The following is a 56012-nucleotide window of genomic DNA, read 5'->3' as shown; positions in this document are numbered from 1 at the left end:
CTTGCCCTTGGGCGTGTCCAGCAATTGATAAACCAGTTCGGCGCCTGCGGCGACCGCCTGGTTGGCCGGCAAGGTCCACGGCGTGGTGGTCCAGATCACCGCCATCGCGCCGGAGGCGTCGGCGCCGAAGGCTTCGCCCGCCTTGTCCGCGTCCACCACCTTGAAGCCGACGTCGATCGCCGGCGACAGCTTGTCCTCATACTCGACTTCGGCCTCGGCCAGCGAGGAGCCGCACTCGATGCACCAGTGCACCGGCTTCTCGCCCTTGGTCAGATAGCCGTTCTCGAAGATTTTGCCGAGGGTGCGCACAATGTCGGCCTCGGTCTTGAAATCCATGGTCAGATAGGGGTTATCCCAATCGCCCAGCACGCCCAGACGGATGAAGCCCTTCTTCTGACGAGCCACCTGCTCTTTCGCGTATTCGCGGCACAGTTCGCGGAATTTGGCGGCGGGGATGTCCTTGCCGTGCAGCTTCTCCACCATCAGTTCGATGGGCAGGCCGTGACAGTCCCAGCCTGGCACATAGGGCGCGTCGAAACCGGCCAGCGTCTTGGAGCGGACGATGATGTCCTTCAGCACCTTGTTGACCGCGTGGCCAAGGTGGATGTCGTTGTTGGCGTACGGAGGGCCGTCGTGCAGGATGAATTTGGGCCGGCCAGCGGAGAGCTTGCGCAGTTTTTCATAGCGCTTCTCTTCCTGCCAGCGCTTGACCCAGGCCGGTTCGCGTTTGGCCAGATCCCCGCGCATGGCGAAGGGGGTATCCAGCAGGTTTACGGTTTTACGATAATCGATGCTCATGCCTGCTCTCGCTGCAAACTTGTCAAATAGGTCTTGGCGCTGGCCGCGTCTTTTTCGATCTGAGCGATCAGCGCCGATAAATCATCATACCGCGCCTCGTCGCGCAGTTTCTTCAGGAATCGCACCGTCAGCCGCTGGCCGTAGAGATCGCCGGCGAAATCGAACAGATGCACTTCCAGTTTGTAGTCCGGGGTGTCGCTGACCGTCGGGTTCAAGCCCAGACTGGCCACGCCGCCCAGCACGCCGGCGTCGGTCTCCGCCTGCACCACGAACACGCCCTGCAAGGCCGGACGCAAATGCGGCAGATGGATGTTGGCCGTGGGGAAACCTATGGTGCGGCCCAGTTTCTTGCCGTGCACCACACGGCCGGAAATCTGGTACTCGCGCCCCAGCAGGCTTTCCGCGCCGCTCAAGTCGCCGGCGGCCAGCCGCTCGCGCACCAGGCTGCTGGACGCTCGCTCGCCCATGGCCAGCACCGTCGGCATCGCCTCGGTGACGAAATGGGGACAGGAGCTCAACATCTCGAAGTGGCCCTGCCGCTTGGCGCCGAACTGGAAGTCGTCGCCGATCAGCAAATACTTGGTCTGCAGGCCCTGCACCAGGACTTTGTCGATGAAGTCCTGCGCCGACATGCCGGCGAAACCGTGGTTGAAGCGATAGACGAACACATAGTCGACCAGGCCCAGCCGCTGCAAGAAAGCCAGTTTGTCGCGCAGCGTGGACAGGCGGCCGGGCGGCTTGTCGCGCGCGAAGAACTCCCGCGGATGGGGTTCAAAGGTCAACAGAGCCGTCGGCAAGCCGCGCGCGTCGGCTTCCAGCCGCAGGCGCTGCAGCATTTTCTGATGGCCAAGGTGCACGCCGTCGAAATTGCCGATGGTCAAGGCGCAGGCTGGCAGCTGATAACGCCGCGGATCTCCAAAAAATACCTGCATGTGCTGGTCTTATTGCGTCCTGAAAACCTTCGATTGTATCTGCCAGCCACGGATAGCGTCCAGACATGAAACGCAATTGGGGCGGCGACGGCGAAAGGAGCCCGCCCTCCGCCGTCCAATGCAAAAAGCCCCGCAAGATTGCGGGGCTTTTTGAACAGAGCGACTAATCGAGATTACTTCTTCTCAACCAGGGACTCTTTAACCGCGTCGATGGTCAGCTCAACGCGACGATCAGACTCGATGCATTCCTTGATAGCCAGGTTCTGCTTGGAACCTTTCTTCTGGTATTTCGGGAATTTGGCCTTGCACTCGGCGGTCATCTTGGCTTCAGCGGAGCCGCGACCTACGGAGGTCACTTTTTCAGCCGGAACGCCAGCAGCGATGAAGTAGCCTTTAACAGCGTCGGCGCGCTCTTGCGACAGACGGTTGTTGTAAGCGGCGGAACCCATGAAGTCGGTGTAGCCAGCAACTTCAACGGACTTCAGGTAGCCTTTGCCGGCGTTGGCTTTCAGCTTTTCAACCAGCGGGTCCAGTTCGTTCTTGGCGTCGGCGCGCAGCTTGGCCTTGTCGAAGTCGAACAGCACTTTAGCGGACAGGGTGACTTTTTCTTTTTCGGAAACCAGCACCGGCTTCGGAGCTTCGGCTACCGGCTTGGCAGCTTCGCGGTCGCCACATTCAACCAGGCCGTCCTTGGCCTTGTCGAAGAAGTTGGTTCTCCAGCACTCGCCGTAGTTGTTGCGAGTCACGGATTCGGTGGACTGGTCAACGGCATAGCCAGGTTTAGCAGCAAAAGCGCTAGCGGAAACCAACAGAGCAGCAACCAGGGCGCTCAGTTTCAGCTGTTTAGTCATGTTATTCCCTCTTTAATCTATAAAATGGGTAGCAATGCGGGCTGACGCAAAGACCACACGAACAATTTTACTGCAAACAACAGGGTGATCTGCAAACTGTGTTTATGCAGTTAACCCGCACTATAGAAACGCTGCAATCCCATGTCAACTTGAGGCGCCACAGATTGCGAGCAATCCGTTGCAAAAAAACGTCAAAAAAAGCGTTTTTTTTCAGCCTCTGTCTCGCATAAGCCACACATTACACCGATGTGACGCGCCTACGAAACAGTGGCAGCGGGTTCAGCACGGTAGCCTGATAGTTTTCGCTAAAAGTATTGAAACCATCCAGCGAAGATTCCAGTGTCTTGCCGTCCTTGATGGCAAATGCATCAAAACCAACTTGCGCCATGGAATGCAGCAAGTCTTGCCAGACATCCCCGATCGCCCGCAGTTCCCCGCGATAGCCGTAGCGCTCGCGCAGCAAGCGCGCATGACTGTAGCCGCGCCCGTCGGTGAAGGCCGGAAAATCGACGGCGATCAGCTCCAGCTCTGGCAAATCGGCCAGTAGCCGCGCCGGATCGTCCTCCGGTCCCAGCCAGACGCCCACCCGCGCCGCATGGCTGCGCCAGAACGCGCGTCGTTCCAGCCAATCGGACAGCGGCACGATCACATTGCCGCCCGCGGCGGTTTCCGGCAACTGGCCGTTTTCATCCTGGCGCAGCAGATTCCAATCGTCGGGCCGGACTTGTCCCTGTTTAATGATGTTTGGCATACACCCGCTCCTTGAAGGGTTCGATGCCGATGCGGCGCACGGTTTCGATGAAGCGCTCGCCCGGACCGCGTTGCTCCAGATAGACGCTCATGATGGTGGTGAAGGCCTTGGGCACGTCGGCCTGGGCGAACGAGGGCCCGATCACCTTGCCTATGCTGGTGGCGCTGCCCTGGCTGCCGCCCAGCGTGATCTGGTACCACTCTTCCCCGTTTTTATCCACGCCCAGAATGCCGATATTGCCAATGTGATGGTGGCCGCAGGCATTCATGCAACCGGAGAAATTGCAGTCGATGTCGCCGAGGTCGTAGAGATAGTCCATGTCCTCGAAGGTTTGCTGGATGGCCTCGGCCACCGGAATCGAGCGCGCGTTGGCCAGCGAGCAGAAGTCGCCGCCCGGACAGCAGATGATGTCGGTGAGCAGGCCGATATTGGGAGTGGCGAAGCCGTGCTGGCGCGCCAGCTGCCACAAGGCGTGCAAATCCTTTTCCGGCACGTCCGGCAGCACCAGGTTCTGTTCATGGGCGACGCGCAGTTCGCCGAATCCGAAGCGCTCGGACAATTCCGCCGCCGCGTCCATCTGTTCCGCGCTGATGTCGCCGGGCGGCACGCCGGCGCGTTTCAGCGACAGCACGACCGAGCGATAACCCGGCCGCTTGTGAGCGCGGGTATTGCGCTCCGCCCACCGGGCGAAGCCTTTGTCTTCTTCCAGCCAGGTCCGCAGCTCGGGCGGATTGGCCGGCAGCGTCTGATACGGCGGATCGGTGAAAAAGCTGGCGTAGTGCGCAACGTCCTCGTCGCGCAGCGTGGCCGGGCCGCCCTTGATATGCAGCCATTCGTCCTCCACCTTGGCGGCGAAGCCCTCCACCGTCATCGCCTTGACCAGGATCTTGATGCGCGCCTTGTATTTGTTGTCGCGGCGGCCGAAGCGGTTATAGACCCGCAGCACTGCGTCCAGATAGGTCAGCAGATGCGGGGTGGGCAGAAAACCCTTGACCACGTCGCCGACGATGGGCGTGCGCCCCAGTCCGCCGCCCACCATCACGCGGAAACCGACTTCGCCGGCCTCGTTGCGCACCACGTGCAGGCCGATGTCGTGCACGCGGGTGGCCGCGCGGTCTTCCACGCTGCCGGACACCGCGATCTTGAACTTGCGCGGCAGGAAGGTGAACTCGGGGTGCAGCGTGCTCCACTGACGGATGATCTCGCACCAGGGGCGCGGATCCAGCAGCTCGTCGCCGGCCACGCCGGCGAAGGCGTCCGTGGTGGTGTTGCGCACGCAGTTGCCGGAAGTCTGGATCGCGTGCATTTCCACCGTGGACAGCTCTTCCAGGATATCCGGCACCCGCGCCAGCTCCGGCCAGTTGAACTGGATGTTCTGGCGGGTGGTGAAATGGCCGTAGCCCTTATCGTAGCGGCGGGCGATGTCGGCCAGCTTGCGCAGCTGGCCGCTGCGCAGATGGCCGTAGGGAATGGCGACGCGCAACATGGGCGCGTGGCGCTGCACGTACAGGCCGTTCATCAGCCGCAGCGGGCGAAACTCGTCCTCGCTCAGTTCGCCGGCCAAATAGCGCCGGGTCTGATCTCGGAATTGAACCACGCGCTCGCGCACGATGCGGTGATCGACTTCATCATATTGATACATGGTGCTCTTTCAGGCGGCGCTATGCCGGGCGTTTCAACGGGCTGGCCTTGACGTGCAGGCCGCATTCCTTGGAATCGGGGTTTTCCCACCACCAGCGGCCGGCGCGGACGTCCTCGCCCACCGAAATGGCCCGGGTACAGGGCGCGCAGCCGATGGAGGGGTAATGGCGGTCGTGCAGGGCGTTGTAGGGCACTTCGTGCGCGCGCAGATAGTCCCAGACCTCGCCCTCGCTCCAGTCCAGCAGCGGGCTGAACTTTTGCAGGCCGTTGTCGGCGTCGTATTCGCTGACCTGCAGATCCTGGCGCGTCGGCGACTGTTCGCGCCGCAGCCCGGTGATCCAGGCCGAACGCCCGGCCAGCGCGCGCCTTAGCGGCTCCAGCTTGCGCAGCTGGCAACAGGACTTGCGCGCGTCCACGCTGCGGTAAAAGCCGTTGATGCCGTGGAGGGCCACATACTGCTCCACCGCGGCGGACTGCGGAAAATACACGGCGACGGGGTGGCTGGGATAACGCTCTTCCACCCGCTGCATCAGGTCGTAGGTTTCCGCCGGCAGGCGGCCGGTGTCCAGGCTGAAGGCCGCGATGCCCAGGCCCAGGCGGGCGATCAGATCGGTCAGCACCATGTCCTCGGCGCCATAGCTGTTGGCCAGCACGGCGTCCGGATGCTCGGCCGCGATCGTCCTGAGGCAGGCGACGGTGGCGTCCAGTTTTGCTTCCAGGCTCATCAAAGGCTCCAGGCAGGAAATTTCATGACAATCCTACCCAAGCCGCTTATAAACCGAAAAGAATATTGTGTTAGTATTTAATTACTACAGGTTTTATAGAGGATGGCGTCGCATGAAGCTGCAACAACTGCGTTACTTGGTCGAGGTGGCCAAGCAAGGGCTGAACGTCTCGGAGGCCGCGGAAAAGCTGCACACCTCGCAACCGGGCATTTCCAAGCAAATCCGGCTGCTGGAGGACGAGCTGGGCATCCAGGTTTTCATCCGCAACGGCAAGCGGGTGGTCTCGGTGTCCGAGCCGGGCAAGGAGGTGCTGCGCATTTCCGAGCGCATTCTGCGCGAAGCGCAGAATCTGAAACGGGTGGGCGACGAATTCTCCAAGGAGGCGGAAGGCGCGCTGACCATCGCCACCACGCACACCCAGGCGCGCTACGCGCTGCCGCCGGCCATCGCCGAGTTCGTTCGACGTTACCCCAAGGTGAGGCTGTCGATCAAGCAGGGCAGCCCCACCCAGATCTGCGAAATGGTAGTGTCCGGCGAAGCCGACCTCGCCATCGCCACCGAAGGCATCGCCTTGTATAAGGAATTGGCGATGCTGCCCTGCTATGAATGGAACCGCTCCATCGTGGTGCCGGAAGGGCACGAGCTGACCAAGCTGGATCGCCCGTTGACGCTGGCGGACATCGCACGCTACCCCATCGTCACCTACGACTTCGCCTTCGCCGGCCGCTCCAAGATCAACAAGGCCTTCGCCGATCAGGGCCTGGCGCCCAATGTGGTGCTGACCGCGATAGACACCGACGTGATCAAGACCTATGTCAGCCTGGGGCTGGGCATCGGCATCATCGCCAGCATGGCCTACGAGCCGGAGCGCGATATCAATCTGCAGCTGCTGGACGCCGGCCATCTGTTCGAGCCGTCCACCACCAAGATCGGCATCCGCAAGGACGCCTATCTTCGCGGCTTCGCCTACACCTTCATCGAACTGTTCGCGCCCCATCTGCACCGGCGCGAAGTCGAAGCCGCGCTGCTGGCGCGCGACCCGGACAGCGAGGATTGAGCCGCTTCCGGCCAGGCAAAACAAAACGCCCCGATATCGGGGCGTTTTCGCGTACAGGGGCGCCGGATCAGAGCGTCAGGCCGCCTGTCACCTCGATGGCCGCGCCGTTGATGTAGCTGGCCTCGTCGGACGCCAGGAAGGCGTAGACGTTGGCGATCTCGGTCGGGTCGGCCATGCGCCGCATCGGCACCTTGTCTTCCATCGCCTGGATCACTTTTTCCGGCATCGATTGCAGGATGGGAGTGGCGACAAAGCCCGGACACACCGCATTGGCGCGGATGCCCTTCTTGCCGAGCTCCTTGGCCCAGGTCTTGACGAAGCCGATGACGCCGAACTTGGACGCCGCGTAGTTGGTCTGGCCGAAGTTGCCGTAGACGCCCACCACCGAGGACGCGTTCAGGATCACGCCGCCGCCCTGCTCCACCATGGTGTCGATCACCGCGCGGGCACAGTTGTAAACGCCTTTCAGATTGATGTCGATCACCTTGTCGAACTGGTCTTCGGTCATTTTCATCAACTGGGCGTCCATGACGATGCCGGCGTTGTTGACCAGCACGTCGATGCGGCCGCGGCGGTTTTTCAGGTCGGCGACCATGTCGGCGATCTGGCCCTTATTGGTCACGTCCACCTTATAGCCTATGGCTTCGCCGCCGGCCTGCTGCAACTCCTCGACCACCGCGTTGACCGCGTCCAGATTGAGGTCGCAAACGGCGACGACTGCGCCTTCTTTGACGAATTTCTCGGCGGTCGCCTTGCCGATGCCGCTGGCGGCCCCGGTGATGATGGAGACTTTACCTTTCAAGCGCATGGATTTTCCTTACTGACTTTGTAGATGACAGGCAATCCGCCCGGAGGCCGGACTTACAACTCCACCATCGACCACCTATGGCCAAACACCTGTTTTTATTGGTTATTTTCTAAAGCAAAAAAGAAAAGCGGGAGTTTGTGCGCTGCAGCCATTGCAGCGCACAAGACGCACTGCAATATAGCGCACTGACTCCCGCCGGTAAAGCAACTGCTCTACAGGTCAGTTACCGCGTGTAACCGACCAAGAGCCGAGGCTTACTCCAGGCCCTTGCTGGCCAGATAGTCTTCGTAGTTGCCGGTGTAGTAGTCGTAACCGCCCTTGCCGTCCAGTTCCAGCACGTGCGTCGCCAGCGAACTGACGAACTGACGATCGTGGGAAACGAAGACCAGGGTGCCCTTGTACTTCTCCAGCGCCATGTTCAGGGACTCGATCGATTCCATATCCATATGGTTGGTCGGTTCGTCCATGATCATCACATTGGGCTTTTGCAGAATCAGCTTGCCGTACAGCATGCGTCCCTTCTCGCCGCCGGACAGCACGCGCACCGGCTTGCCCACTTCGTCGCCGCCGAACAACAGACGGCCCAGCGTGCCGCGGATCACCTGCTCGTCGTCGCCTTCCTGGCCCCATTCGCGCATCCATTCGGTCAGCGTCATATCGCTGTCGAAATCGGCTTCATGGTCCTGGGCGAAATAGCCGACCTGGGCTTTTTCCGCCCATTTGATCGAACCGCGGTCGGCGCTCAGGCCTTCGGCGAACGGCGCGTTGAAGGCGCCGGCCAGCAGCTTGACCAGCGAGGTCTTGCCCGCGCCGTTGGGGCCGATGACGGCCAGACGGGCGCCGGCTTCCAGGATCAGGCTCAGATCCTTGAACAGCACCTTGGCGTCGTAAGCCTTGTTCAGGTGATCCACCTCCACCGCCTGACGGTGAAGCTTGAACTTGTCGTCCATTTCAAAACGGATGAACGGGTTCTGACGGCTGGACGGCTTCACTTCCACCATTTCGGACTTCAGCTTGTCCACCTGCTTCAGTCGGCTGGTCGCCTGACGCGCCTTGGATTTGTTGGCGGAGAAGCGGGCCACGAACTCCTGCAGTTCCTGGATGCGTTCCTTGGCCTTGCTGTTGGACGACAGCTGACGCTCTCTTGCCTGAGCCGACGCGATCATATAGTCGTCGTAGTTGCCCGGGTAGATGCGGATAGTGTTGTAGTCCAAGTCCGCCATATGGGTGCACACCGAGTTCAGGAAGTGACGGTCGTGCGAAATGATGATCATGGTGGCGTTGCGCTCGTTGAGCACATGTTCCAGCCAGCGGATGGTGTTGATGTCCAGGTTGTTGGTCGGTTCGTCCAGCAACAGGATGTCCGGATTGGAGAACAGGGCTTGCGCCAGCAAGACGCGCAGCTTCCAGCCCGGCGCCACTTCGCTCATCGGGCCGGCGTGCTGTTCCACCGGAATGCCCACGCCCATCAGCAGCTCGCCCGCGCGCGCCTCGGCGGTGTAGCCGTCGTATTCGGCGAACTTGGCTTCCAGTTCGGCCGCGTGCATATAGTCGTCTTCGCTGGCCTCCGGGTTGGCGTAGATGGCGTCGCGTTCGCTCATCGCCGCCCACATCTCGGTGTGGCCCATCATCACCACGTCGATGACGCGCTGATCTTCATAGGCGAACTGATCCTGACGCAGCTTACCCAGGCGCAGACCGTTCTCGATGGCCACCTCGCCGCTGGTCTGCTCCAGGTCGCCACCCAGAATCTTCATAAAAGTGGATTTGCCGGAACCGTTGGCGCCGATCAGGCCGTAACGGTTGCCTTCGCCAAATTTGACGGAAACCTTTTCGAACAAAGGTTTGACGCCAAACTGCATGGTAATGTTGCTTGTGGTAATCACGCTTAGGGATCCTTCAGCCAAATAGCCGTAAGTATCGGAAAAACGTGGGATTCTAGCACAGTGCCGGCGTTTTCCCGAGCCGTCCGTCACGGAAACGCCGCCTACCTTTTGCCAGCATCTGGAATTCCGCTACAATCGTAAGCCTTGTTTTCTATTCCCTGAGATAGGCTGAACTATGCTTACCGGCAGCTTGGTCGCCCTGGTCACCCCGATGTCCGCAGACGGCTCGGTGGACTACGAGGCACTGCGACGACTCGTCGATTTCCATATTGAGAATGGCACCGACGGCATTGTCGCGGTTGGCACCACGGGCGAATCCGCCACATTGAACGTGACCGAGCATATCGCCGTGGTCAAAGCGGTTGTCGAATACGCTGAAGGCCGCGTCAAAGTCGTCGCCGGCGCCGGCGGCAACTCCACGGCCGAAGCGATCGAGCTGAGCCACCTGTCCCAGGAGGTTGGCGCCGATTACGTGCTGTCCGTCGTGCCTTATTACAACAAGCCCACTCAGGAAGGTCTGTACCAGCATTTCAAATCGATCGCCGACGCCAGCAAGCTGCCGGTCATTCTTTATAATGTGCCCGGCCGCACCGTTGCCGACATGAGCAACGACACCGCGCTGCGCCTGGCCGCCCACCCCAACATCGTCGGCCTGAAAGACGCCACCGGCGACATCGGCCGCGCCTGCGATCTGGTCATGCGCGTTCCGGACGGCTTCACCCTTTATTCCGGTGATGACGCCACCGGCATGGCCTTCATGCTGTGCGGCGGCCACGGCGTGATCTCGGTCACCGCCAACATCGCCCCCAAATCCATGAGCGAGCTGTGCAAAGCCGCCACCAGCGGCAACGCCAAGCTGGCTCGCGAGATCAACGACAAGCTGCAAGGCCTGCACAAGCAGCTGTTTATCGAACCCAACCCGATTCCGGCCAAGTGGGCGCTGACGCGGATGAACCGGATTCCCTCCGGCATCCGCCTGCCGCTGACTCCGCTCTCCCCCGACGCGCAAGCGGCCGTGGAAGCGGCGATGAAACAAGCCGACGTCCTTTAACCCTTCCCCTGCCGAAACGATGGGAGACCGCATGAAACGAACCGCGCCCGCCGCGATTCTGCTGGCAACTGGCATTATCGCCGGTTGCAGCTCGCAACAGCCGCTGACCAAAAAGCTGGACTACCAGTCCGACAAGCCCAAAACCGTCAACACTCTGGAAGTGCCGCCGGATCTGACCGCGCCGCAAGTCCAGAACAAATACACCATCCCAGGCGCCGCCAGCGCCGCCGCCCAGGGCGCCAAGACCGACGCGCCGGCGCAACAGCCGGCGGCCGGCAGCTCGGTCGCGCTGAACCAGCTGGACAACGTCAAGATGGAACGCGCCGGCACCCAGCGCTGGCTGGTTGTATCCGGCAAGAGCCCGGAACAGCTGTGGCCCGCGCTGAAAGCCTTCTGGCAGGACAACGGCTTCGTGATCAAGAGCGAAGACCCGGCCGTGGGCGTGATGGAAACGGATTGGGCGGAAAACCGCGCCAAACTGCCCAACGACGGCCTGCGCAAGCTGCTGGAAACCGTCGGCCTCGGCAGCGTCTACTCCACCGGCGAGCGCGACAAGTTCCGCATTCGTCTGGAAAAGACCGCCAACGGCACGGAAGTTTACTTCTCCCACCGCGGCATGGAAGAAGTCTATGCCGACACCACCAAGACCAATACCATCTGGCAGCCGCGCGCCACCGACCCGGGCCTGGAAGCCGAGTTGCTGGGCCGCTTCATGATGAATCTGGGCATGGCGGAAGATAAAGCCCGCGAACAGGTCAAGCAGACGCTGAGCGCGCCGGCCAAGCCGCAAACCCCCATCGTAGACGGCCAGTTGCTGCTCAGCGACGAGTTCGACCGCGCTTGGCGCCGCGTCGGCCTGGCGCTGGACCGCGTCGGCCTGGTGGTCAGCGACCGCGACCGTTCCCAGGGCGTTTACTTCGTCAAACCGGCCAAGAGCGAAACCGACAAGAACGAGTCCGGCGGCTTCTGGTCCGGCCTCGCCTTCTGGAAGAGCGACGACGGCAAATCCGCCAAACCCACGGAGCAGGAATACCGCGTGCAGATCAAGGAAACCGCGCCCGGCTCCAGCACGGTGTCCATCCAGGACAAACAAGGCAAGCCGCTGTCGGACGCCTTCAGCAAGGCCGCGCTGTCCAAGCTGCAAACCGAGCTGCAATAAGACGCGAAATCAACGCGTCCCAAAAGATAAAGCCCGCTGTCGCGGGCTTTTCTTTGCGCCTTGTTTTCCCAATGGCCGGTCAATGAATCCGGCCATCCGTTATCAGGCGAAATGTAACGCTTTGTAGCGAACAGACAATTGTGTTGTTTTCATGTTGCAACACCCCTTGTTCCATTTGCTACAGATACAAAAAAACCGGCCATAGCCGGTTTTTTTGTCGCAGGCCAAGAATTACTTGGCAGCGGAAGCCTCAGCAGCCGGAGCGGAAGCAGCAGCCGGAGCGGAAGCTTCAGCAGCCGGAGCGGATGCCGGAGCGGCAGCCGGAGCGGATGCTTCAACAGCAGGAGCGGAAGCTTCAGCCGGAGCTTCAGCTTTCTTACCGCAAGCGGACAGGGCTACAGCCAGCAGGGCAGCAACGAGGAGCGACTGTTTCATTTTTTCATTACCTTTGAGGATAAGTTGAACAAGACGTCAGTTATCGCACGGTCTTCGAAATAAGCCGGGCGACTGAAAATCCATCAGTGCGCAAATTGTATCACGAAAAAAAAGGCTGTATAGGGGGCAAAATTCCAAAAAAACACCTTTGCCCATAATCCTCTTCCGCAAAGCAGCATAGCCACAAAAACGGGCGTTTACCCCTGTCGTTGAGGCCAGAATTTGTCGATATCACTTGCGCATCCGAACAATTTCTGTGGTTATTTTGCTACATTCGTCGCCAAATGCCAATAGCCTGCCAGGTATCCCTCGTACAAACATTCCTGCATGCCAGGCCCAAGCGCCGCGCCGGCAATGCTCCTGGCATTGGCGAAGGCGCGCCAAGCGGCGAAATCCTCTTCCGCGGCCTCCAGTTTCTCGCCGTTGCAATAGAAACTGTCGCCGCAGAACAGGATCTGGCTCTTGCGGTCCAGTTCCAGTCCGCGCAATGTCGCTTCGCTCTCGAATTCGGCCTCATCCAACTCCTCTTCCGGCGCGTCGTAAAATACATGCGCCTTGGGTTCGGTCAGATAGTGGCCCAGGAAGTCCCCCACCGCGGCCTTGTCCCAACGGATCTGCTCCAGCAGACGGCTGACCTGCTCCACCATCTCGTCGCCGATCCGCGCCGGGTCCTGCTGCAGCTTGAGCTCGGGATCGGCGTACACGCCTTCCGCGCAGATGCGGTCCTGCAGATGCACCAGGAATTGCGTCGCCAGTTCCTGCGCCGGCGGCGCGCGGAAGCCGATCGAATAAGTCATGCCCGGGTCCAGCGCCACGCCGTGATGCGCGCACTTGGGCGGCAGATAGAGCATGTCGCCGTGCTCCAGCACGAACTCCTGCTCGCAACGGAAGTCCTTCAGCACCCGGATCGGCGCGTCTTCGATGAAGTCGTCGTCGTGCTGGGTGGAGATCTGCCAGCGCTTGCGCCCGCCCACTTGCAAGAGGAACACGTCGTAGGCGTCGAAATGCGGCCCCACGGTGCCGCCCGGCGGCGCGTAGCTAATCATCAGATCGTCCAGCCGCGCGTAGGGAATGAAATTGAAACGCCACAGCAGCTCGTCGATATGCGGCAGATGCTGGTTGACCCCCTGCACCAGCAAGGTCCAGTCCGTTTCCGGCAGCCGGCGGAAACGCGCCGGGCGGAACGGACCGCGCTCCAGGCTCCAGCGGCCGTTGCGGCATTCAATCAGACGCGACTCCGCGTCTTCGCGGGTCGCCAGTTGCGACAGCACCGAAAAATCCGCCAGCGGCCCCACCTCGGTCAGGGCGCCGCGGATCAGCAAAGGCTTCTTGTGCCAGTACTCGGCGAGGAACTGTTCGGGCGACATCCCGCCCAGCAAAGTTGTTGTGTTCATGGCAGTTTCACGGGCTGAAACGCCCGGCAATGGTTTACAATATGGGATGCGCGCAATTGGCGGCGCATCTGAAAATCGTTTTCGATGGCCGGCTTGCGCCGCCATCCGCTTTATTTACCTTCCTTCACGGATCCGCACTCATGCAAATCTCCAAAAACACCGTCGTGACCCTCCACTACGAGATGTTCGACGCTGACAACAACCTCCTCGACAAGACCGAAGAGCCGATCAGCTATCTGCACGGTGGCTACGACGGCATCTTCCCGCTGGTGGAAGAAGCTTTGGAAGGCAAGGCCGTTGGCGACGCCATCGACGTCAAGATGACGCCGGACGACGCTTTCGGCGACCCGGAAGAAGAACTGATCCGCTTGGAAGACCTGGACGTGTTCCCGGCTGACGTCGAAGTCGGCATGATGTTCGAAGCCGACGATCCGGAAACCGGCGACGTGCTGCTGTTCCGCGTCACCGACATCGCCGACGGCAAGGCCGTGGTCGACGCCAACCACCCGCTGGCCGGCCAGAGCATCCGCTTCACCGCCAAGGTAGTGGAAATCCGCGCCGCCAGCGCCGATGAAGTCAGCCATGGTCACGCCCACGGCGAGCACGGCCACCACCATTGATCAGGCATCCGGCCCTGCCGGCACCGGCGTTATTGTAATGCTTTTGCCGGCGCGCCGGCCTGATTTCGACAAAGGCGGCCCATTGGGCCGCCTTTGTCATGCCTGAGCGCGAACGCTCCGGCGCTATCCCAAGCGCGCGCGCCGCCAGCGCCAACAACCCGCGGCCAGCACCAGCGCGCACACCGCCAGCCTCAGACCGTATTCCTCATGGCTGCCCGGCTTGTACAACAGCCACAGCAACTGCAGCGCCAAGGCCGGCAGCATCAGCGACTGCAGCCTCGCACTCAAGCCCGCCGGCCATCCCCGAGGCCAGGCCCAGCGGCAAGCGGCGCTCATGGACGCCCATCCCAGCAAGGCGCCCACCGTCACATCCAGCGGCCAGTGCACGCCTATCGCCAAGCGCGACAGCATCACCAAGGCCACGGCCGCCGTCAGCAAGGCTCCGCGGCGCAAGACGCCTGAATAATAAAGAAAGCTCGCCAGCGTGGCGGATGCCATCGCATGGCCGGAGGGGAAGGAGCCGTTGCCGGGCAAATCGTCCAGCAATTGCACCGAGCCCGGCGGCAGCGCCAACGGCGGTCGCGGCACGGCGAAGCCCGCCTTGAGCACGATGGCCAGAAACACGCCGACGCCGCAGCCCACCAACAAGGCCGGCAGCTTGTCCGGCCGCCGCCAGCTCAAGGCCAGCAGCAGGGCCAGCACCGTGGGCCAGTCGCCCAGCACGCTCAACAGACGCCAGAACGCGCCGGGCGCGACGCGGCCGGCCTCATGCAGGATCAGAAACAATTCTCGATTGAAATCCGGGGACACTGCCAGCAGGACAGCCAGCGGCGATAACAACAACGCCGGCCACAGCCGGCGCAAACAGGACAACTTAAACCACATCAGTCAGCTTTCATCGTTGCAAGGGTGATTCGATCCAGACCCGCCAGATCGACAATGGTTTCCACTTGCAGCAAACCCGCGTCGGCGAAAAGCCCTCGCACCGCCGCGCCCTGGTCGTAGCCGTGCTCGACGATCAAGCCGCCGCCCGGCGCCAGCCGTCGCGGCGCGTCGGCGGCGATGGCGCGCAGACAGTCCAGCCCATCGGCCTCGTCGGTCAGCGCCATCCGCGGCTCGAAACGCACATCCCCCTGCCCCAGGTGTTCGTCGTCACGCTGTATATACGGCGGATTGGACACGATGAGATCGAAGACCGCGTTCTCGGGCAAGGCTTGATACCAGCTGCCCTGATAAAAATCGACGTGCGCGCCCAGGCGTTCCGCGTTGCCGCGCGCGATGGCCAGCGCCTCCGGCGACAGATCAACGGCGCAGACCCGCCATGCCGGCGCCTCCAGCGCCAGCGTCGCGGCGATGGCGCCGCTGCCGGTACCCAGGTCGACGACGCGGGCGGCGCGGTCGCCAAACCGCTGCAAGGCCGCCTCGATCAAGTGCTCGGTTTCCGGCCGGGGGATCAATACCTGCGGGCCCACGGTGAAATCGCGGCCGTAGAATTCTCGCCGGCCGATCAGATAGGCCACCGGCTCGCCGGCGGCGCGCCGGGCGGCCAGCGCGCGGAAACACGCCTCCTGTTCCGCGCTCAGCGTCTGTTCCGGGTAGGCCGCGATGCGGGCGTGAGTCAGCTCCGGCGCCGCCTGCTGCAACAACATGCGGGCTTCCAGGCGGGGCAAGGGGTATAGGCGCAGCGCCTCGGCTATCGTCAGCATGGTCGTCACAACAGGAACAGGGTGGCGAGACCCAGGAAAATGAAAAAGCCGCCGGAGTCGGTGCAGGCGGTGATCAGCACGCTGGAGCCCAGCGCCGGGTCGCGGCCGGAGCGCTGCATCAGGCAGGGAATCAACACGCCCATGGTGGCGGCCAGCATCAGATTGAGCAGCATCGCGCCCAGCATCACCAGACCCAGCGAAAAGCTGCCGTACAGCAGCCAGGCCACGCTGCCTATCACCCCGCCCCACAGCACGCCGTTGATCATGCTGACTCGCAACTCCTTGCGCCACAAGCGCCAGGCCTGGCTCAGCTGCATCTGCCCCATGGCCAGCGCCCGCACGATCATGGTGATGGTTTGATTGCCGGAGTTGCCGCCGATGCCGGCGACGATGGGCATCAGCGCGGCCAGGGCCACCAATTGGGAAATGGAGTGTTCGAACACGCCGATCACCCGCGAGGCGATGAAGGCGGTGCACAGATTGATCGCCAGCCAGGCCCAGCGGTTCTTCACCGAGTCGATCACCGGCGCGAACAGGTCTTCTTCCTCTTTCAAGCCGGCCAGATTCAGCACTTCGCTGTCGGATTCCTCCCGGATCACGTCCACCATCTCGTCCACGGTCAGCCGGCCGATCAGCTTGCCGGCCTCGTCCACCACCGGCGCGGTGATCAAGTCGTAGCGCTCGAAGGCCAGCGCCGCGTCGGCGGCGTCCTCGTCCGGGCTGAAGCTGACCAGCTCGGTGGCCATCACTTCGGCCACCAAGGCGTCGGGGTCCGACACCAGCAGTTTGCGGATGGACAGCACGCCCTTGAGCAGGCCCAAGTCGTCGATGACGAAGATTTTGTCGGTATGCGCCGGCAGTTCGTCGAAACGGCGCAGATAGCGCAGCACCACTTCGCAGCTGACGTCGGCGCGAATCTTGACCAGGTCGAAGTCCATCAGCGCGCCGACCTTGTCCTCGTCGTAGGACAGCGCGGATTGCAGCTGGGCGCGCTCTTCCTCGTCCAGGCCGCCCATCACTTCGTACACCACCTGGCGCGGCATGTCCGGCGCCAGTTCGGCCAGTTCGTCGGCGTCCAGTTGCTCGGCGGCGTTGACCAGCTCGCCGTGCTCCATCACTTCGATCAGCGATTCCCTGACCGCGTCGGACACTTCCAGCAGGATGGCGCCGTCGCGCGCGCCGCCCACCTGGTCCCAGACCAGCAGGCGGTCTTCCAGCGGCAAGGCTTCCAGGATATGGGCGACGTCGGCCGGGTGCAGCTGCTCCAGCTTCAGCCGCAGCGCTTCCAGATTGTAATGCGGGGCCAGCGGGTCCGTCGGCGGCTCGGACGCCTCCTGACGGGATACAAGATCTTCCAACTGCCGCTGGCGCTCGATCAGGCGCTGCACCAGGGCCAGGCTTTCTTGCAGACGATCGGCGGATTGTTGCTTGAAGGCAACCGTCATGCACGTCTCCTTCCGCCCAGATGGCGCGCGCGGCGCGGGCGGTCTGAGGCGGGCGTTATTCTCTAACGGTAAATCGGGATTGGATTACGGGGTAACTGGGTAAGTCCATTGCGTAGCCGCCATGCCTCGCGCATGGCGCACTCAAAGAAAGTCGCGATTGTAACATGCCGCCTGCGCCGCTCCAATCCGGCCCCCGGGCGCTCACGGCAGTTCCACATAGCCCATTCGCCGCTGGATGATGCGGGTCTTGCGCGCCAGGCCCGGCGCGCCGCGATGGCTGTCGTAATAGCGCGGATTGGGCACCATCGCCGCCAGCTTGGCCGCCTGCGACGAAGACAGCCGCGCCGCGCTGGAGCGGTAGTAATAGCGCGAGGCCGCCTCCGCGCCGAAAACCCCGTTGCCCCACTCGATCACGTTCAGGTAAATCTCGAAAATGCGCCGCTTGTCCAACACCGTTTCCAGCATCACCGTGATCAAGGCTTCCTCCACCTTGCGCCACGGCGTCTTGCTGCTGGACAGGAACAAATTCTTGGCCAGCTGCTGGCTGATGGTGGAGCCGCCGGCGACGATCTTGCCCTTCTTCAGGTTTTTTTCGAAAGCGGCCTCGATGCCGTCCCAATCGAAACCTTCGTGATCGACGAACTTGGCGTCTTCCGACGCGATCAGCGCGCGCTTCAGATTGGGCGAGATCTGCTCGTAACTCACCCATTTGTGGCGCAGCTCCGCCTCGGGGTCGTCCTGCTGCAGCTTGGCCAGCTGTTCGTTCATGAAGGCGCTGGCCGACGGGTTGTGGCCACGCCAATAAACGATATGGCCGAAGATCCACAGGTTATACAGCAGAAAGGCGGCCATCAGGGCCGCCAGTACTTTCAGGAAGAGACGCATCATCTGACTCGCGAAGCGAGCCCCCTCGCAGGGCAAGGGGGATTGGGATTCAAACCGCGGGAGGGAAAAGCGACGCCTTGTTGATGGGTCCGGACCCGCCGGACCCGGCGAGCGTCAGGCCAGCACTTCCCGCAGCATATTGGTCACCTTGCGGGTGGCCGGCTCCACGCCGCGCCAGATGGCGAAGGACTCCGCCGCCTGCTCCACCAGCATGCCCAGGCCGTCGGCCAGCATGCCGGCGTTTTCCGCCTGCGCGCGTTGCAAGAAAGGCGTCAGGCCCTTGCTGTACACCATGTCGTAAGCCAGGGTGCGCGCGGTGAACAGGCCGTAGGGGATGGGCGGCAATTCATTGCTGAGGCTGGTCGAGGTGGCGTTGATCACGATGTCGAAGCTGCGGCCCTTCAATTGCTCGTAGCCTATGGCCTCCACCTTGCCCCAGGGCGCGAAGTGATGCGCCAGCGCCTCGGCCTTGATCAGCGTGCGGTTGGCGATGGTCAAGGAGGCCGGCTTTTGCGCCAGGATGGGTTCCAGCACGCCGCGCACCGCGCCGCCCGCGCCCAGGATCAGCACCTTGGCGCCGGCGATCGGGTAGTCCAGATTGTCCACGATGTCGCGCACCAGGCCCACGCCGTCGGTGTTGTCGCCGTAGATCTTGCCGTCGCGGAAGCACAGGGTATTGACCGCCTCCGCCGCGCGGGCGCGCTCGGTCAGCTCATTGGCGAAACGGTAGGCGTCGCCCTTGAACGGCAGCGTGATATTGAGGCCCTTGCCGCCTGCGGAGACGAACTCGGCCACCACCTCGTTGAAACGCCCCAGTTCGGCGAACAACTTGTCGTAAGCGATATCCTGGCCGGTGGCCGTCGCGAATTCGTTATGGATGAACGGCGACTGGCTGTGCGAAACAGGGTTGCCGATAACGGCGTAACGGTCGGTCATGAGTCAGCTTTCCAAGATTTGGCTATGTTTTCGGTATTCGGATAGAGAGTGGCTAACAAAGCCCCGGCGCCGCGTCGCGCTTGGCTTTGTTGGCGGCTCTCGTCGCGTCCGCGCCGCCCTGCCGGCGGCGCTATGACACTTTGCCGTGGAATACGCCAAACTTCAACCACGACGTCACCGCGCCGGCCCCGGCTCAGCCTTGTTGCCAGGGCAGGCCGCGCGCTTTCCAGCCGCCCACGGTGTTGCGGTGGCCGTCGGCGTCCTTGTCGCCCTCAAACCCCTCCAGCACGTTGTAGGCTTCGGTGTAACCGGCGGCGGCGGCCATGCGCGCCGCTTCGTCCGAGCGCACGCCGGAACGGCACATCAGCATCAGCACGCCGTCCTTGGGCAGCATGTCCTGCAATTGCTCGATGAAACGCGGATTGGGCTGCATGCCGGGAAAGCTCCGCCACTCCAGCCGCTGGGCATAGGGCACCACGCCGACGAACTGCCATTCCGCCGCGCTGCGCACGTCCAGCAGCACCGCTTCCGGCATCGCCTGCTTCAGCTGGTGCGCTTCCTGCGGCGTCAAGGCGCCGCGATAGGGCAAGCCCTGTTCTTCCGCCCGGCGCTGCGCCTGTTGCAATAGCCGCGTCATCTGATCCATGCAAGCTCTCCCCGCGGCCCGGCCGCCTTGTCGAACCGCCGACACCCCTTGACGCTGCGCCGGCCGGCCTCAGCGTCTTAGCGGGGTTTTGTCAGCCGCTCTCGTTACCTTATATACGGAATATACGGATTATCCATATCGACGAAGACGGCCGCAATGCCGTCAACGCCCTGTTTTGGTGCATAAGCCGAATCCAGGCACCACCCTGGTTCATTCAACTCCGCTAGCGCCCGGTTTTGGGCTATGACACAATGGAATCTCAGCGATTTCATAGCTGGCACGCTTAATGCTTAAGAGCCTGCCATCCACTCATTCGCACATGATGCATGTAGCCTTTCAGGAGAAAACCATGGCGGTTGCAGACGTAGTCAAGCTGATTACCGAAAATGATGTCAAGTTCATCGACCTGCGCTTTACCGATACCCGCGGCAAAGAACAACACGTGTCGATTCCGGCCCATGTGCTGCTGGACGATCCGGACGCATGGTTCGAACACGGCCACGCTTTCGACGGTTCCTCGATCGCGGGCTGGAAAGGCATCCAGGCATCCGACATGCTGCTGATGGCCGACCCGGCCACCGCCCGCATCGACCCGTTCTACGACGAACCCACCGTCTTCCTGCACTGCGATGTGATCGATCCGGCCGACGGCAAGGGCTACGACCGCGACCCGCGCTCCATCGCCAAACGCGCCGAAGCCTATCTTAAGGCTTCCGGCCTGGGCGACACCGCCTATTTCGGCCCGGAACCGGAATTCTTCATCTTCGACAGCGTGACCTGGGGCACAGACATGTCCGGCTGCTTCGTCAAGATCAAGGCCGAAGAAGCCGCCTGGGCTTCCGCCGAAGAGTTCGAAGGCGGCAATATGGGCCACCGCCCGGGCATCAAGGGCGGTTACTTCCCGGTGCCGCCGGTGGATTCCTCGCAAGACATCCGCTCCGCCATGGTGCTGCTGCTCGAAGAGCTGGGCATCCCGGTGGAAGTGCACCACCACGAAGTGGCCACCGCCGGCCAGAACGAGATCGGCACCAGGTTCAGCACCCTGACCCAGCGCGCGGACTGGACCCAGATCCTGAAATACGTGGTGCACAACGTGGCCCACAGCTACGGCAAGACCGCCACCTTCATGCCCAAGCCCATCGTCGGCGACAACGGCTCCGGCATGCACGTGCACCAGTCCATCTGGAAGGACGGCAAGAACCTGTTCGCCGGCGACGGCTACGCCGGCCTGTCCGAAACCGCGCTCTACTACATCGGCGGCATCATCAAGCACGCCAAGGCGCTGAACGCGATCACCAACCCGGGCACCAACTCTTACAAACGCCTGGTGCCGCACTATGAAGCGCCGGTGAAGCTGGCCTACTCCGCCAAGAACCGCTCCGCGTCCATCCGCATTCCGCATGTGGCCAGCCCCAAAGGCCGCCGCATCGAAGCGCGCTTCCCGGACCCCTTGGCCAACCCCTATCTGTGCTTCTCCGCTCTGCTGATGGCCGGCCTGGACGGCATCCAGAACAAGATCCACCCGGGCGACGCCGCGGACAAGAACCTGTACGATTTGCCGCCGGAAGAAGACAAGCTGATCCCGACCGTGTGCGCCAGCCTGGACGAGGCGCTGGCCGCTCTGGACAAGGACCGCGAGTTCCTGACCCGCGGCGGCGTGTTCTCCAATGACTGGATCGACGCCTACATCGAGCTGAAGATGCAGGAGGTCAACCTGACCCGCATGACCACCCATCCGGTGGAATTCGCGATGTATTACTCGCTGTAATACCGGCGCATGGAAAAACGGCAGCCTCCGGGCTGCCGTTTTCATATATGACTTGTCCGGCGGATTTGCATATCATTGCAGAGCTGAAACCCGGAACTCGACACGCCGCCCATGAAAACTCTATCGCTTTGTCTCTTGCTGTTGCTGAGCGCCTCCGCTCACGCCACCGTTTACAAGTACGTGGACAAAGACGGCAACGTCACTTTCACCAATGTGCCGATACGCGGCGCGCAGGCGATCCGGCTCAACCCGCTCTCCTCCTATCCCAGCCAGCACAAGAAAAGCGCCTCCCCCGCCAATAGCAGCGGCGGCAACGGAGACGCCAAGCCCTCCGGCAGCTACCCCAGCGTCGATCCCGGCACCCAGAAGCAGCGCGACAACGGCCGCCGCAAGATCCTGGAACAGGAGCTCGCCAATGAGCAAAAAGCGCTGAGCGAGGCGGAAAAAGCGCTGACCGACGGCAAGGCCACGCGCAACGGCGACGAAACCCGCAATTACCAGAAATACCTGAACCGGGTGCAGAAGCTGCAGGACGAAGTCACCGACCGCCAGAAAAACGTGGAAGCCTTGCGTCGCGAGCTGGGGCAGAACTAGTTTGACGCACCATCATGGTGCATACTGAAAAGAAATGGGCCATTCCCGGGCGCGCGGGCATGGCCCGAATTTTGCTCAGCCTGCGCAAGCCCTCCGCCTCAGCCTACAGGACACACCGCACCATGCCGCCGACCAGCTTTGCCGGACTAGAACTGCTGGACACCCCCGTGCTGATCGTCGACGCCGACGGCGCGCTGCATTTCGTCAATCCCGCATGCGAGAACCTGCTGGCGCTGGGCAGCCGCGAGCTGCGCCGCCACAGCCTGTTCGATCTGTTCCAGCCCTGCCCGGCGCTGCGCCAGGCGCTGTCCACCGCGCTGCGCCACAACGCCAGCTTCATCGAGCACGATCTGGAACTGATCCCGCAGCACAGCGAGCAGGCGCTGCACATCGCGCTGTCGGTGGCGCCGGTGGACGCGGACGGCGGACTGGCGCTGATCGAACTGCGGCCGCTGGATCAGCAGTTGAAGATCGCCAACGAGGAACGGCTGCTGCTGCAACACCAGGCCAATCGGGAGCTGATCCGCAACCTGGCGCATGAGATCAAGAACCCGCTGGGCGGCATCCGCGGCGCGGCACAATTGCTGGAGCACGAGCTGCTGGACCGCCCGGAGCTGAAGGAATACACCGCGGTGATCAAGGAGGAGGCGCTGCGGCTGCAATCGCTGGTCGACCGGCTGCTGGCGCCGCACCGCAGCCATGTGCGCGGCGAGATCAATATCCACGAAGTGCTGGAACGCGTGCGCAGCATCGCCCTGGCCGAATATCCGCAGGGCCTGCAGATTCGCCGCGACTACGACACCAGCCTGCCCCAGCTGGTGGCCGACAAGGAACAGCTGATCCAGGTGGCGCTCAACATCGTCAAGAACGCCGTTCAGGCGATGAAGGGCCGCGGCCAATTGATTCTGCGCACCCGGGTGGCGCGCCAGGTGACGCTGGCGCGCAAACGCCACACCCTGGCATTGAAATTGCAGATCATCGACGACGGTCCCGGCATCCCCGACGAGATCAAGGACCATATTTTCTACCCGCTGGTCACCGGCCGCGCCGAAGGCACCGGTCTGGGGCTGACCCTGGCCCAGGCCTTCGTCCACCAGCACGGCGGCAATATCGAATTCGACTCCCGGCCGGGACAGACCTGCTTCACCGTGACCTTGCCTTTCGCCACGGACTGAGCGGACCCGCCCACCCCAAACACATTGCCGCCGCCCGCTCACGCCGGCGGCGCCGAGCACAAGGATTTCGCGATGAACCAAGCGGTATGGATTATTGACGACGACAAGGCGATACGCTGGGTGCTGGAAAAGGCGCTGGGGCGCGCCGGCATCGGCTTCGACAGCTTCGCCAGCGCCGACGACGCGCTGAACGCGCTCTACGACCGCGCCCCGCAAGTCATCATTTCGGACATCCGCATGCCGGGCACCGACGGGCTGAAATTCCTGTCCAAGGTCAAGTCCGAGCACCCGACGCTGCCCGTCATCATCATGACCGCGCACTCCGATCTGGACTCCGCAGTGGCGGCCTTCCAGGGCGGCGCCTTCGAATACCTGCCCAAACCCTTCGACGTCGATCAGGCGGTGCTGCTGATCGAGCGCGCGCTGGCGGAAAGCCGGCCGGACATCGCGGTCAGCGATCATCCGGAAGCGATGCCGGTGCTGCTGGGCCAGGCACCGGCGATGCAGGACGTGTTCCGCGCCATCGGCCGGCTGTCCCAGTCCAACGTCACCGTGCTGATCACCGGCGAATCCGGCACCGGCAAGGAGCGCGTGGCCGAGGCCCTGCACCGCCACTCGGTGCGCGCGGGCAAACCCTTCATCGCGCTGAACACCGCCGCCATTCCCAAGGACTTGCTGGAGTCGGAACTGTTCGGCCATGAAAAAGGCGCGTTCACCGGCGCGCAAGCCACCCGTCGCGGCCGCTTCGAGGAGGCCGAGGGCGGCACCCTGTTCCTGGACGAGATCGGCGACATGCCCACCGAGCTGCAAACCCGGCTGCTGCGCGTGCTGTCCGACGGGCACTTCTACCGCGTCGGCGGCCACACCCCGATCAAGGCCAATGTCCGCGTCATCGCCGCCACGCATCAAAACCTGGAACAGCGCGTGCGCGACGGCCAGTTCCGCGAAGACCTCTACCACCGCCTGAACGTAATCCGCCTGCGGCTGCCGCCGCTGCGCGAACGGCGCGAGGACATCCCGCTGCTGGCCCGCCACTTCCTGGCCAAGAGCGCCACCCAGCTGGGCGTGGAACCCAAGCGGCTCAGCGACGCCGCCATGGACGTGGTCAAGCACAGCCTGTTCTCCGGCAATGTCCGCGAACTGGAAAACCTGTGCCAGTGGATCAGCGTGATGGCGCCCGGCCAGACCGTGGAAGTGGCCGATCTGCCGCAGGAACTGCGCGACCCGGCCGCCGGCGCGCGCCATGCCGGCGGCGCGGAAGCGGGACAGCTTGACTGGCCGCAGCTGCTGGCCGAAGAGGTCAGCCGCCGCCTGCGCGCCGGCGAGGCCGGCATCATCGACGAGCTGACCCGGCGCTTCGAAACCAGCTGCATCCGCAGCGGCCTGACCCATACCGGCGGCCGCAAAGTGGAGGCCGCCCACCTGCTGGGCTGGGGCCGCAACACCCTGACCCGCAAGATCCAGGAACTGGGTTTGGAAGCCCATGCCGATGAAAGCCATGACAAGGCCGATCTCGGGCTCATAAAATGAATCCATGATCATTCCGCAAGGACCCGCCCATGTCCAAATCCGCGCTGGCGCTGCTCACCCTGCTGGCCGGCGGGTGGGTCCAAGCCGCTCCCGTCCTGCGCATCGTCGTCGGCAGTGCCGAACCGGCGCCCTTCATCCAACAGACCTCCTCGCAACTGTCCGGCCCCGTCATCGACCTCGCCCGGCAAGCGGCGGAACACTGCGGCCTGCACGCCCAGTTCCGACAGCTGCCGGCGCGACGCCTGCTGCGCAGCTTGGCGCTGAACCAGGCCGACGCCGCCGCCATGCTCTCCTTCCAGACTGACCGCGCCAAGCAGATGCTTTATCCGATGCGCGGCGAGCTGGCGGACAGCCGGCTGAGGCTGACCGCGCTGTCCTACGTGCTCTACGTTCCGCAAGCTTCAACACTGCGTTGGGACGGCCACCGGCTGGACCTGCCCGAGGACGACAGCGTCGGCGTCAATCGCGGCTGGTCGGTCATCCGCGTATTGAAAGCCCGCCGGATTCCCACCGAGGCCGGCGCCGATCTGGAAGAAAATTTCGCCAAGCTGCAGGCGGGCCGCATCGCCGCCTTCGCCATGCACGAACCCGGCGGCGACGCTTACCTGGCGCAACACCCGCAGCTGCGCATGAAAAAGCTGCTGCCGCCGCTGAAGACCGAAAACAGCTATCTGGTGTTCGCCAAGGCTTACGGCCAGGCGCATCCGGAACGCATGCGCTGCGTCTGGAATCAATTGCCGTCGCTGCGCCGGCAATTGGACCTGCCCTAAGAACCGGTTCACAGTCTCGTGAGCAAGGGCGAGACCAGCGGAGAAAGCGGAATCTACTCGTGGCGCATGAGCATGTCGCAGACGGCGCGCAGCCGATCGTAAACCGCTTCCCCGTCAGGCGGCCGCGCCCAGCGGCGTCAGCCCCGGCAAGGTGGCGAAGCTCTGCTCTCTCACCGTGACCAGAAAATCCTGCATATAGGCGAGGCCGCCGTCGTCGCTGCGCACCGCCGCGTACAACTCGCTGCTCAAACCGCTCTCGCCTATCGGCCGCGCCACCACGTAGCCGCGCTCCAGATAGGGCTTGACCGCCCAGTAGGGCAAGGCCGCCACCCCGCGGCGGCTGGCCACCAGCTGGATGATGGCGATGGTCAGCTCGCTGCTGCGCCGCGCCGGGTTGACACTCGCCGGACGCAAAACCTTGCGCACCAGATCCAGCATCTCGTCCGGCACCGGGTAATGGATCAGCGTTTCCCCGGCGAAGTCCTCCGCCAGCCAGCAGCGCTTGTTCGCCAGCGGGTGATCCCGCGCCACGATGCCCACCATCTCATAAGCGAACAGCGGCTGGTAATCGACGCCGGCCTGCGGCTCCGCCTCCGACACGATGGCCAGATCGGCGCGATGGCTCAGCAGCAGGCTGACCGGATCGGTGTGGAAGCCGGACACAATGTCCAGTTCAACGCCCGGCCAATGCTGGCGGAATGCGTCCATCGCCGGCATCAGCCAGTCGAAGCAGGTATGGCACTCCACCGCCACCCGCAACTCGCCGGCCTCCCCCTGGCGCAGCCGCGCCAGATCGCGCTCCGCCGACGCCACCCGGGCGTTCAGGTCGTGCGCCAGCGCCAGCAGCCGCTCGCCGGCGGCGGTGAAGCGCAGCGGCTGGGTCTTGCGCTCGAACAAGCTCATGCCATAGCCCTGCTCCAATTGTTTCAACTGGTGCGAGAGCGCGGACTGGGTCAGGAACAGGCGGCTGGCCGCCAAAGACACGCTGCCGGTTTCGGCCAGCGCCAGCAGGGTGCGCAGATGTCGGATCTCCAGAATGCTCATCATGAATTCATTTCATGTTAACTGGCAAAATAATGAGTTTGTATCATACAACAGCTTGCGCAATGCTAGGGACATCACGAACCAAGGAGTCCGCCATGACCACCCTGCACCTGCTCGGCTTTCCCCGCATCGGCGCCAAGCGCGAACTGAAGACCCTGCTGGAAAACTACTGGAAAAACGAAATCGACGAAGCCGCGCTGCTGAGCGGCGCGCGTGAACTGCGCCAGCGCCACTGGCTGCTGCAAAAAGGCGCCGGCGTGGAACTGTCCCCGGTCGGCGACTTCTCCTTGTACGACCACGTGCTGGACGCGCAGCTGCTGGTGGGAGCTATTCCGCCGCGCTTCGGCTTCGACGCCGCCCGGCTGAGCACCGAGCAATATTTCCAACTGGCACGCGGCAACGCCGGCCAGCCGGCGCTGGAAATGACCAAATGGTTCGACACCAACTACCACTATCTGGTGCCGGAATGGCATGAGGACACCGCCTTCCAGGCGCAGCCGGAGCGCCTGCTGGCGCAAGTGCGCGAAGCCCAGGCCCTGGGCCTGCGCGCCAAGCCGGTGCTGCTGGGACCGCTGTCGCTGCTGTGGCTGGGCAAGGCCAAGCACGCCGGCCTGGACAGGCTGTCCTTGCTGCCCGCCCTGCTGCAGGCTTATCGCGACGTGCTGGCCGCGCTGGCGGCGACCAAGGTGGAATGGGTGCAGATCGACGAGCCCATCCTGGCGCTGGACCTGCCGCCGGAATGGCTGGCCGCCTTCGAACCCGCCTACCGGCAATTGCAGGACGGTTCCTTGAACCTGCTGCTGGCGACTTACTTCGGCAGCGTCGCCGAACACGCCGAGCTGCTGCAACGCTTGCCGGTGGCCGGCCTGCACCTGGACCTGGTGCGCGCGCCGCTGCAACTGGCGGCCTTCGCCGACGGCTGGCCGCAGGACAAGGTGCTGTCCGCCGGCGTCATCGACGGACGCAATATCTGGCGCGCCGATCTGTCCCGCGTGCTGGCCAGCCTGCAACCCTTGGCCGCCGATCTGGGCGAGCGTCTGTGGATCGCCCCCAGCTGCTCGCTGCTGCACGCGCCCTTCGACCTAGCCGCGGAAACCCAGCTCGACGTCGACGTCAAAACCTGGCTCGCCTTCGCGGTGCAAAAACTCAATGAGCTGAAAGTGCTGAAACGCGGCGTGGAGCAAGGCCGCGAAGCCATCGCCAATGAATTGGCCGGCAGCGACTACGCCCGTCAGCAGCGCGCCGCCAGCCCGCTGATCCACCGCCCCGAAGTGCAGCGACGCCTGGCCACGCTGCCGGCCGACGCCGACCGCCGCCACAGCGCCTATCCGGCGCGCGCCGCCGCGCAGCAAGCCTGGCTCAAGCTGCCGCTGCTGCCCACCACCACCATAGGTTCCTTCCCGCAGACGGCCTCCATCCGCGGCGCTCGCGCCGCCTTCAAACGCGGCGAGCTGTCCGCCGAAGCCTACCGCCAGGCGATGCGGCAGGAAATCGAGCTGGCGATCCGCCGTCAGGAGGCTTTGGACATCGACGTGCTGGTGCACGGCGAGGCCGAGCGCAACGATATGGTGGAGTACTTCGGCGAGCAATTGTCCGGCTTCGTGTTCACCGCAGGCGGCTGGGTGCAAAGCTACGGCAGCCGCTGCGTGAAGCCGCCCATTTTGTTCGGCGACGTGGCGCGGCCGCAAGCAATGACCGTGGAATGGGCGGAGTACGCGCAAAGCCTGACCCCGCGTCCGGTCAAGGGCATGCTGACCGGCCCGGTCACCATCCTGCAATGGAGCTTTGTCCGCGACGACCTGCCGCGCGGCGAAGTCTGCCGCCAGATCGCCCTGGCGCTGAACGACGAGGTGCGCGACCTGGAGACCGCCGGCATCCGCGTGATCCAGATCGACGAACCGGCCATCCGCGAAGGCCTGCCGCTGAAGCGCGCCGACCGCGCCGCCTATCTGGATTGGGCCGGCGAGGCCTTCCGACTGTCTTGCCACGGCGTGGCCGACGCCACCCAGATCCACACCCATATGTGCTATTCGGAGTTTGGCGACATCCTGCCGGCCATCGCCGCGCTGGACGCCGATGTGATCACCATCGAAACCTCGCGTTCGGACATGGAGCTGTTGCAGGACTTCGGCCACTTCCGCTATCCCAACGCCATCGGCCCCGGCGTCTACGACATCCACAGCCCGCGGGTGCCGCCGGAAGCGGAAATCCAGCAGCTGCTGGAAAAGGCGCTGCAAGTGATCGAGCCGGAAAAACTGTGGGTCAACCCCGACTGCGGCCTGAAAACCCGCGGCTGGCCCGAGGTGGAGGCCGCGCTCTCCAGCATGGTCAAGGTCAGCAAGACGCTGCGCCGGCGTCTGGCGCAGGAGGCCGACGCCATCGTTTGAAGCGTTCAATCTGTCGGCACAATAGAAAAGGCCCCTCGATCGAGGGGCCTTTTTTCGTTCCGACTCAAGGCTGCAACATGCCCGGCGTCATCATCGCCTTCAAACGCGTCTGCTCTATGCCGTGGCGCTCGCGGTGGCTCAACCACCAGATCGAGCCCTTCTTCACGCTCCACAACTGCTGCTGCTCGGACAACAGGCTGGACGCCAGCCAGCCGATATAAGGCTGATGGCCGACCAGCACCACGGTGCGGTCCGTCTCCGGCCAGCCTATCGCCTCCAGCACCTCCTCCGGCGACGCCGTCGGGTTCAGCGCCGGCAAGGTCTGAAAGCTTTTCGCCAGCAAGGCCGCCGTCTGCTGCGAACGCTTGGCCTCCGAGGCCAGCAGCAGATAATCGCGCGGCAGGCGCACCCGCAGCCAGGACGCCATCTGGCTGGCCTGCTGCTGTCCGCGCCGCGTCAGCGCGCGAGCCAGATCATCGGAGCCGTCCTCGGCCTCGGCGTGGCGCCACAAAATCAAATCCATACACACCCCTCGTCAAATATTTTTAATTCGGCGCAAGCGAGCCAAGTCGGGCACCCGCCCAGGGCGGGATGCGCGGCTTGGCGCGACTGCGAAATGAAAACCGCCGGCGCGCTACAACGGGAACAGCGCCAGCAGCAAGGGCACCAACAAGGCGGTGAGCACCCCGTTCAAGCCCATCGCCAGGCCGGCGAAGGCGCCCGCAGTCTCCGACAGCTGAAACACCCGCGCCGTTCCAATCCCGTGCGCGGAAATGCCGGTGGCCACGCCCAGCGCCATATCGTCGCGCAGGCGCAGACCGTTGAACAAGGGCCGCGCCGCCACCGCGCCGAAAACGCCGGACAGGATCACGCACATCGCCGCCAACTCCGGCACTCCGCCTATGCTTTGCGACACGCTCATCGCGATCGGCGTGGTCGCCGCCCGCGTGCTCAGCGACAGCAAAACCTCGCGCGGCAAGCCGAACAGCCAGCCCAGGCCCACGGCGCTGACGACGCCGGTGACGCCGCCCAAGGCGATGCTCAGCGCCAGCGGCCCGGCCGCGCGCTTGAGCCGGCTCAGATTGCCGTACAAGGGCACCGCCAAAGCCACCGTCGCCGGCCCCAGCAACATCTGTATCCACTGCGCGCCCTGCATGTACTGCCGGTAATCGGTGCGCGTCAGCAATAGCCAGCCCAGCACCAGCAACACCCCGATCAAGACCGGGTTGGACAGCGGATGGCCGCGGCAACGGCGATTAAACCCCAAGGCCAGCCGGTAAGCCAGCAGCGTGATGAACACCCCAGTCAGCGGCGACTCCCTCAACGCGGACAATACGCCGACGCTAGTCATGCCCGCCTCCTCGCCGCCGCGCCAGCATCCAATGCAAGGCCAGCCCCGGCACCAGCAAGGTGATCAAAGTCGACAAGACCAGCACCGCCGCCAGGCGCGCGCCGTAATCGGCCAGCAAGGCCTGATACGCCAGCACCGCGCCGCCGGCCGGGATGAACAGCAAGGACATATGCGCCAGAAAACGCGGCGCATGGGTCTGCAGCGTCGCCGGCACCCCGCGGCGCGCGCACAAGGTGACGAACAGCAGCAGCATGCCCAGAACCGGTCCCGGCACCGGCACGCCCAAACCGCGCGACAAGACCTCCCCCGCCAATTGATAGCCCAGCAGCCACAGCGCTGTCTCCATCATGCGATCATTCCTCCTTCCCCTTGATGACGACATGATAATCCGCCGGCTTGCGCTTGGGGATAGACAGATGGGCGCGCGTCGCGTCGCAGAAGGGGCGGGACAAGCCCCCGCCGGCTTTGGCATAATGCGCGCCATGCCCAATCCCCCAATCTGGCTGCCGGAACCGCCGGCGCTGTCCGCCGCCGCGCAATCCTGTCTCACCGAAGCCGGCTCGCTGACCGAACGGCTGCAAAGCACCGGCCGCCGCTTCGCCGTGCGCGTGCTGCGGCAAGGCCCCGACGCCTGCCTGGAAGACGAGGCGCAGCCGCTCGGCCTGGCCGCCGGCGCGCCGCTGCAGGCCCGCGAGGTGGCGCTGACCCTGGACGACACCCCGGTGGTGTTCGCCCGCAGCGTCACCCGTCTGGACTGCGCGGCCTGGCAGCCCATTCTAGACCGCGGCAGCCGCTCGCTGGGTCTGACATTGTTCGGCGGTCTGCCCGATTTGCTCCGCGACCCGCTGCGCTACCGCCTCATCGCCGCCGATCATCCGCTGTTCGCGCCGGCGGCCCGACTCAGCCCGCACGCCAGCTACCCGGCGCGGCGCTGCCGCTTTCTGCTGCGGCAGGCCCCCTTGCTGGTTTGCGAACTCTTTTTGCCGGAGCTGGAGAATTTCCTGCGATGAACGCCACCCGCCTCAATGAACGTTTGACGGTTTACATGCAACTGATGCGCATGGACAAGCCCATCGGCACTTTCCTGCTGCTGTGGCCTACGCTGTGGGCGCTGCTGATCGCCGGCCAGGGCCGGCCCGACCCGCTGATCGTGCTGATCTTCGTCGTCGGCACCTTTCTGATGCGCTCGGCCGGCTGCGTGATCAACGACTACGCGGACCGCGACTTCGACGGCCACGTGGCGCGCACCCGGCAACGGCCGTTCGCCCGCGGCGCGGTCGGCAAGAAGGAGGCCTTGCTGCTGGCCGCCGGCCTGGCCTTGCTGTCGCTGCTGCTGATCCTGCCGCTGAACGGCCTGACCCTGCTCTTGAGCGTGCCGGCGCTGTTCATCGCCGCCAGCTATCCGTTCACCAAGCGCTTCTTCCCGGTGCCGCAAGCCTATCTGGGCCTGGCCTTCTCCTTCGGCATCCCGATGGCCTTCGCCGCCCAGACCGGCGAGGTGCCGGCGCTGGCCTGGCTGCTCTTGCTGGCCAACGCCAGCTGGACGCTGGCTTACGACACCGCCTACGCGATCAGCGACAAGCCGGACGATCTCAAGATCGGCATCAAGACCTCGGCGATCACCTTCGGCGACTACGACGTGCTGGCCATCATGCTGTTCCACGCCGTCTTCCTCGCGCTGATGACCGGCATCGGCCTGCATCTGGCGCTGGCCTGGCCTTTTTATCTGTCCTTGCTCGTGGCCGTCGTCTTGATGGCCAAGCAATATCAGGACATCCGGGAACGCGACCGCGCCGCCTGCTTCAAAGCCTTTCTCGACAATAATCGCGTAGGCGCGGCCATCCTCGTCGGCGTAGCGCTCAGCTACTGGCTGCCGTAAAACCCAATGTCATCATTTTGCGGCGCAGCGATACTTTGTGAATTCCTGTGAACTTTTCGAGAAGGGTTCAATCCCAGAGAAGGCATATTCCACCCATTTGGAATTGCAGCCGACATGCACCACCGGCTTCACACAAGAAAGGACATATCATGAAACTGATTTCCGCTCTGATCGCCGCTGCTTTCGCCACTAGCGCCCTGGCCGCCTCCCCGGCGTCCGCGCCCGCCGCCGAAAAGAAAATGGAGCATAAGGCCGAACACAAGCAGGCCGGCAAAAAGCACCACAAGAAACATGCTTCGGGCGCCGCGCACCACAAGAAATCCGGCCACAAGCATTCGGGAAAGAAAGCTGAACACAAAGCGGCTTCCGCCGCCAAGTAATTGATCGCCGGGCCGAGGGCCCGACGCAAAAACGCCGCGGCTCGCCATGCGCCGCGGCGTTTTCATATCCGGGTACGATCAAAGGCCGGCCGGAGGCCGGCGGCGGGCGTCAGCCGGGCGGAGAATTATTCGCCGAAGCCACAGAACACCTCGCGCATCATCTTCAAGACTTCCAGCGTGCGGATGTCGCCGACGCGGTAATAAACGCGGTTGGCGTCCTTACGCGTGCGCAACACGCCCTTGTCGCGCATAATGGCCAAATGCTGAGAAATATTGCTCTGCGACGTGCCCACCTGCTCGACTATATCCTGCACGCTCACTTCCTGGTCTTCCAGCACCGATATGATCTTCAAACGCAGCGGGTGCGACATGGCCTTCATCGCCCTCGAGGTCTGCTCGATCTGGTCATCGTTGAACAGCAAGGCTTCTCTCCCTGTAGAGTCATTTTATTTAGTCTGACTGCGGTACAATACTACACTAAATCCAATACCATCAAGATTTTCTAATATTCAGAATGTGAATGCCATGAAATCCATCAAACCGGTGTTGTTGTTGATTCTCGACGGTTTTGGCCATCGCACTGAAGGCGATGACAACGCAATTCTTCATGCCTCGATGCCTAATTGGAACCGTCTGCGCCAGACCTTCCCCTACGGCACCATCAACGCCTCGGAAAACTTCGTCGGCCTGCCCTCCGGCCAGTTCGGCAATTCCGAAGTGGGCCACCTCAACATCGGCGCCGGCCGCGTGGTGCAACAGGACATCAGCCGCATAGACTGCGACATCGAAGACGGCCGCTTCGCCGCCAATCCCGCTCTGGTCTCCGGCATCGCCAAAGCCAAGGACGCGACGCTACACATCATGGGCCTGCTGTCCGACGGCGGCGTTCACAGCCATGAAAACCACATTCACTCGCTGATCCGCGCGGCCCAGGCCGCCGGCGTCGCGCGCATCCACGTGCACGCCTTCCTGGACGGCCGCGACACCCCGCCGCGCAGCGCCAAGACCTATCTGGAACGGCTGGACGCGGTGCTGGCGGAATGCCCGGCCGCGCGCCTGGCGTCCGTGACCGGCCGCTACTGGGCGATGGACCGCGACAAACGCTGGGAACGCCTGGAGCCGGCTTACCGGCTGCTGGTGGAAGGCGAAGGCCTGTTCCACGCCCGCAACGGCCTGGAAGCGCTGGAAGCGGCCTACGCCCGCGACGAGAACGACGAGTTCGTCAAGGCCACCGCCATCGGCGAGAGCGCCCGGATGCGCGACGGCGACGTCGTGGTGTTCATGAATTTCCGCGCCGACCGCGCGCGCCAATTGGTCAGCGCGCTGACCGACCCGGCCTTCGACGGCTTCAAGGCGCGCCAGCCCAAGTTCGCCGACTTCGTCACCCTGACCTCCTACGGCGAAGCCTACAGCCGCCTGTCCATCGCCTATCCGCCGCAGAAAATCAGCAACGGCTTCGGCGAATACCTGGCCAGCCAAGGCCTGAAACAGTTGCGCATCGCCGAAACCGAGAAATACCCGCACGTCACCTACTTCTTCAACGGCGGCGAGGAGCAGGTCTATCCCGGCGAAGATCGCATCCTGGTGCCATCGCCCAAGGTGGCCACTTACGACCTGCAGCCGGAAATGAACGCAGGCGAAGTCACGGACAAAATCGTCGCCGCCATCGCCTCCGGCCAATATCAGGCCATCATCTGCAATTACGCCAACGGCGACATGGTGGGCCACAGCGGCATCTTCGACGCCGCGGTCAAGGCGGTGGAAGCGCTGGACGGCTGCGTCGGCCGCTGCGTGGAGGCGATGCGCGCCGCCGGCGGCGAGGTGCTGATCACCGCCGACCACGGCAATTGCGAACAGATGTACGACGCCGAACACCACCAGCCGCACACCCAGCACACGCTGAGCCCGGTGCCCTTCCTCTATGTCGGCCGTCCGGCCCGGATTCGCACCGGCGGCTCGCTGCGCGACATCGCGCCGTCGCTGCTGGCGATGATGGGCCTGGAACAACCAGCGGAGATGACCGGTCAATCGCTGATCGAACTCCAATAAGACCCGCCGCCGCCGGCCCCGCCGGCGTCAAGGAGCCGGCCCCCTCGCTCGAGGACGGGAGGTCCGGCCCGCGGCCCAAGCAGAAAGCATACTCCCGGCCATGAAACCCTATGTCCTGATGGCGGCCTTGATCGCCGGAAGCAGCCACGCCGCGCCTCCGGCCTCCGCCGCGCTGTCCACCGCCCCGCACCAGCAAGATCTCAAATCGGTGCGCAAGGAAATCGACACCCTGAAAAAAGACATCGCCCAGAAACAGGCGGTGCAAAAAGAAGCGCAATCGGCGATCAAGGAATCGGAACAAGCCATTAGCCAGACCAGCCAGGCGCTGGTGAAGCTGGAAAAGAAACAAAGCAGCTCGGAACAGCAGCTCGAAGCGCTGCGCGCCCAGATCAACGCCAGCCGCAACAGCCTGGCCGCGGTGCGCCAGCGCGTGGCCCTGATGCTGGCGCGCCAGTACAAGAGCGGCCAGCACGACGCGATGAAGCTGATGATGAACGCGAACGACCCCAATCAGAGCGCGCGCGACCTCGCCTACTATCAGCACATCGCCCGCGCCCAACAGCAATTGGTGGCCCAGCTGATCACCCACCAGCACGAGCTGGAAGCGCTGTCTTTCCAGCTGGAGCAGGAACTGGCGCGGCTCAACTCGCTGTCGGACCGCAAGAGCCAGGAAAAGAGCTCGCTGCAGCAGGACAAGGCCAGCCAGCAGCAAGAACTCAACAAGGTCACCGGCGAGATCAAGACGGGACAGAGCAAACTCAGCCAGTTGCAGGAAAACGAAAAACGCCTGACCGGCCTGATCGCCCAGATCAACAAGGAAATCCAGCGTCGCCGCGCCGAGATCGCACGCAAGGCGGCGGAAGAACGCAAGGCCAGGCTGGCCGCCGCCCGCGAAGCCGCGCGCAAGGAAAACGAACGCCGCCGCAAGCTGGCGGAAAACGCCAAGAAACAAGGCAAGCCGGTGCCGGAAGAAGCCAAGCAGACGGTCACGGTGAAAGAGGAAGCCATCACCGACGTGGCCGACGACAGCGCCGCCGGCCGCGCCTTCGTCAGCCTGCAGGGGCGGATGAAAATGCCGGTGGCCGGACAATTGGTCGGCCGCTTCGGCAAGCCGCGCCAGCAAGGCGTCAGCTGGAAAGGCCTGTTCATCCAGACCGCCAACGGCACCCCGGTGCGCAGCGTGGCCGACGGCACCGTGGTGTTCGCCGATCAACTGCGCGGTTTCGGCAACGCCGTTCTGGTCGATCACGGCGGCAATTACATGACGGTCTATACCGGACTATCGGTGATAGGCAAATCCGTGGGCAGCAGCGTCAAGGCCGGCGACACGATCGGCAACACAGGAACACTGGACAGCGGCGAATCCGGCCTGTACTTTGAAATCCGACACATGGGACGCCCCCTAAACCCGCAAGCCTGGGCGCGCTAAGCCAGGCAACGGAGACAGATAACAAACATGAGCAGCCAAAGAATGAAGAAGATTGCCTGGCTAGTGGCCGGCGCCATGGCCGGCGGCGTGCTGACGCTGAGCATGCAAGCCTTTGCCGACAAGGGCGAATCCCCTCTGCCGCTGAGCGAGCTGCGCACCTTCGCCGAAGTGTTTGGCCGCATCAAGCAAGACTACGTCGACCCGGTGGAAGACAAGAAGCTGATCACCGCCGCCATCAAGGGCATGCTGACCGGTCTGGACCCGCACTCCGACTACATGGACCCGGAGGCCTTCAAGGAACTCAAGGAAGGCACCCAGGGCGAATTCGGCGGCCTGGGCATCGAGATCGGCGCCGAGGACGGCCTGGTCAAGGTGGTGTCCCCTATCGAGGACACGCCGGCGCAGAAGGCGGGCATCAAGAGCGGCGACCTGATCATCAAGATCGACGACACCCCGGTGCGCGGCCTGTCCCTGACCGACGCGGTGAAGAAAATGCGCGGCAAGCCGGGCACCAAGGTCACGCTGACCATCGCCCGCAAGACCGAGACCAAACCGCTGGTGTTCACGCTGGCGCGCGCAGTGATCAAGACCAAGAGCGTCAAATACAAGCTGTTGGAGCCGGACTTCGGCTATGTGCGCATCACCCAGTTCCAGGAGCACACCTCCGAGGACCTGGCCGCCGGCGTGCAGGCGCTTTACAAGGAAAACAAGCAGGGGCTGAAAGGCCTGGTGCTGGACCTGCGCGACGATCCGGGCGGACTGCTCAACGGCGCGGTCGGCGTATCCGCCGCCTTCCTCGCCAAGAACCAGCTGGTGGTCTACACCGAAGGCCGCACGCCCGACGCCAAGATGCGCTTGACCGCCAATCTGCAGAACTACGCGCGTCCGAACGGCAGCGACCCGCTGGCCCGCCTGCCGGTGGAAGCCCGCAACGTGCCGCTGGTGGTGCTGGTCAACGGCGGCTCCGCCTCGGCGTCGGAAATCGTCGCCGGCGCGCTGCAAGACCACAAGCGCGCGGTGCTGGTGGGCACCCAGACCTTCGGCAAGGGCTCGGTGCAATCCATCATGCCGCTGGGCAACGCCGGCGGTATCAAGCTGACCACCGCCCGCTACTTCACGCCCAACGGCCGCTCGATCCAGGCCAAGGGCATCGTGCCCGACGTGGTGGTGGAGGACGGCACGCTGACAGCGGCGGAACAAGCCATCCGCGTGCGCGAAGCCGATCTGGAAAACCACTTGGCCAACCCCAACGGCGAGGACAAGCCGGCGTCCAAGAGCAGCCTCAAGCCGGCTCCCGCTCCGGCCCCCCAGCCGGCCCCGGCCAAGCCGGATGACGGCAAGGACAAGGCCAAGCCGGAAGAAAAGAGCCAGTTCGGTCCGCGCGATCCCAACCCCAAGAACGACAACCAGCTGTCGCAGGCGCTGAACATTCTCAAGGTGCAGCAAATCCTGCAGAAAAAAGGCAGCTGATCCCGCGACGGCAGCCATCGCGCGCCCCTGGTTTTTCCAGGGGCGTTTTTCATGCGCGCCCGCTATTGTCCTCCTGCAAAACACCGTCATTCCTGCTACGCTATCCGGCTCAACCCTAGTTTTCCGGCCGGAGCCGCTGACCCCATGCTTACCCGCGAATTCGTGCTTTCCTTTCGCGAAGCCGCCCCCTATATCAACGCCTACCGCGGCAAGACCTTCGTGCTGGCCGTCAGCGGAGAAACCCTGCAGGACGGCGAATTCGCCAGCCTGGCCCAGGACATCAACCTCTTGGTCAGCCTGGGCGTGCGCATCGTGCTGGTGCACGGCATCCGCCCGCAGATCGAGGGCCTGCTGAAACGACACGGCATCGCCCGCCTGTTCCACCGCGACCGCCGCGTCACCGACGCCGCCACCATGGATGTGGTCAAGCAGGCGGCCGGCGCCACCCGCTGCGACATCGAAGCGCTGCTGTCCATGGGCATGCCCAATTCGCCGATGCACGGCGCCCACCTGCGCGTGGCCGGCGGCAACTTCGTCACCGCCCAGCCGCTGGGCGTGCTGGACGGCGTGGACATGCAATACACCGGCCAGGTGCGCCGCGCCGACGGCGCCGCCATCCGCGCCCGCCTAGACCACGGCGAGCTGGTGCTGCTGTCGCCCATCGGCTACTCGCTGACCGGCGAGGCCTTCAACCTGACCATGGAAGAACTGGCCACCCATGTCGCCATCACCTTGAAGGCGGAAAAGCTGATCTTCGTGATCGAGCAACGCGGCGTGATGCTGGACGAGGAACTGATCAGCACGCTGACCGCGCAGCAGGCCGAGGATCTGCTGGCCTCCGGCCGGCTGCAGGAAGACGTCAGCGCCTACCTGCCCTACGCCATCCGCGCCACCCGCGAAGGCATCCCGCGCGCCCACTTGATCAGCCGCCACGCCGACGGCGCCTTGCTGGTGGAACACTTCACCCGCGGCGGCAACGGCACCATGATCGCCCGCGATCCGCTGGTGAGGGTGCGCAACGCCAGCATCGAAGACATCGGCGACATCATCGGCCTGATCCAGCCGCTGGAAGAACAAGGCGTGCTGGTCAAGCGCAGCCGCGAACACCTGGAAGTGGAGATCGGCGAATACTCGGTGCTGGAACACGACGGCAAGATCTACGGCTGCGTGGCCATGCACTCCTTCCCCGACTCCGGCACCGCCGAACTGGCCTGCCTGGCGGTGGCTCAGGACAAGCGCGACGGCGGCTTCGGCGAGATGCTGCTCAAACATGTGGAATACCAGGCGCGCACCCAGGGCCTGCAATCGCTGTTCGTGCTCACCACCCAGACCGCGCACTGGTTTGTCGAGCGCGGCTTCGCCGAGGCGGACAAGAGCGCGTTGCCGCTGGCGCGGCAGCAGTTCTACAACTATCAGCGCCGCTCCAAGGTTTTCGTCAAGGTCTTGTAAGCCTAGGGCCGCGTCGAGGTTGGAAGCGTTTCATCTCTGTGACACAATATTGAATTAACCTTTTTCCGATATTTTAAGGATTGCGCCATGAGCAGAACCGTCAATTGCGTCAAGCTGGGCCGCGAAGCCGAGGCCCTCGACTTCCCGCCGCTGCCGGGCGAACTGGGCAAGCGAGTGTTTGAGAACGTGTCCAAGGAAGCCTGGCAAGGCTGGCTGCGCTATCAGACCATGCTGATCAACGAAAACCGCCTGAGCCTGGCCGACGCCCGCGCCCGCCAGTATCTGGCCGCGCAGCTGGAAGCCTATTTCTTCGGCGACGGCGCCGACGCTCCCGCCGGCTATACTCCGCCGCAGAACTAATCGCCATGCCCAGCCCTCCAAGCGAGGGCTTTGTTTTTCCCTGAACTCTCCACTGTTGGCTTGAACCCCGTATGTCACACACGCAAGACCTGCTGATCAACCGCGAACTTGGCCTGCTCGAATTCAACCGCCGCGTGCTGGCCCAGGCGGAAGACGCCAACCTGCCGCTGCTGGAACGGCTGAAATTCCTGTGCATCGTGTCCTCCAACATGGACGAGTTCTTCGAAGTGCGCGTGGCCTGGCTGCAGGAAACCGCCGAGGCCACGCCGGAGCGCATCCTGGCCGACGGCTCCACGCCGGAACAGGCGCTGGCCAAGGTGGCCACCGCCGCCCACCAATTGGTGCGCGACCAGTACGCGGTGATGAGCGAAGTGCTGTTCCCGGCGCTGCGCGAGGAAAACATCATCTTCCTGCGCCGCAATGAATGGAGTCCGGCTCAGCAGCAATGGGTGCGGGATTTCTTCTTCCGCGAACTGATGCCCATCCTGACCCCGATAGGTCTGGACCCGTCCCACCCCTTCCCCAAGGTGCTGAACAAATCCTTGAACTTCGCGGTGGAGCTGGAAGGCCGCGACGCCTTCGGCCGCGCCTCCGGCATCGCCATCGTCCAGGCGCCGCGCATCCTGCCGCGGGTGATCAAGCTGCCGGCGGACGTCAGCGACGGCCACCGCCACACCTTCGTCTTCCTGTCCTCCATCCTGCACTCGCACGTGCACGAGCTGTTCAGCGGCATGGCGGTCAAGGGCTGCTACCAATTCCGCGTCACCCGCGACAGCGAGCTGACGGTGGAAGACGAGGAAGTGAAAAACCTGCGCACCGCCTTGCAAGGCGAGTTGCGCCAGCGCCAGTTCGGCGACGCGGTGCGGCTGGAGATCGCCGACACCTGCCCGGCGCACATGGAAGAATTCCTGCTGACCCAGTTCAACCTCAAGCCGCGCGACGTCTACCGCGTCAACGGCCCGGTCAATCTGGTGCGGCTGATGCAGGTGCCGGACCTGGTGGACCGGCCGGATCTGAAGTTCACGCCCTTCATCCCCACGCTGCCGGAAATGCTGCGCAAGAAAACGCCGCTGTTCGACGCCATCCGCAAAGGCGACATCCTGCTGCATCACCCCTTCCAGAGCTTCCAGCCGGTGATAGACATGCTGACGCTGGCCGCGTCCGATCCGCACGTGGTGGCCATCAAGATGACGGTGTACCGCACCGGCACCGACTCGGTGCTGATGGAATCGCTGATCGCCGCCGCCCGCGCCGGCAAACAGGTGACCGTGGTGGTGGAATTGATGGCCCGCTTCGACGAGGAAGCCAATATCGGCTGGGCCAGCCGGCTGGAAGACGCCGGCGCCCACGTGGTCTACGGCGTGATCGGCTACAAAGTGCACGCCAAGATGCTGATGGTGGTGCGCCGCGAGGAACACGGCCTGCGCCGCTACGTGCATCTGGGCACCGGCAACTACCACCCGCGCACCGCCCGCCTCTACACCGACTTCGGCCTGCTGACCTGCAACGAGCAGATCGCCAGCGACGTCAACGACATCTTCGTGCAGCTGACCGGCCTGGGCCGCGCCAGCCAGCTCAAGCTGCTGTTCCAGAGCCCGTTCACCCTGCACAGCATGGTGATGGAGGCGATAGACCGCGAAATCGCCCACGCCCAGGCCGGCAAGCCGGCGCAGATCATCGCCAAGATGAACGCCCTGCTGGAAAGCCAGGTGATTCACGCGCTGTACCGCGCCAGCCAGGCCGGGGTCAAGATCCAGCTGATCGTGCGCGGCGTGTGCGCGCTGCGGCCCGGCGTGCCGGGGCTGTCCGACAACATCGTCGTGCGCTCCATCGTCGGCCGCTTCCTGGAACACCCGCGCGTGTTCTATTTCCACAACGACCGCAAGGAAGACCTGCTGATCGCCAGCGCCGACTGGATGGGCCGCAACTTCTTCCGCCGCATCGAAACCTGCGTGCCCATCGTCGACGTCAAACTCAAGCGCCGGGTGATCAAGGAAGCGCTGCGTCTCTATCTGGACGACAACGTCAACGCCTGGGACATGCTGCCGGACGGCAGCTACAAACGCCGCACCTCCCGCGGCAAGCCGCACTGCGCGCAACTGCAATTGCTGGAAGAGTACACCCGCTGACACCCGGCCCGCGGCCAGGCCGCGGGCGCGTTCTCCCGCAAGGACCACCATGGAAATCGCCGGCTACAGTCTTGCCGCCCTGCTCATCATCGCCGGCCTGGCCGGCACCATGCTGCCCATCATCCCCGGCCTGCCGCTGATGTTCGGCGGCCTGCTACTGGCCGCCTGGCTGGACAACTTCAACCACCTGGGCGCGATCAGCCTGATCATCATGGCCCTGCTCACCGCGCTGGGCCTGGTGATCGATTTCTTCGCCGGCCTGCTGGGCGCCAAGGCCAGCGGCGCCAGCAGCCAGGCGCTGTGGGGCGCCTTCATCGGCGGCATCGTCGGCATGTTCTTCGGCCTGGCCGGCGTGCTGCTCGGCCCGCTGGTCGGCGCCGTCATCGGCGAGTTCATCGCCCGCAAGGACGCCTTCCAGGCCGGCAAGGTCGGCATCGGCACCTTTATCGGCTTCATCGTCGGCGCGGTGGCCAAGGTGGCCTGCGCCTTCGCCATGCTGGCGACGGCGGCGCTGGCGCTACTGTTCTAGCGGCCGGCTACGCGGCCGCACGGCTGACCTAAGAACCTATTCAACGTCTACTGCGCTTCGGCGATACGGCGTTGAAACCGGCTTCAGAATGCTCATGTACTGTATGTACATTCCGCTTCTTCAGCCGTTTTCGCCTTGTCTCGCCCTTGCTCGCGAGACTTTGAACAGGCTCTAAACCGGGGGATTTGGTAGAATCCCGGTTTATCCCCTTCAATCCAGCGTGAATACCGATGGCACAATATGTAATGTCCATGCTCCGCGTGAGCAAGATCGTTCCGCCCAAGCGCCAGATCATCAAGGACATCTCCCTGTCCTTCTTCCCCGGCGCCAAGATCGGCCTGCTGGGCCTGAACGGCGCCGGTAAATCCACCGTGCTGCGCATCATGGCCGGCGCGGACAAGGAATACGAAGGCGAGGTGCAGCACCTGGCCGGCGTCAAGATCGGCTACCTGCCGCAGGAACCGCAGCTGGACCCTGAAAAAACCGTGCGCGAGGAAGTGGAAAGCGGCATGGGCGACGTGATGGGCGCACAAAAGCGCCTGGAAGAGGTCTACGCCGCCTACGCCGACCCGGACGCCGACTTCGACGCGCTGGCCGAAGAACAGGGCAAGCTGGAAGCCATCATCGCCGCCGGCGCCAACGACAACGTAGAACACCAGCTGGAAATCGCCGCCGACGCGCTGCGCCTGCCGCCGTGGGACGCCAAGATCGCCCCGCTGTCCGGCGGCGAGAAGCGCCGCGTGGCGCTGTGCAAGCTGCTGCTGTCCAAGCCCGACATGCTGCTGCTGGACGAACCCACCAACCACCTGGACGCGGAATCGGTGGAATGGCTGGAGCAATTCCTGGTGCGCTTCCCCGGCACCGTGGTGGCCGTCACCCACGACCGCTACTTCCTGGACAACGCCGCCGAATGGATTCTGGAACTGGACCGCGGCGAAGGCATCCCGTGGAAAGGCAATTACTCCAGCTGGCTGGAGCAGAAGGAAGCCCGCCTGGCGCAGGAATCCAAGAGCGAAGGCGCGCGCATGAAGGCGATGAAGCAGGAACTGGAATGGGTGCGCCAGAACCCGAAAGGCCGTCAGGCCAAATCCAAGGCGCGTCTGGCCCGCTTCGAGGAACTGTCCAGCTACGAAACCCAGAAGCGCAACGAAACCCAGGAAATCTTCATCCCGGTGGCCGAGCGCCTGGGCAATGAGGTGATCGAGTTCAACGGCGTGTCCAAGGGCTTCGGCGACCGCCTACTGATCGACAATCTCAGCTTCAAGGCCCCGCCGGGCGCCATCGTCGGCATCATCGGTCCCAACGGCGCCGGTAAATCGACGCTGTTCAAGATGATCGCCGGCAAGGAACAGCCGGACAGCGGCGAGGTCAAGATCGGCCAGACCGTGCAGATGGCCTTTGTCGAGCAGACTCGCGAGGGCCTGGACGGCGACAAGACCGTGTTCGAGGACGTGGCCGCCGGCGCCGACATCCTCACCGTAGGCAAGTTCGAGATGTCCAGCCGCGCCTACCTCGGCCGCTTCAACTTCAAGGGCGCCGATCAGCAGAAGAAGGTGGGCATGCTCTCCGGCGGCGAACGCGGCCGCCTGCACCTGGCCAAAACCCTGCTCCAGGGCGGCAATGTGCTGCTGCTGGACGAACCGTCCAACGACCTGGACGTGGAAACCCTGCGCGCGCTGGAAGACGCCTTGCTGGAATACGCCGGCACCGTGTTCGTGATCTCCCACGACCGCTGGTTCCTGGACCGCATCGCCACTCACATCCTGGCGGCGGAAGGCGAATCGCAATGGACCTTCTTCGACGGCAACTATCAGGAATACGAAGCCGACAAGAAGAAACGCCTGGGCGAGGAAGCCGCCAAGCCCAAGCGCATCCGCTACAAGCCGATCAGCCGCTAAAACAAAGCCCGGGTTCTCCGGGCTTTTTTCATGCGCTCACAGCGTCTTCAGCCGCCCGCGGAACTCATCCAGCCGCTGGTAGCCCTTGGCCTGCATGATGGCGGCCAACTCCGCCTCGATGCGATCGAAGGCGCTGACGCCCTCCTCGTGCAGGCAGGTGCCCACCTGCACCGCGGCGGCGCCGGCCAGGATGTGCATGAAGGCCTCCGCCCCGCTCTTCACCCCGCCGCAGCCTATCACATGCTTGTCGGCCAGCAGCAGGGCGAACTCGCGCACATTGGCCAGCGCCGTCGGCAACACGTAGTCGCCGCCCAAGCCGCCCAGCCCGCCCTTGGGTTTGATCACCGCGGACTCGCTGTCCAGATCGATCACCAGGCCGTTGCCCACCGAGTTGATGCAGGTGACGAAGCGCAGCAGCGGGAAGGCGTTCAACACCGCGGCCATGGCGGCGAAGTGCGCCGGATCGAAATACGGCGGCAGCTTGACGCCGAACGGTCGCGCGTACACCCGGCTGATCGCCGCCAGAGCCTCGGCGCTGGCGGCGAAGTCATAGCCCAGCTGCGGCTTGCCCGGCAGATTGGGGCAGGACAGGTTCACCTCCGGCAGGCAGGGCAGCTTCAGCGCCGCCAGTTCGGTCAGGATGGTCAGGGTGTCGTCCAGCGTCATGCCGGACACGGACAGAAACAGCGGCTTGGCGTCGTCGTAAGCCTGGGCGTAGTCCAGGTAATAGCGGTAGCCCTCGTTGGGCAGGCCCATGGAATTGATGCTGCCCAGCGCGGTGCGCCGGTAGCGCGGCTCGGGATTGCCGGCGCGCGGCTCCAGCGTGCAGCTCTTGGTCACCACCGCGCCGGCGGCGGAGCGGCGCACCTGCTCCAGTTCCTCCCGCGTGCGGCAATAGACGCCGGAAGCGTTGAACAGGGGGCTGGCCATCTTCATGCCCAGCCAGGAAACGGATAGATCCAGCGACATCGCGCCCTCCGGCGAATTCATCTGCCGGCGATGATAGACGCAAGCCTCGCCGGCCATGCTGCGCCAAGTCAAAACCGGCGCGGACGCCGCAAAACAAACGGCCGCCCTGAAGGCGGCCGCGTCTTAACGCCGAAATCCCCGGAGCTTACATTTGGGACTGGATATAGTTCTGCTCGCCCACCATATCGATCAGGCGCAGTTGCTGCTCCAGCCAGTGGGCGTGGTCGTTCTCGGTCTCTTCCAGCAGCACCATCAGTTCCTGGCGCGTCACGTAGTCCTTCACGCTCTCACAGTGGGCCACCACTTTTTTCAGCAAGTTGCCGACGCGGTATTCCACTTCCAGATCGCTGGCCAGCATCGCCCGCACGTTCTCGCCCACCACGATGGGCACGCGCTTGGCCACGTTCGGCTTGCCTTGCAGGAACAAGGTGCGCGCGATCAGCACCCGCGCGTGCGACAACTCGTCCTCGCGCTCGTGATCGATGCGCTCGAACAGCTTGTGCAGACCGAAGTCCTTGTACATCTCGGCATGAATGAAATACTGGTCCGCGGCGGACAGTTCTTCCGCCAGCAGTTCGTTCAGCAACTCGATGGTTTTGGGATCACCTTGCATAAAACGACCTCTTGTTGTTGTAGTTCAATAACGCCGGCGGGCGCGCCGCCGGCGCGAACGGAATTCGCGAACCATTCATTCTAAGCCCTCAGGGCCACAGTTGCACGCCGGCTTGATAAAACGCGAACGACAACAACCAGGCCAGTCCCACCGACCACGCCACCGACATCGCGGTGTAGGCCTTGCTGCGCGACTCGCGGTACATCGCCGCCACCGTGGACAGGCAGGGCACGTAGATCAAGGTGAAGATCAGGAAGCTCATCGCCGAGCGCCAATCCAGATGTTGCAGCAAGGCCGCGCCCAGGCCGGCCTCCGGCACCCCGTAGATCACCGCCAGGCTGCCCAGCAGGATTTCCTTGGCGATGAAGCCGAACAGCAAGGCCGCCGCCAGTTCGTGGCGGATGCCTATCGGGTCCAGCACCGGGGCCAGCAGGCTGCCCAGAGCGTCGGCCAGGGTCTTGCCCTCGCCCGCCGGCACATGGGTCAGCAGCCAGACCAGCACCACGCCCAGCAGGATGAAACTGGAGGCCAGTTGCAGAAAGGCGCGCACCTCCCCCACCGCCCGGCTCAGCAAATGGCTCAAGCCGGGCAGCCGGTACGGCGGCACTTCCAGCAAGAAGGCCTCGCCGCCGGCGTAACGGCGCTTGAACACCCAGGCGGTGAACACCGCGACGGCGAAGCTCATCAGATAAAGCCCCATCAACACCCACGGCGCCTGCGTCGGCGTGAACAACAGCCCGGCGAAGAACACCACCACCTGCAAACGCGCCGAACACAGCGAAAACGGGATCACCAGCATGGTCAGCAGCCGCTGCTTGCGCTCGCGCATCACCCGAGTGCCCATGATGGCCGGCACATTGCAGCCGAAGCCCATCAGCTGCATCACGAAGCCGCGGCCGTCCAGCCCCAGCTTGGCCATGAAGGCGTCGGTCAGATAGGCGGCGCGCGCCAGGTAGCCGGAATCCTCCACCATCGCCATCAACACGAAGAACACCAGCAAAATGGGCGCGAAGGTCAGCACCGTCGACACCCCCTGCCAGATTCCGTCCAGCGCCAGGCTCTGCACAATCTCGGGCAAGGGCGCGAGCAAGGGCGTCAGCGCCTGCTCCTTGATCCAGTCCAGGCCGGCGCCGGCCAGCTCCTGCAATGGGGTGCCGATCTGATACGTCAGATTGAACAGCAGCGCCATCAGCACGAAGAACAGCGGCAGACCCAGCCATGGATGCATCAGCCAATGGTCCATCTTCTCCGTCAGCCCCGCCGGCAGCACGGGCGGCAAGGTCCAGCAGCCCGCCAGCCGCCGCTTGGCCTCCGCCATCGCCTCCCGGGTGTCCGGCACCGCGTCCAGCCTGGCGCGCGCCGCCGGGCCGCCGTCGTTGGCCAGCCGGTTCAAGCCCGCCATCAGCGGCGGCCAGCCTTGCATATGCCGGGCCGAGGCCAGAAACACCGGCGCGCCCAGGCGCTCCGACAAGCGCTCCACATCCACGCTCACGCCCAGGGCTTTGGCCTCGTCGGCCATATTCAGCACCACCAGGCAGTTGAGGCCGCTGGCCAGCACCTGCAAGGCCAGCGGCAGTTGCCGGTCCAGCTGGCTGGCGTTGAGCACCAGGACGGCGCCGTCGAAGGCGCTGGCCAGCAGCACGTCGCGAACCACCGCCTCGTCGTCGGAATAGCCGGTCAAATCATTGACGCCGGGCAAATCCACCAACTCCACCATGTGGCCGCCCAGCAACAGGCGCGCGCTGCTCAACTCTATGGTCAGGCCCGGCCAGTTGCCGACGCGCTGCGACATGCCGGTCAGACGGTTGAACAAGGTGGACTTGCCGGTATTGGGCAGGCCGATCAGGGCGAAACGCTTCATACCGCCACCCTCGCCACGATGAGGCGCGCCAGGCTGCGGCGCAGCAGGAAGCGCGTGGCGCCGACGTCCAGCAATAATGGCCCGCCCAAGGGCGCCGCCCGACGCAGATAAAACCGGCAGCCCGGCTCCAGGCCAAAGGCGGCGACGCGGCGCATGGCCTCTTCGGCCAGCTCCAGGCTGTCGACCACGCCGTGGCGTCCGGCGGGGAATGCATCCAAAGTCAACATGATGATCCGATCAAGAACGAGAATGGTTTGCATTAGTATATCCAGCCGAACCCCGTCGAATATCGGCAAACCGCGGCAATTCCCGCCCTGCTTGACCTGCATCAATAGCATTGTCCTATCCGGATCGACGATGGATTATCGATAGCCGGCCACTGCGCTTGCGGTTAAAATCGCGGACAATCAATCGACAAGCTACGGGCCCAAGACAATGAGCATCAAATCGGACAAGTGGATTCGCCGGATGGCGGACGAGTACAAAATGATCGAACCCTTCGAGCCCAACCAGATCAAGATGGTGGACGGCCAGAAGGTGATCTCCTACGGCACGTCCAGCTACGGCTACGATATCCGCTGCGCCGACGAATTCAAGGTGTTCACCAATATCAACAGCACCATCGTCGACCCGAAAAACTTCGACCCCAATTCCTTCGTGGAAGTCTCCGGCAAGGGCTATTGCATCATCCCGCCCAATAGCTTCGCGCTGGCCCGCACCGTGGAATACTTCCGTATTCCCCGCTCGGTGCTGACCGTCTGCCTGGGCAAATCCACTTACGCCCGCTGCGGCATCATCGTCAACGTCACCCCGTTCGAACCGGAATGGGAAGGCTATGTGACGCTGGAGTTCTCCAACACCACGCCGCTGCCGGCCAAGATCTACGCCAACGAGGGCGTGGCCCAGGTCTTGTTCTTCGAATCCGATGAAATTTGCGACGTGTCCTACAGCGACCGCGCCGGCAAATACATGGGCCAGGTGGGCGTGACCCTGCCGCGCCCCTGAAACGCTTCCCGCCAGCAAAAAAGGGATGGCTTAGCCATCCCTTTGTCATTTAAATCCCGCCAAATCCGTCCTCGCAATTTCACCTTAATGTTCTAGGATAAACAGAGGGTTAGCTGACTTTCCCGGTTGGTCGGCCCTTGTACAGCAATTGATTTCTTCTTGGGGCGTAGCGGTTCCCCCTTGCCGTTGCGCCCCTTTTTTTATCCGCCGATCCCATTGCCCTGCCTCCGGTTTCTTGCCATGATCTTCGCTTTGGCGAAAGGCGGAAATATGCCGGACATATATGATTTTTCCATTGAGTCTTTAAACGGGCAGACCCTGCCGCTGGCGAGCTATCGCGGCAAAGTGCTATTGCTGGTCAACACCGCCAGCGAGTGCGGCTTCACCGCGCAATTGGGCGGCCTGGAACAGCTGTACCAGCGCTACCGCGAGCAAGGCCTGGAGATCATCGGTTTCCCCTGCAATCAGTTCGGCGGCCAGGAGCCTGGGGACGCCGCCGCCATCGGCCAGTTCTGTCAGAAGAATTTCGGGGTCAGCTTCCCGCTATCCGCCAAGATCGACGTCAACGGCACCGACGCGCATCCGCTCTGGCGTCATCTCGTCGCCGCCAAGCCCGGCTTGCTGGGCAGCCGGCGCATCAAATGGAATTTCACCAAATTCCTGGTGGACGGCGAAGGGCGCATCCGCAAGCGTTTCGCCCCCTACGTCAAGCCGGCGGCGCTGGAGCGCGCCATCGAAAGCCTGCTGCGAACGCAGAAGCACTAGATTCTCTAGCGACAGCTCAGCTCAGTTCGCCGGACAGATAGAACCAGCGGCCGTCCTCGTGCAGGAAACGGCTGCGCTCGCGCATGCGTTCGGCCTTGCCGCCCACCTTGTAGCGCGCGGAGAACTCCACCACGCCCTCGGCGTCGGCCGCGCCGCCGGCCTCGGTCGCCAACACCTCCAGGCCCAGCCATTTGACCAAGCCGGCGTCCGCGGCCAGATCCAGCGCCTGCGGCCGGGTGCTGGGATGCCAGCTCGCCAGCAGATACGCCTCGTCGCCGCGCGCGTAAGCGGTGTAGCGCGAGCGCATCAAGGCTTCCGCCGTGGGCGCGGGCGCGCCGTCCGCCCCCAGGTAACGGCCGCAACAGGCCGCGTAAGCGCCGCCCAGCCCGCAGGGACAGCCGGCCGCGTCCGGCTTGGCTTTCTTGCCCATGCTCAAGCCCCCAGGGCCGGCAAGCCGTACAGCTTGAGCAGGAAGTTGGTGAAGGCCGGCTCGGCCGGTTTCGGATTCATCTTGGGCCAGCGTCGCATCCATTCGCGCAGACGCTCGTCCATCTTGGCGCGAAACGTTTCCTGGTCGATGCGGCCCGCCTCGCGCTCCACCGTCAGATAGCGGTACATGGCGAAGGTGTTGTCGTCGATGGGATTGGAGCCCACCGCCTTGAGCCGGAACGCGCCCAGTTGATCCGCGGCGGCCAGCCGGGTCAACTCGCCGCTCTTGACCTTGTCGGCCAGACGGTTGGCTTCCCGCAGCAAGGCGTCCGATTTGGCGCTGGGCGCCGGCGCCGTCTGCGGCCGGCTCTTGCCCGGCGAGGAAGGATGCGAGCTGATGGGCGCGCCCAATTGCTGCAGCGCGCTGCAAGCGGACAAGCTCAGGGCCATCGCGGCCCACAAGAAATAACGTTTCATGCCGGGAATTCTACTCCTGTCCTGATTCGGCGCCGCCGCGCGGCGCGTTCTGCTGCGACCGCCCCGCCCACGCCAATGTTCCGTCCCGCCAATGCAAAACAGCCTGACAAACGGGTCTGTCAGGCTGTTTTACGTTCATGCCACGCGGCCGCGGCACGCTTATTCCGCCGCGTCGCCTGCGGGTTCGGCCGGAGCCGGGGCAGGGGCCGCCGCGGCCGGCTTGGGCGCGGACATCTGTTCCGCCGCCTTTTTCTCCTCGGCGCTGACTTCGCCCACCGGCTTGTTGGCCAGATCGAACCGCTTGCCGCCGCGCGCCAGAGACTTCACGTAGCGCGGCTTGCGACAGTGATTGGCCACCACGCGGGAGATCAGCGTAGAGTCGAACTGCGGCAAAGCCGCGATCAGGCTCTCATGGATGCCCAAGGCCAGCGGACGAAACTGGCGGAAAACGTCGAACTTGCTGTAGACATGATCCGCGATCATCTCGGTCTGCTTTTTCTTGGACAGACTTTGTACAGCGGACTTAAGTGCAGCACCGAGTGCCGTTTCAGTATTTGGCTTCATGAACTTCTATCTAGATCCATTGATGCAAAAGCAGCGCATGCTGCCCAATCAAGCGAAGCGCCGCAACCCGCCGCCCGGCCAGCTTGACAGCCGGTGAAAAAATGACGACATCGTAATGCGGTTTGACCAAGGCGCTCCGACAAGACGCCGGCGCGCCGTAAAAAATCGCCGAACATGGCGAAGGCCTGGAACCGGGCCCAAGCGGCGCGGCCGGTCCGAAGACCAGGCGCCCGCCCCCATCGACCGCCGCTGTTTGTCGGCGGAGGAGCCGACTTGGCGGTCATGGGCGAAAAGACCAGACGGAACGCTCCGGGCGTTCCCTCGCTCGGGCTGGCGCTTACGAGGGAGGGAGAGTACTAAGTAATGCCCCTTGATGTCCAGCATTAGACGCCGATTGCGCCCTTTCCGCCCTTATCCCGTCTTTCTTTTGCCACTTTCTCAAGCGTGAGCCGGCAGCTTACAGGCAGGCGACGGGAAAGCGGCGATTCAAGCTGTCCCAGTCCGTCGCCGCGTCAGGGCCGGCGCTAGCCACCACGCAGGCCGCCAGCCGATTGCCCAGATCCACCGCGTAATGCAGCGGCCAGCCGCTGGACAGGCCGGCCAACAAGCCGGCGCAATGCGCGTCGCCGGCGCCTATGGTGTCCACCACCGAAACCTGGTAGCCGGGCAGGTGCCACGGCGCGTCGGTGCCCGGGCACACCCAGGCGCCGTCCTGCCCCAGCCGGCAGATCAGCGTCAGCCGGTAATCCTTGGCGAAACGCTGCGCCGCCGCCACCGGATCGCCGTCGCCGCACAACAGGGCGATCTCGTCCCGGTTCAGCGTCAGCAAGGTCTCGGTGCCGCTCAGGGCGGACAGAAACGCCGGCTCCAGCAAGACAACGCGCGGACCGGGGTCTATCACCCGCAACTGTTCCGCCGGCAAGGCCAGCAGCCAGGCGCGCAACGCCCTTCCGCCCTCTCCGGCCAGTTCATAGCCGTTGGCGTACACCAGGCCGTCGGCGGGCAAGGGCAGCGCGTCCAACTGCTCGCGCGTCCATTCCGTCTCGCAACCGGAGATCGAAATGAAGCTGCGCTCGCCGCTGGGCTCCACCATGGCCACGCACCAGCCGTTGTCGCGATCCGCGTTGCGCAGCAGCACCGGCAAGCCCAGCTCCCGCATGGCCGCGTCTATCGCCGCGCCCCAAGGGCCGTTGCCCACCGGCATGCCGTTGATCACGGGAGCGTTCAACTGGCGCAACGCTCGCGCCACATTGAAGGCGCAGCCGCCGATCTCGCGTTCCTGCTGCAACGCCTCCACGTCGGCGCCGCTGCGCGGCAAGGCCGGGAGGGTCAACACCACGTCGCCGACGGCGCCGCCCAAAGCCAGGATGGCTCTGGTCGGATGATAGTTTGGACACGGAATGGTCATGCGCGTCGCTCCTTCAGCAACAAATACAATCCATAAGCCAGCAAGCTGGTCCCAAAGGATACAAACAGTCCCAGGCTGGAATCTGCGAAAACGCCCACCGCCAGCGGGCCGTCGATGAAGCCGGTCTTGCTCACCAGCAGGCCGCAAGCGGCGCCCAGCAGCCAGCACAGCAGCGGCCCGCCGCGGAAGGCCTGCCGCCCGTCGCCGGACAGGGCCGCGGCCTCATAGCCTTGGCGGTGACGCAACAAGAGGTAATCCAGCACGAACACCGCCTCCCAGGCCGCCAGAAACACGCCGCAAAACAATAGAAACGCGATGAAGGGCCCCAGGAAGTCGCTGGACACGAACAAGACGTAAGCGGCGATGGCCAGCACGATCAGCGCATTGATGGACACCGCCTGCGCCTGTCTGACCTTGACGCCTATGGTCAGCAGATTGAGGCTGGCCGAATACAGGCTGAGCACAGCCATGGTGACGATGCCGGCGGTAGCGGTCAGCAGATAGGGCACCGCCATCCAGGCCGGCAGCACCGCGCCGATCTTGGCGATGGGATTGGCAGCGCTGGCCAGATCCGGGATCTGCGCCGACAACAGCACGCCGGTGAAGATCAGCAGCATCAGCGGCAGCGACGCCCCCACCATCACCGCGCCGAAAATGCTGCCGCCGGACGCTCCGCTCCGCTGGTAACGGCTGTAATCGGCGCCGGCGATGGCCCAGCTGATGCCGGTGCCCGCGGCGATCACCGATACCGCCGGCCAGAAACCGGTCAGCCAGTCGCCGTCCGGCCGCGCCAAGATGGCGCCCCAGTTCGCGGTCGTCGCCACGTACAGAATCACCACCATGGTCATGCTGCCGAAGATCCGGCTCAGCCAGCTTTGCATCCAGACCACGGTGGCCTGGCCCAGCAGGCTGACCACGATGGTCAGACCGATGAACAGGAACAAGCAGACCGCGGTCAGCGGACGGCTTTCCGCCATGCCCAGCGACTGGCACAAGGCCGCCAGCGTCAAGGCGCCGGTCACCACATTGACCGCCTCCCAGCCCATCAGGTTGAACCAGCTGAAGGCGGTGGGCGCGGCGTTGCCGCGCAGGCCGAAAATGGCCCGCGACAAGGTCAGCGTGGAAGTGCGGCCGCGCTGGCCGGCAATGCTGGTCAAACCCACCAGCGCGAAACTGGCCACTCCGACCGCCGCGGCCAGCAAGGACTGGTAGAACGACAGCCCGAAGCTGGTGACGATGCCGCCGTACACCACGCCCAGGATGCCGATATTGGCGGCTAGCCATACCCAGAACAACTCCACCGGCCGGCCCTTGCACTCATGCTCCGGCACCAGATCTATGCCCGCGCTCTCCAGCCGCCAGCCGTCTACCGCTTGTACATCGCTCATCCCCTCACCCCCTAAACCGCAATGCGCACAAAGCCCGCGCGTAAGATTCGAAATCAACGCCATTCACGTCCCGGATGCGTTCCCGCCATGCGGCCGGCAAGGCGTCCGCCCCCTGCAAGGCGCCGCACACCGCGGTCGCCATCGCGCCTATGGTGTCGGTGTCTCCGCCCAGATTCGCCGCCAAGACCGCGCAGCGGCGCGGATCGCCTTGCGCGCAGTCCACCAGGGCCAAGGCGGCGGGCACCGACTCTATGGTGTCCATGCCGGCGCCCAAGGTCTGGTACAGCTCGGCCACCACGGCCGCATCGTCTTGGCCCCGCAAGCCTTCCGCCAGCTCGAAGCCCCAGGCCAGGCGCCGGCTCAGCAAGGGGCTGAACGTCGTCACCCGCTCCAGCTGCGCCAGATCGGCAATGGCGGGCAGCTCGGCCTTGATGTCGGACCAGGCCGCGCCCTCCACCGCCCGCGACACCGCCCAGGCGATGGCCGCCGCGCCGGCCACCGCGATATCGGACTGATGCGTGGGGCTGCAACTCAGCCTCACCGCCTGCACGAAAGCCGCGCGGTCCTGGCTGGACAGCAGGCAACCCAGCGGCGCCACCCGCATCGCCGCGCCGTTGGTCACGCCGTTGGCGCCCAGAGAATCAATGGACTGGCCGGACAAAATAGCCCTGAGCGCGGCCTTAGAACTGGGCCCCAGAATATTCTTGTTGAAAGCGTCGATGCGCTCGGCCCAGGCGATGATGTTGTCCGCGATGCGCTCCGGCTCCACCGCGCCGTCCGCGGCGATCAACGCGTCCATCAAGGCAATGGCCTGCTGGGTGTCGTCGGTAAACTCTCCGGCGGCGAACTCGGAAGCGGCGAAATTCTCGGCCGGGCCCGGCAGAAAATCGTCTATCCAACCAAAAAACGCCCGTACCTGCCGCTGCGGCCACAGCTCCGAAGGCATGCCCATGGCATCCCCCACCGCCTGCCCGTACAGGGCCCCGAGAATGGACTGGTAGCCCTTGCTGATCATCGTCAAACCCTGCCTCTCCGCCAGGATGCCCATCGACCGCCAGAACCCGTTTACGATCCGCCACGCGTCAAGGAAACCAGGAGCCGCCCGCGAAACGCCCATGCCTCGCAGGCGCATTCCGCTTTCCCGGCTGTTTCGCCTTGCCCCGCCTTCGCGCAACGCGAGCGTAAACAGGAACCATGGACTTCGATTGGCATCGTATGATAAGTCCAATACAAATCCAATAGTACATAACCATACTATTGATCAGGAAAGCATGCCACAGAGCTCAGCCCACCCCATTGCCGTCGGCATTGATTTAGACTGAAGCCCGCACGCACAGGAGCTTTCACACGATATGAGCGAGATTCTGGAATGCCTGTCCGCCAGCCTGCGGCAGCCCGGCGCAACGCCGCGCTATCTGCTGATCGCCGACGCGCTGGAACAGGCCATCCGCCAGCACCAGTTGCCCGAAGGAGCATTCTTGCCGACCGAGCGGCAGATGGCGGAAAAACTGGGACTGTCGCGCGTCACCATCAGCAAGGCGATGGCGGAACTGGAACGCAAGCGGCTGATCACCCGTCAGCAAGGCCAGGGCACTCGCGTCGCTCAAGCCTTTCGCTATTCGCTCAACGACAGCGGAGGTTTCACCGAGCAGGTGCTGCGCAGCGGCGGCAGCGTGGCCAATCAGTGGCTGTTGCGGCAGCGGGAAAGCGCGCCGGCCGCCATCGCCAGCCTGCTGTGCCTGCCTGTCGGCGCGGACATCGCCAAGCTGCGCCGCCTGCGGCTGATGGACGGCACGCCGGCGGCGCTGGAAACCACCTATATCCCGCTGGCCTACCTGCCCGAACCGGAGCGTCTGGAACACTCGCTATACCAATGGTGGGAACGCCATGGCGTCGAGATCGGCCGCAAGACCTTCCGTCTGGCCTCCTGCGCGGCGGATCAGGACAGCGCCGCCCTATTGCATGTGCAGACCGGCACGCCGCTGCTGCGCATCCGGCAGACCAGCTTGAACGCGGCGGAGCAGGTATTGGAGTTCAGCGAAGTTTTGTGCCGCAGCGATCTCTATGAATTCGAGGCGCAGCTTTAAGAGAAGCCGATAAAAAAACCCGCCCAGCGCCAGGCTGTGCGGGTTGTTTTCGTCTCGTGGACGGTTTTGCCGTAGTGGTGCCCCGGGCCGGAATCGAACCGGCACGACCGAAGTCGAGGGATTTTAAGTCCCTTGTGTCTACCAATTTCACCACCGGGGCGGGCAAAGAGACGGCGATTCTATCCCAGAGCCGGGCCGCTGGCAAACAGGGATGGCGATCAAGGCCATGGCACGCCGCCGCGGGGGACTGCGGGCCTGATCCCGATCCGGGATAAAGAGGAGAAACCACGCTGAGCTTGGCGATTGCGGGCGCGTGCCGAACAAAGCAAAGCCCCGCAAGTCTTTGACTTACGGGGCTTTAACTGGAGGCGGGGGTCGGAATCGAACCGGCGTAGACGGATTTGCAATCCGCTGCATAACCACTTTGCTACCCCGCCGTTGCCGGCGAACCACCAGCCATGGCTGATGATTTTAATTTGGAGCGGGAAACGAGGCTCGAACTCGCGACCTCAACCTTGGCAAGGTTGCG

The 56012-nt window shown here is 63.8% G+C and carries 54 protein-coding genes and 2 tRNA genes (1 of these 56 running past the window's edge); 24 read left to right on the top strand and 32 right to left on the bottom strand.

The features are described 5' to 3' along the window. From ileS to ACODSD_RS18445, 6 genes are all read right to left on the bottom strand, one after another. A protein-coding gene (gene ileS, locus ACODSD_RS18470) for an isoleucine--tRNA ligase (RefSeq protein ID WP_107798521.1) crosses the window boundary here: on the bottom strand, positions 1 to 798 show its 5' end (the start). 1980 nt of this gene lie to the left of the window's left edge; only the first 798 of its 2778 coding nucleotides appear in the window; the start codon lies at positions 796 to 798; the stop codon falls past the left edge of the window. Beyond that, the gene (locus ACODSD_RS18465; RefSeq protein WP_107798520.1) at positions 795 to 1730 is read right to left on the bottom strand and encodes a bifunctional riboflavin kinase/FAD synthetase; all 936 of its coding nucleotides are present in this window, start codon (positions 1728 to 1730) and stop codon (positions 795 to 797) included. The genes ileS and ACODSD_RS18465 overlap by 4 nt, the downstream gene beginning before the upstream one ends. A 173-nt stretch (positions 1731 to 1903) precedes the next feature. Continuing rightward, positions 1904 to 2581, bottom strand: coding sequence for an OmpA family protein (locus ACODSD_RS18460; RefSeq protein WP_107798519.1), 678 nt, complete (start codon positions 2579 to 2581; stop codon positions 1904 to 1906). Between the two features lie 238 nt (positions 2582 to 2819). Continuing rightward, positions 2820 to 3332 carry a DUF934 domain-containing protein gene (locus tag ACODSD_RS18455; RefSeq protein WP_227104416.1) on the bottom strand — a complete coding sequence of 171 codons (513 nt, stop codon included), beginning with the start codon at positions 3330 to 3332 and terminating at the stop codon, positions 2820 to 2822. After that, a complete protein-coding gene (locus ACODSD_RS18450) occupies positions 3316 to 4974 on the bottom strand; it encodes a nitrite/sulfite reductase (protein WP_488877995.1) in 1659 nt (552 codons plus the stop codon). The genes ACODSD_RS18455 and ACODSD_RS18450 overlap by 17 nt, the downstream gene beginning before the upstream one ends. 19 nt (positions 4975 to 4993) lie before the next feature. Then, entirely contained in the window at positions 4994 to 5698 is a 705-nt protein-coding gene (locus ACODSD_RS18445) for a phosphoadenylyl-sulfate reductase (RefSeq protein WP_107798516.1), read from the bottom strand. Positions 5699 to 5810: 112 nt separating this feature from the next. Between ACODSD_RS18445 and cysB the strand changes: the two genes are divergently transcribed. Continuing rightward, complete coding sequence (gene cysB, locus ACODSD_RS18440; RefSeq protein WP_107798515.1) at positions 5811 to 6755, top strand: HTH-type transcriptional regulator CysB; 945 nt, start codon at positions 5811 to 5813, stop codon at positions 6753 to 6755. A 67-nt stretch (positions 6756 to 6822) separates the two neighbouring features. Here the strand turns inward: cysB and fabG are convergent, their stop codons facing one another. Together fabG and ACODSD_RS18430 are read right to left on the bottom strand one after the other, a co-directional pair. Beyond that, complete coding sequence (fabG, locus tag ACODSD_RS18435) at positions 6823 to 7563, bottom strand: 3-oxoacyl-ACP reductase FabG (protein WP_043638508.1); 741 nt, start codon at positions 7561 to 7563, stop codon at positions 6823 to 6825. A gap of 254 nt (positions 7564 to 7817) precedes the next feature. Then, complete coding sequence (locus ACODSD_RS18430; RefSeq protein ID WP_107798514.1) at positions 7818 to 9449, bottom strand: ABC-F family ATPase; 1632 nt, start codon at positions 9447 to 9449, stop codon at positions 7818 to 7820. Positions 9450 to 9624: 175 nt separating this feature from the next. On the opposite strand from ACODSD_RS18430, the gene dapA reads away from it, so the two are divergent. Together dapA and bamC are read left to right on the top strand one after the other, a co-directional pair. Further along, the gene (gene dapA, locus ACODSD_RS18425; protein ID WP_488877994.1) at positions 9625 to 10500 is read left to right on the top strand and encodes a 4-hydroxy-tetrahydrodipicolinate synthase; all 876 of its coding nucleotides are present in this window, start codon (positions 9625 to 9627) and stop codon (positions 10498 to 10500) included. Positions 10501 to 10531: 31 nt separating this feature from the next. Next, on the top strand, positions 10532 to 11659 hold the full coding sequence (bamC, locus tag ACODSD_RS18420) for an NlpB/DapX family lipoprotein (RefSeq protein ID WP_107798512.1): 1128 nt from the start codon (positions 10532 to 10534) through the stop codon (positions 11657 to 11659). 695 nt (positions 11660 to 12354) lie between these two features. Here bamC and ACODSD_RS18415 read toward each other — a convergent pair. After that, positions 12355 to 13488: a ribosomal protein uL16 3-hydroxylase gene (locus ACODSD_RS18415; protein WP_488877993.1), complete on the bottom strand. Its 1134-nt coding sequence runs from the start codon at positions 13486 to 13488 to the stop codon at positions 12355 to 12357. A 140-nt stretch (positions 13489 to 13628) separates the two neighbouring features. Here ACODSD_RS18415 and ACODSD_RS18410 point away from each other — a divergent pair, with 140 nt between their 5' ends. Then, positions 13629 to 14108, top strand: coding sequence for an FKBP-type peptidyl-prolyl cis-trans isomerase (locus tag ACODSD_RS18410; protein WP_107798510.1), 480 nt, complete (start codon positions 13629 to 13631; stop codon positions 14106 to 14108). Between the two features lie 123 nt (positions 14109 to 14231). On the opposite strand, the gene ACODSD_RS18405 is transcribed toward ACODSD_RS18410, so the two are convergent. The 6 genes from ACODSD_RS18405 to ACODSD_RS18380 all read right to left on the bottom strand — a co-directional run bounded on the left by ACODSD_RS18405 (position 14232) and on the right by ACODSD_RS18380 (position 19726). Beyond that, entirely contained in the window at positions 14232 to 14993 is a 762-nt protein-coding gene (locus tag ACODSD_RS18405) for a phosphatase PAP2 family protein (protein ID WP_488877992.1), read from the bottom strand. After that, on the bottom strand, positions 14993 to 15811 hold the full coding sequence (gene prmC / locus ACODSD_RS18400) for a peptide chain release factor N(5)-glutamine methyltransferase (protein ID WP_488878002.1): 819 nt from the start codon (positions 15809 to 15811) through the stop codon (positions 14993 to 14995). Before prmC ends, ACODSD_RS18405 begins: the two co-directional genes overlap by 1 nt. Before the next feature lie 8 nt (positions 15812 to 15819). After that, positions 15820 to 17259: a magnesium transporter gene (mgtE, locus tag ACODSD_RS18395; RefSeq protein WP_107798508.1), complete on the bottom strand. Its 1440-nt coding sequence runs from the start codon at positions 17257 to 17259 to the stop codon at positions 15820 to 15822. Positions 17260 to 17460: 201 nt separating this feature from the next. Beyond that, positions 17461 to 18147, bottom strand: a complete 687-nt coding sequence (gene mtgA / locus ACODSD_RS18390; RefSeq protein ID WP_199225817.1) for a monofunctional biosynthetic peptidoglycan transglycosylase — start codon at positions 18145 to 18147, stop codon at positions 17461 to 17463. Positions 18148 to 18258: 111 nt separating this feature from the next. After that, positions 18259 to 19080: a shikimate dehydrogenase gene (gene aroE / locus ACODSD_RS18385; protein ID WP_107798507.1), complete on the bottom strand. Its 822-nt coding sequence runs from the start codon at positions 19078 to 19080 to the stop codon at positions 18259 to 18261. Between the two features lie 193 nt (positions 19081 to 19273). Beyond that, positions 19274 to 19726 (bottom strand): rhodanese-like domain-containing protein, encoded by a 453-nt coding sequence (locus ACODSD_RS18380; RefSeq protein WP_488877991.1) that lies wholly within the window; start codon positions 19724 to 19726, stop codon positions 19274 to 19276. 349 nt (positions 19727 to 20075) lie between these two features. Between ACODSD_RS18380 and glnA the strand changes: the two genes are divergently transcribed. The 5 genes from glnA (at position 20076) to ACODSD_RS18355 (ending at position 25563) form a co-directional block, all read left to right on the top strand. Continuing rightward, positions 20076 to 21494 carry a glutamate--ammonia ligase gene (glnA, locus tag ACODSD_RS18375; RefSeq protein WP_107798505.1) on the top strand — a complete coding sequence of 473 codons (1419 nt, stop codon included), beginning with the start codon at positions 20076 to 20078 and terminating at the stop codon, positions 21492 to 21494. A gap of 111 nt (positions 21495 to 21605) precedes the next feature. Beyond that, positions 21606 to 22088 (top strand): DUF4124 domain-containing protein, encoded by a 483-nt coding sequence (locus tag ACODSD_RS18370; RefSeq protein WP_107798504.1) that lies wholly within the window; start codon positions 21606 to 21608, stop codon positions 22086 to 22088. 59 nt (positions 22089 to 22147) lie between these two features. Further along, the gene (gene glnL, locus ACODSD_RS18365; protein WP_488877990.1) at positions 22148 to 23263 is read left to right on the top strand and encodes a nitrogen regulation protein NR(II); all 1116 of its coding nucleotides are present in this window, start codon (positions 22148 to 22150) and stop codon (positions 23261 to 23263) included. 72 nt (positions 23264 to 23335) lie between these two features. Continuing rightward, positions 23336 to 24793, top strand: a complete 1458-nt coding sequence (gene ntrC / locus ACODSD_RS18360) for a nitrogen regulation protein NR(I) (RefSeq protein ID WP_107801688.1) — start codon at positions 23336 to 23338, stop codon at positions 24791 to 24793. A gap of 29 nt (positions 24794 to 24822) precedes the next feature. Next, entirely contained in the window at positions 24823 to 25563 is a 741-nt protein-coding gene (locus tag ACODSD_RS18355) for a substrate-binding periplasmic protein (RefSeq protein ID WP_488877989.1), read from the top strand. 114 nt (positions 25564 to 25677) lie between these two features. Here the strand turns inward: ACODSD_RS18355 and ACODSD_RS18350 are convergent, their stop codons facing one another. Further along, positions 25678 to 26610 carry a LysR family transcriptional regulator gene (locus ACODSD_RS18350; RefSeq protein ID WP_488877988.1) on the bottom strand — a complete coding sequence of 311 codons (933 nt, stop codon included), beginning with the start codon at positions 26608 to 26610 and terminating at the stop codon, positions 25678 to 25680. Between the two features lie 92 nt (positions 26611 to 26702). On the opposite strand from ACODSD_RS18350, the gene metE reads away from it, so the two are divergent. Continuing rightward, positions 26703 to 28994: a 5-methyltetrahydropteroyltriglutamate--homocysteine S-methyltransferase gene (gene metE / locus ACODSD_RS18345; RefSeq protein WP_488877987.1), complete on the top strand. Its 2292-nt coding sequence runs from the start codon at positions 26703 to 26705 to the stop codon at positions 28992 to 28994. Between the two features lie 64 nt (positions 28995 to 29058). On the opposite strand, the gene ACODSD_RS18340 is transcribed toward metE, so the two are convergent. From ACODSD_RS18340 to ACODSD_RS18330, 3 genes are all read right to left on the bottom strand, one after another. Continuing rightward, entirely contained in the window at positions 29059 to 29517 is a 459-nt protein-coding gene (locus ACODSD_RS18340; protein WP_107798500.1) for a SixA phosphatase family protein, read from the bottom strand. Between the two features lie 111 nt (positions 29518 to 29628). Continuing rightward, the gene (locus ACODSD_RS18335) at positions 29629 to 30345 is read right to left on the bottom strand and encodes an LrgB family protein (protein ID WP_253315100.1); all 717 of its coding nucleotides are present in this window, start codon (positions 30343 to 30345) and stop codon (positions 29629 to 29631) included. Continuing rightward, on the bottom strand, positions 30338 to 30694 hold the full coding sequence (locus ACODSD_RS18330; protein WP_107798498.1) for a CidA/LrgA family protein: 357 nt from the start codon (positions 30692 to 30694) through the stop codon (positions 30338 to 30340). The genes ACODSD_RS18335 and ACODSD_RS18330 overlap by 8 nt, the downstream gene beginning before the upstream one ends. Positions 30695 to 30827: 133 nt before the next feature. Between ACODSD_RS18330 and ACODSD_RS18325 the strand changes: the two genes are divergently transcribed. The 3 genes from ACODSD_RS18325 to ACODSD_RS18315 all read left to right on the top strand — a co-directional run bounded on the left by ACODSD_RS18325 (position 30828) and on the right by ACODSD_RS18315 (position 32604). Further along, positions 30828 to 31355: a chorismate--pyruvate lyase family protein gene (locus tag ACODSD_RS18325; RefSeq protein ID WP_227104441.1), complete on the top strand. Its 528-nt coding sequence runs from the start codon at positions 30828 to 30830 to the stop codon at positions 31353 to 31355. Then, positions 31352 to 32224, top strand: coding sequence for a 4-hydroxybenzoate octaprenyltransferase (ubiA, locus tag ACODSD_RS18320; RefSeq protein ID WP_107798496.1), 873 nt, complete (start codon positions 31352 to 31354; stop codon positions 32222 to 32224). The genes ACODSD_RS18325 and ubiA overlap by 4 nt, the downstream gene beginning before the upstream one ends. Positions 32225 to 32373: 149 nt before the next feature. Further along, positions 32374 to 32604, top strand: a complete 231-nt coding sequence (locus ACODSD_RS18315; RefSeq protein ID WP_199225815.1) for a hypothetical protein — start codon at positions 32374 to 32376, stop codon at positions 32602 to 32604. Positions 32605 to 32729: 125 nt separating this feature from the next. Here ACODSD_RS18315 and ACODSD_RS18310 read toward each other — a convergent pair whose 3' ends face one another. After that, positions 32730 to 33026 carry an ArsR/SmtB family transcription factor gene (locus ACODSD_RS18310; RefSeq protein ID WP_019100570.1) on the bottom strand — a complete coding sequence of 99 codons (297 nt, stop codon included), beginning with the start codon at positions 33024 to 33026 and terminating at the stop codon, positions 32730 to 32732. A gap of 103 nt (positions 33027 to 33129) precedes the next feature. On the opposite strand from ACODSD_RS18310, the gene gpmI reads away from it, so the two are divergent. The 8 genes from gpmI (at position 33130) to ettA (ending at position 43917) form a co-directional block, all read left to right on the top strand. Next, positions 33130 to 34653 carry a 2,3-bisphosphoglycerate-independent phosphoglycerate mutase gene (gene gpmI / locus ACODSD_RS18305; protein WP_488877986.1) on the top strand — a complete coding sequence of 508 codons (1524 nt, stop codon included), beginning with the start codon at positions 33130 to 33132 and terminating at the stop codon, positions 34651 to 34653. Between the two features lie 100 nt (positions 34654 to 34753). After that, a complete protein-coding gene (locus tag ACODSD_RS18300) occupies positions 34754 to 36082 on the top strand; it encodes a murein hydrolase activator EnvC family protein (protein ID WP_107798494.1) in 1329 nt (442 codons plus the stop codon). Between the two features lie 27 nt (positions 36083 to 36109). Then, positions 36110 to 37552 carry a S41 family peptidase gene (locus tag ACODSD_RS18295; RefSeq protein ID WP_488877985.1) on the top strand — a complete coding sequence of 481 codons (1443 nt, stop codon included), beginning with the start codon at positions 36110 to 36112 and terminating at the stop codon, positions 37550 to 37552. Between the two features lie 144 nt (positions 37553 to 37696). Continuing rightward, on the top strand, positions 37697 to 39001 hold the full coding sequence (argA, locus tag ACODSD_RS18290; protein ID WP_107798492.1) for an amino-acid N-acetyltransferase: 1305 nt from the start codon (positions 37697 to 37699) through the stop codon (positions 38999 to 39001). Positions 39002 to 39088: 87 nt separating this feature from the next. Beyond that, positions 39089 to 39361, top strand: coding sequence for an oxidative damage protection protein (locus ACODSD_RS18285; RefSeq protein WP_048409108.1), 273 nt, complete (start codon positions 39089 to 39091; stop codon positions 39359 to 39361). Between the two features lie 71 nt (positions 39362 to 39432). Then, positions 39433 to 41490 carry a polyphosphate kinase 1 gene (ppk1, locus tag ACODSD_RS18280; RefSeq protein WP_107798491.1) on the top strand — a complete coding sequence of 686 codons (2058 nt, stop codon included), beginning with the start codon at positions 39433 to 39435 and terminating at the stop codon, positions 41488 to 41490. 49 nt (positions 41491 to 41539) lie between these two features. Next, complete coding sequence (locus tag ACODSD_RS18275) at positions 41540 to 42019, top strand: DUF456 family protein (protein WP_203391262.1); 480 nt, start codon at positions 41540 to 41542, stop codon at positions 42017 to 42019. Between the two features lie 230 nt (positions 42020 to 42249). Beyond that, on the top strand, positions 42250 to 43917 hold the full coding sequence (gene ettA, locus ACODSD_RS18270) for an energy-dependent translational throttle protein EttA (RefSeq protein WP_488877984.1): 1668 nt from the start codon (positions 42250 to 42252) through the stop codon (positions 43915 to 43917). A 36-nt stretch (positions 43918 to 43953) separates the two neighbouring features. Here ettA and ACODSD_RS18265 read toward each other — a convergent pair whose 3' ends face one another. The 4 genes from ACODSD_RS18265 to ACODSD_RS18250 all read right to left on the bottom strand — a co-directional run bounded on the left by ACODSD_RS18265 (position 43954) and on the right by ACODSD_RS18250 (position 47587). Further along, positions 43954 to 44886: a dihydroorotate oxidase gene (locus ACODSD_RS18265; RefSeq protein WP_227104449.1), complete on the bottom strand. Its 933-nt coding sequence runs from the start codon at positions 44884 to 44886 to the stop codon at positions 43954 to 43956. Positions 44887 to 45031: 145 nt separating this feature from the next. Continuing rightward, on the bottom strand, positions 45032 to 45499 hold the full coding sequence (gene bfr / locus ACODSD_RS18260) for a bacterioferritin (RefSeq protein WP_043591049.1): 468 nt from the start codon (positions 45497 to 45499) through the stop codon (positions 45032 to 45034). Positions 45500 to 45587: 88 nt separating this feature from the next. Next, positions 45588 to 47360, bottom strand: a complete 1773-nt coding sequence (gene feoB, locus ACODSD_RS18255; RefSeq protein ID WP_488877983.1) for a ferrous iron transport protein B — start codon at positions 47358 to 47360, stop codon at positions 45588 to 45590. Next, positions 47357 to 47587, bottom strand: coding sequence for a FeoA family protein (locus ACODSD_RS18250; protein ID WP_227104454.1), 231 nt, complete (start codon positions 47585 to 47587; stop codon positions 47357 to 47359). The genes feoB and ACODSD_RS18250 overlap by 4 nt, the downstream gene beginning before the upstream one ends. 208 nt (positions 47588 to 47795) lie before the next feature. On the opposite strand from ACODSD_RS18250, the gene dcd reads away from it, so the two are divergent. Both dcd and ACODSD_RS18240 read left to right on the top strand, forming a co-directional pair. Next, positions 47796 to 48365 (top strand): dCTP deaminase, encoded by a 570-nt coding sequence (gene dcd, locus ACODSD_RS18245; protein WP_048412542.1) that lies wholly within the window; start codon positions 47796 to 47798, stop codon positions 48363 to 48365. A 270-nt stretch (positions 48366 to 48635) separates the two neighbouring features. Next, positions 48636 to 49130, top strand: coding sequence for a glutathione peroxidase (locus ACODSD_RS18240; protein WP_488877982.1), 495 nt, complete (start codon positions 48636 to 48638; stop codon positions 49128 to 49130). 16 nt (positions 49131 to 49146) lie between these two features. Here ACODSD_RS18240 and ACODSD_RS18235 read toward each other — a convergent pair whose 3' ends face one another. From ACODSD_RS18235 to ACODSD_RS18210, 6 genes are all read right to left on the bottom strand, one after another. After that, positions 49147 to 49560, bottom strand: a complete 414-nt coding sequence (locus ACODSD_RS18235; RefSeq protein ID WP_488877981.1) for a YchJ family protein — start codon at positions 49558 to 49560, stop codon at positions 49147 to 49149. 2 nt (positions 49561 to 49562) lie between these two features. Continuing rightward, entirely contained in the window at positions 49563 to 50036 is a 474-nt protein-coding gene (locus ACODSD_RS18230) for a hypothetical protein (protein WP_486635646.1), read from the bottom strand. A gap of 159 nt (positions 50037 to 50195) precedes the next feature. After that, the gene (locus tag ACODSD_RS18225; RefSeq protein ID WP_107798484.1) at positions 50196 to 50600 is read right to left on the bottom strand and encodes a ProQ/FINO family protein; all 405 of its coding nucleotides are present in this window, start codon (positions 50598 to 50600) and stop codon (positions 50196 to 50198) included. 457 nt (positions 50601 to 51057) lie between these two features. Continuing rightward, positions 51058 to 52008: a PfkB family carbohydrate kinase gene (locus ACODSD_RS18220; protein WP_235087280.1), complete on the bottom strand. Its 951-nt coding sequence runs from the start codon at positions 52006 to 52008 to the stop codon at positions 51058 to 51060. Then, positions 52005 to 53396: a purine-cytosine permease family protein gene (locus ACODSD_RS18215; RefSeq protein WP_488877980.1), complete on the bottom strand. Its 1392-nt coding sequence runs from the start codon at positions 53394 to 53396 to the stop codon at positions 52005 to 52007. The genes ACODSD_RS18220 and ACODSD_RS18215 overlap by 4 nt, the downstream gene beginning before the upstream one ends. A 4-nt stretch (positions 53397 to 53400) precedes the next feature. Beyond that, positions 53401 to 54411 carry an ADP-ribosylglycohydrolase family protein gene (locus tag ACODSD_RS18210; RefSeq protein ID WP_488878001.1) on the bottom strand — a complete coding sequence of 337 codons (1011 nt, stop codon included), beginning with the start codon at positions 54409 to 54411 and terminating at the stop codon, positions 53401 to 53403. Positions 54412 to 54748: 337 nt separating this feature from the next. Here ACODSD_RS18210 and ACODSD_RS18205 point away from each other — a divergent pair, with 337 nt between their 5' ends. Further along, positions 54749 to 55483: a GntR family transcriptional regulator gene (locus ACODSD_RS18205; RefSeq protein ID WP_488877979.1), complete on the top strand. Its 735-nt coding sequence runs from the start codon at positions 54749 to 54751 to the stop codon at positions 55481 to 55483. 75 nt (positions 55484 to 55558) lie between these two features. On the opposite strand, the gene ACODSD_RS18200 is transcribed toward ACODSD_RS18205, so the two are convergent. Both ACODSD_RS18200 and ACODSD_RS18195 read right to left on the bottom strand, forming a co-directional pair. Then, positions 55559 to 55643: transfer RNA gene (locus ACODSD_RS18200), tRNA-Leu, on the bottom strand. Positions 55644 to 55846: 203 nt separating this feature from the next. Then, a tRNA-Cys gene (locus ACODSD_RS18195) sits at positions 55847 to 55920 on the bottom strand. Positions 55921 to 56012: the final 92 nt, after the last annotated feature.

Source organism: Chromobacterium sp. FG22, from assembly GCF_057809415.1.
This window is presented reverse-complemented; position numbering and strand designations above follow the sequence as displayed.

Coding starts and splice junctions, on each gene's coding strand:
- ACODSD_RS18465 (WP_107798520.1), bottom strand. CDS start 1,730: ATGCAGGTATTTTTTGGAGATCCGCGGCGTTATCAGCTGCCAGCCTGC.
- ACODSD_RS18460 (WP_107798519.1), bottom strand. CDS start 2,581: ATGACTAAACAGCTGAAACTGAGCGCCCTGGTTGCTGCTCTGTTGGTT.
- ACODSD_RS18455 (WP_227104416.1), bottom strand. CDS start 3,332: ATGCCAAACATCATTAAACAGGGACAAGTCCGGCCCGACGATTGGAAT.
- ACODSD_RS18450 (WP_488877995.1), bottom strand. CDS start 4,974: ATGTATCAATATGATGAAGTCGATCACCGCATCGTGCGCGAGCGCGTG.
- ACODSD_RS18445 (WP_107798516.1), bottom strand. CDS start 5,698: ATGAGCCTGGAAGCAAAACTGGACGCCACCGTCGCCTGCCTCAGGACG.
- cysB (WP_107798515.1), top strand. CDS start 5,811: ATGAAGCTGCAACAACTGCGTTACTTGGTCGAGGTGGCCAAGCAAGGG.
- fabG (WP_043638508.1), bottom strand. CDS start 7,563: ATGCGCTTGAAAGGTAAAGTCTCCATCATCACCGGGGCCGCCAGCGGC.
- dapA (WP_488877994.1), top strand. CDS start 9,625: ATGCTTACCGGCAGCTTGGTCGCCCTGGTCACCCCGATGTCCGCAGAC.
- bamC (WP_107798512.1), top strand. CDS start 10,532: ATGAAACGAACCGCGCCCGCCGCGATTCTGCTGGCAACTGGCATTATC.
- ACODSD_RS18415 (WP_488877993.1), bottom strand. CDS start 13,488: ATGAACACAACAACTTTGCTGGGCGGGATGTCGCCCGAACAGTTCCTC.
- ACODSD_RS18410 (WP_107798510.1), top strand. CDS start 13,629: ATGCAAATCTCCAAAAACACCGTCGTGACCCTCCACTACGAGATGTTC.
- ACODSD_RS18405 (WP_488877992.1), bottom strand. CDS start 14,993: ATGTGGTTTAAGTTGTCCTGTTTGCGCCGGCTGTGGCCGGCGTTGTTG.
- mgtE (WP_107798508.1), bottom strand. CDS start 17,259: ATGACGGTTGCCTTCAAGCAACAATCCGCCGATCGTCTGCAAGAAAGC.
- mtgA (WP_199225817.1), bottom strand. CDS start 18,147: ATGATGCGTCTCTTCCTGAAAGTACTGGCGGCCCTGATGGCCGCCTTT.
- aroE (WP_107798507.1), bottom strand. CDS start 19,080: ATGACCGACCGTTACGCCGTTATCGGCAACCCTGTTTCGCACAGCCAG.
- ACODSD_RS18380 (WP_488877991.1), bottom strand. CDS start 19,726: ATGGATCAGATGACGCGGCTATTGCAACAGGCGCAGCGCCGGGCGGAA.
- glnA (WP_107798505.1), top strand. CDS start 20,076: ATGGCGGTTGCAGACGTAGTCAAGCTGATTACCGAAAATGATGTCAAG.
- ACODSD_RS18370 (WP_107798504.1), top strand. CDS start 21,606: ATGAAAACTCTATCGCTTTGTCTCTTGCTGTTGCTGAGCGCCTCCGCT.
- glnL (WP_488877990.1), top strand. CDS start 22,148: ATGGCCCGAATTTTGCTCAGCCTGCGCAAGCCCTCCGCCTCAGCCTAC.
- ntrC (WP_107801688.1), top strand. CDS start 23,336: ATGAACCAAGCGGTATGGATTATTGACGACGACAAGGCGATACGCTGG.
- ACODSD_RS18355 (WP_488877989.1), top strand. CDS start 24,823: ATGTCCAAATCCGCGCTGGCGCTGCTCACCCTGCTGGCCGGCGGGTGG.
- ACODSD_RS18350 (WP_488877988.1), bottom strand. CDS start 26,610: ATGATGAGCATTCTGGAGATCCGACATCTGCGCACCCTGCTGGCGCTG.
- metE (WP_488877987.1), top strand. CDS start 26,703: ATGACCACCCTGCACCTGCTCGGCTTTCCCCGCATCGGCGCCAAGCGC.
- ACODSD_RS18340 (WP_107798500.1), bottom strand. CDS start 29,517: ATGGATTTGATTTTGTGGCGCCACGCCGAGGCCGAGGACGGCTCCGAT.
- ACODSD_RS18335 (WP_253315100.1), bottom strand. CDS start 30,345: ATGACTAGCGTCGGCGTATTGTCCGCGTTGAGGGAGTCGCCGCTGACT.
- ACODSD_RS18330 (WP_107798498.1), bottom strand. CDS start 30,694: ATGATGGAGACAGCGCTGTGGCTGCTGGGCTATCAATTGGCGGGGGAG.
- ACODSD_RS18325 (WP_227104441.1), top strand. CDS start 30,828: ATGCCCAATCCCCCAATCTGGCTGCCGGAACCGCCGGCGCTGTCCGCC.
- ubiA (WP_107798496.1), top strand. CDS start 31,352: ATGAACGCCACCCGCCTCAATGAACGTTTGACGGTTTACATGCAACTG.
- ACODSD_RS18315 (WP_199225815.1), top strand. CDS start 32,374: ATGAAACTGATTTCCGCTCTGATCGCCGCTGCTTTCGCCACTAGCGCC.
- gpmI (WP_488877986.1), top strand. CDS start 33,130: ATGAAATCCATCAAACCGGTGTTGTTGTTGATTCTCGACGGTTTTGGC.
- ACODSD_RS18300 (WP_107798494.1), top strand. CDS start 34,754: ATGAAACCCTATGTCCTGATGGCGGCCTTGATCGCCGGAAGCAGCCAC.
- ACODSD_RS18295 (WP_488877985.1), top strand. CDS start 36,110: ATGAGCAGCCAAAGAATGAAGAAGATTGCCTGGCTAGTGGCCGGCGCC.
- argA (WP_107798492.1), top strand. CDS start 37,697: ATGCTTACCCGCGAATTCGTGCTTTCCTTTCGCGAAGCCGCCCCCTAT.
- ACODSD_RS18285 (WP_048409108.1), top strand. CDS start 39,089: ATGAGCAGAACCGTCAATTGCGTCAAGCTGGGCCGCGAAGCCGAGGCC.
- ppk1 (WP_107798491.1), top strand. CDS start 39,433: ATGTCACACACGCAAGACCTGCTGATCAACCGCGAACTTGGCCTGCTC.
- ACODSD_RS18275 (WP_203391262.1), top strand. CDS start 41,540: ATGGAAATCGCCGGCTACAGTCTTGCCGCCCTGCTCATCATCGCCGGC.
- ettA (WP_488877984.1), top strand. CDS start 42,250: ATGGCACAATATGTAATGTCCATGCTCCGCGTGAGCAAGATCGTTCCG.
- ACODSD_RS18265 (WP_227104449.1), bottom strand. CDS start 44,886: ATGTCGCTGGATCTATCCGTTTCCTGGCTGGGCATGAAGATGGCCAGC.
- bfr (WP_043591049.1), bottom strand. CDS start 45,499: ATGCAAGGTGATCCCAAAACCATCGAGTTGCTGAACGAACTGCTGGCG.
- feoB (WP_488877983.1), bottom strand. CDS start 47,360: ATGAAGCGTTTCGCCCTGATCGGCCTGCCCAATACCGGCAAGTCCACC.
- ACODSD_RS18250 (WP_227104454.1), bottom strand. CDS start 47,587: ATGTTGACTTTGGATGCATTCCCCGCCGGACGCCACGGCGTGGTCGAC.
- dcd (WP_048412542.1), top strand. CDS start 47,796: ATGAGCATCAAATCGGACAAGTGGATTCGCCGGATGGCGGACGAGTAC.
- ACODSD_RS18240 (WP_488877982.1), top strand. CDS start 48,636: ATGCCGGACATATATGATTTTTCCATTGAGTCTTTAAACGGGCAGACC.
- ACODSD_RS18235 (WP_488877981.1), bottom strand. CDS start 49,560: ATGGGCAAGAAAGCCAAGCCGGACGCGGCCGGCTGTCCCTGCGGGCTG.
- ACODSD_RS18230 (WP_486635646.1), bottom strand. CDS start 50,036: ATGAAACGTTATTTCTTGTGGGCCGCGATGGCCCTGAGCTTGTCCGCT.
- ACODSD_RS18225 (WP_107798484.1), bottom strand. CDS start 50,600: ATGAAGCCAAATACTGAAACGGCACTCGGTGCTGCACTTAAGTCCGCT.
- ACODSD_RS18220 (WP_235087280.1), bottom strand. CDS start 52,008: ATGACCATTCCGTGTCCAAACTATCATCCGACCAGAGCCATCCTGGCT.
- ACODSD_RS18215 (WP_488877980.1), bottom strand. CDS start 53,396: ATGAGCGATGTACAAGCGGTAGACGGCTGGCGGCTGGAGAGCGCGGGC.
- ACODSD_RS18210 (WP_488878001.1), bottom strand. CDS start 54,411: ATGATCAGCAAGGGCTACCAGTCCATTCTCGGGGCCCTGTACGGGCAG.
- ACODSD_RS18205 (WP_488877979.1), top strand. CDS start 54,749: ATGAGCGAGATTCTGGAATGCCTGTCCGCCAGCCTGCGGCAGCCCGGC.